This window comes from Pseudomonas sp. PA-5-4B (assembly GCF_021606215.1).
Taxonomy (GTDB): Bacteria; Pseudomonadota; Gammaproteobacteria; order Pseudomonadales; family Pseudomonadaceae; genus Aquipseudomonas; species Aquipseudomonas edaphica.
This window is the reverse complement of sequence record NZ_WKDB01000036.1, coordinates 1-55,131: the sequence shown is the minus strand read 5'-3', so window position 1 is coordinate 55,131 and position 55,131 is coordinate 1. Positions and strand designations below refer to the sequence as shown.

General features: G+C 59.6%; 57 protein-coding genes and 2 pseudogenes (1 of these 59 only partly in view). 38 read left to right on the top strand and 21 right to left on the bottom strand.

Features of this window, described 5'->3' with window-relative positions:
- Both GIW28_RS18555 and zapE read left to right on the top strand, forming a co-directional pair.
- On the top strand, positions 1-343 hold the final stretch of the coding sequence (locus GIW28_RS18555; RefSeq protein WP_236447227.1) for a tryptophan--tRNA ligase. The gene continues 1,013 nt to the left of window position 1, outside the view; only the last 343 of its 1,356 coding nucleotides appear in the window; its start codon lies off the left edge, out of view; the stop codon is at positions 341-343.
- Between the two features lie 79 nt (positions 344-422).
- Positions 423-1,517: a cell division protein ZapE gene (zapE, locus tag GIW28_RS18550; protein ID WP_138451290.1), complete on the top strand. Its 1,095-nt coding sequence runs from the start codon at positions 423-425 to the stop codon at positions 1,515-1,517.
- 712 nt (positions 1,518-2,229) lie between these two features.
- Here zapE and GIW28_RS18545 read toward each other — a convergent pair.
- The gene (locus tag GIW28_RS18545; RefSeq protein WP_169986983.1) at positions 2,230-3,150 is read right to left on the bottom strand and encodes a GlxA family transcriptional regulator; all 921 of its coding nucleotides are present in this window, start codon (positions 3,148-3,150) and stop codon (positions 2,230-2,232) included.
- Between the two features lie 220 nt (positions 3,151-3,370).
- Between GIW28_RS18545 and GIW28_RS18540 the strand changes: the two genes are divergently transcribed.
- Positions 3,371-4,507: an acyl-CoA dehydrogenase family protein gene (locus GIW28_RS18540; RefSeq protein WP_169986876.1), complete on the top strand. Its 1,137-nt coding sequence runs from the start codon at positions 3,371-3,373 to the stop codon at positions 4,505-4,507.
- 134 nt (positions 4,508-4,641) lie between these two features.
- Here GIW28_RS18540 and GIW28_RS18535 read toward each other — a convergent pair whose 3' ends face one another.
- The gene (locus GIW28_RS18535; protein WP_017138269.1) at positions 4,642-5,682 is read right to left on the bottom strand and encodes an NADP(H)-dependent aldo-keto reductase; all 1,041 of its coding nucleotides are present in this window, start codon (positions 5,680-5,682) and stop codon (positions 4,642-4,644) included.
- Between the two features lie 248 nt (positions 5,683-5,930).
- Here GIW28_RS18535 and rplM point away from each other — a divergent pair, with 248 nt between their 5' ends.
- From rplM to GIW28_RS18490, 9 genes and pseudogenes are all read left to right on the top strand, one after another.
- The gene (rplM, locus tag GIW28_RS18530) at positions 5,931-6,359 is read left to right on the top strand and encodes a 50S ribosomal protein L13 (RefSeq protein ID WP_003171742.1); all 429 of its coding nucleotides are present in this window, start codon (positions 5,931-5,933) and stop codon (positions 6,357-6,359) included.
- Between the two features lie 14 nt (positions 6,360-6,373).
- Positions 6,374-6,766 carry a 30S ribosomal protein S9 gene (gene rpsI, locus GIW28_RS18525; RefSeq protein WP_003216038.1) on the top strand — a complete coding sequence of 131 codons (393 nt, stop codon included), beginning with the start codon at positions 6,374-6,376 and terminating at the stop codon, positions 6,764-6,766.
- Between the two features lie 265 nt (positions 6,767-7,031).
- The gene (gene petA / locus GIW28_RS18520) at positions 7,032-7,628 is read left to right on the top strand and encodes a ubiquinol-cytochrome c reductase iron-sulfur subunit (RefSeq protein ID WP_003216040.1); all 597 of its coding nucleotides are present in this window, start codon (positions 7,032-7,034) and stop codon (positions 7,626-7,628) included.
- Positions 7,628-8,839, top strand: a complete 1,212-nt coding sequence (locus tag GIW28_RS18515; protein WP_017138268.1) for a cytochrome b — start codon at positions 7,628-7,630, stop codon at positions 8,837-8,839. Before petA ends, GIW28_RS18515 begins: the two co-directional genes overlap by 1 nt.
- Positions 8,839-9,618, top strand: a complete 780-nt coding sequence (locus tag GIW28_RS18510) for a cytochrome c1 (protein ID WP_017138267.1) — start codon at positions 8,839-8,841, stop codon at positions 9,616-9,618. The genes GIW28_RS18515 and GIW28_RS18510 overlap by 1 nt, the downstream gene beginning before the upstream one ends.
- Before the next feature lie 149 nt (positions 9,619-9,767).
- Entirely contained in the window at positions 9,768-10,385 is a 618-nt protein-coding gene (locus GIW28_RS18505; protein ID WP_017138266.1) for a glutathione S-transferase N-terminal domain-containing protein, read from the top strand.
- A 17-nt stretch (positions 10,386-10,402) separates the two neighbouring features.
- Complete coding sequence (locus tag GIW28_RS18500) at positions 10,403-10,822, top strand: ClpXP protease specificity-enhancing factor (protein ID WP_017138265.1); 420 nt, start codon at positions 10,403-10,405, stop codon at positions 10,820-10,822.
- 158 nt (positions 10,823-10,980) lie between these two features.
- Positions 10,981-11,730, top strand: a complete 750-nt coding sequence (locus tag GIW28_RS18495; protein WP_236446190.1) for a FadR/GntR family transcriptional regulator — start codon at positions 10,981-10,983, stop codon at positions 11,728-11,730.
- A 277-nt stretch (positions 11,731-12,007) separates the two neighbouring features.
- Positions 12,008-12,112: pseudogene (locus tag GIW28_RS18490) on the top strand (GntR family transcriptional regulator); the annotation flags it as partial.
- Positions 12,113-12,344: 232 nt separating this feature from the next.
- Here the strand turns inward: GIW28_RS18490 and GIW28_RS18485 are convergent.
- Entirely contained in the window at positions 12,345-13,499 is a 1,155-nt protein-coding gene (locus GIW28_RS18485; protein WP_017138262.1) for a hypothetical protein, read from the bottom strand.
- Between the two features lie 236 nt (positions 13,500-13,735).
- On the opposite strand from GIW28_RS18485, the gene kdgD reads away from it, so the two are divergent.
- The 5 genes from kdgD (at position 13,736) to GIW28_RS18460 (ending at position 20,317) form a co-directional block, all read left to right on the top strand.
- The gene (gene kdgD / locus GIW28_RS18480; RefSeq protein WP_236446191.1) at positions 13,736-14,647 is read left to right on the top strand and encodes a 5-dehydro-4-deoxyglucarate dehydratase; all 912 of its coding nucleotides are present in this window, start codon (positions 13,736-13,738) and stop codon (positions 14,645-14,647) included.
- 54 nt (positions 14,648-14,701) lie between these two features.
- The gene (locus GIW28_RS18475; protein WP_017138260.1) at positions 14,702-16,147 is read left to right on the top strand and encodes an aldehyde dehydrogenase family protein; all 1,446 of its coding nucleotides are present in this window, start codon (positions 14,702-14,704) and stop codon (positions 16,145-16,147) included.
- A 173-nt stretch (positions 16,148-16,320) separates the two neighbouring features.
- Positions 16,321-17,685, top strand: a complete 1,365-nt coding sequence (locus GIW28_RS18470) for an MFS transporter (RefSeq protein ID WP_099548377.1) — start codon at positions 16,321-16,323, stop codon at positions 17,683-17,685.
- Positions 17,686-17,696: 11 nt separating this feature from the next.
- A complete protein-coding gene (gene garD / locus GIW28_RS18465) occupies positions 17,697-19,250 on the top strand; it encodes a galactarate dehydratase (protein WP_176991358.1) in 1,554 nt (517 codons plus the stop codon).
- Between the two features lie 125 nt (positions 19,251-19,375).
- A complete protein-coding gene (locus GIW28_RS18460) occupies positions 19,376-20,317 on the top strand; it encodes an AEC family transporter (protein WP_017138257.1) in 942 nt (313 codons plus the stop codon).
- A gap of 112 nt (positions 20,318-20,429) precedes the next feature.
- On the opposite strand, the gene GIW28_RS18455 is transcribed toward GIW28_RS18460, so the two are convergent.
- The 6 genes from GIW28_RS18455 to gatC all read right to left on the bottom strand — a co-directional run bounded on the left by GIW28_RS18455 (position 20,430) and on the right by gatC (position 25,624).
- Positions 20,430-20,810 carry a carboxymuconolactone decarboxylase family protein gene (locus GIW28_RS18455; RefSeq protein WP_236446193.1) on the bottom strand — a complete coding sequence of 127 codons (381 nt, stop codon included), beginning with the start codon at positions 20,808-20,810 and terminating at the stop codon, positions 20,430-20,432.
- Positions 20,807-21,853, bottom strand: coding sequence for a calcium/sodium antiporter (locus GIW28_RS18450; protein ID WP_032865800.1), 1,047 nt, complete (start codon positions 21,851-21,853; stop codon positions 20,807-20,809). Before GIW28_RS18450 ends, GIW28_RS18455 begins: the two co-directional genes overlap by 4 nt.
- 56 nt (positions 21,854-21,909) lie before the next feature.
- Positions 21,910-22,281, bottom strand: coding sequence for a septal ring lytic transglycosylase RlpA family protein (locus tag GIW28_RS18445; RefSeq protein ID WP_026013786.1), 372 nt, complete (start codon positions 22,279-22,281; stop codon positions 21,910-21,912).
- A gap of 131 nt (positions 22,282-22,412) precedes the next feature.
- Positions 22,413-23,858 carry an Asp-tRNA(Asn)/Glu-tRNA(Gln) amidotransferase subunit GatB gene (gatB, locus tag GIW28_RS18440; protein WP_017138253.1) on the bottom strand — a complete coding sequence of 482 codons (1,446 nt, stop codon included), beginning with the start codon at positions 23,856-23,858 and terminating at the stop codon, positions 22,413-22,415.
- A 10-nt stretch (positions 23,859-23,868) separates the two neighbouring features.
- Positions 23,869-25,320: an Asp-tRNA(Asn)/Glu-tRNA(Gln) amidotransferase subunit GatA gene (gene gatA / locus GIW28_RS18435; RefSeq protein WP_065911562.1), complete on the bottom strand. Its 1,452-nt coding sequence runs from the start codon at positions 25,318-25,320 to the stop codon at positions 23,869-23,871.
- 16 nt (positions 25,321-25,336) lie between these two features.
- The gene (gene gatC, locus GIW28_RS18430; RefSeq protein ID WP_003188556.1) at positions 25,337-25,624 is read right to left on the bottom strand and encodes an Asp-tRNA(Asn)/Glu-tRNA(Gln) amidotransferase subunit GatC; all 288 of its coding nucleotides are present in this window, start codon (positions 25,622-25,624) and stop codon (positions 25,337-25,339) included.
- 210 nt (positions 25,625-25,834) lie between these two features.
- Here gatC and mreB point away from each other — a divergent pair, with 210 nt between their 5' ends.
- The 8 genes from mreB (at position 25,835) to tldD (ending at position 37,036) form a co-directional block, all read left to right on the top strand.
- Positions 25,835-26,872 (top strand): rod shape-determining protein MreB, encoded by a 1,038-nt coding sequence (gene mreB / locus GIW28_RS18425; protein WP_002555108.1) that lies wholly within the window; start codon positions 25,835-25,837, stop codon positions 26,870-26,872.
- A 138-nt stretch (positions 26,873-27,010) separates the two neighbouring features.
- Positions 27,011-28,123, top strand: a complete 1,113-nt coding sequence (gene mreC / locus GIW28_RS18420; protein ID WP_080593785.1) for a rod shape-determining protein MreC — start codon at positions 27,011-27,013, stop codon at positions 28,121-28,123.
- Positions 28,123-28,611 (top strand): rod shape-determining protein MreD, encoded by a 489-nt coding sequence (gene mreD / locus GIW28_RS18415; RefSeq protein WP_017138250.1) that lies wholly within the window; start codon positions 28,123-28,125, stop codon positions 28,609-28,611. The genes mreC and mreD overlap by 1 nt, the downstream gene beginning before the upstream one ends.
- Before the next feature lie 51 nt (positions 28,612-28,662).
- Positions 28,663-29,259, top strand: coding sequence for a Maf family protein (locus GIW28_RS18410; protein WP_017138249.1), 597 nt, complete (start codon positions 28,663-28,665; stop codon positions 29,257-29,259).
- Positions 29,260-29,330: 71 nt separating this feature from the next.
- On the top strand, positions 29,331-30,788 hold the full coding sequence (rng, locus tag GIW28_RS18405) for a ribonuclease G (protein WP_010213134.1): 1,458 nt from the start codon (positions 29,331-29,333) through the stop codon (positions 30,786-30,788).
- A gap of 76 nt (positions 30,789-30,864) precedes the next feature.
- Positions 30,865-34,680 carry a YhdP family protein gene (locus GIW28_RS18400; protein WP_236446194.1) on the top strand — a complete coding sequence of 1,272 codons (3,816 nt, stop codon included), beginning with the start codon at positions 30,865-30,867 and terminating at the stop codon, positions 34,678-34,680.
- A gap of 48 nt (positions 34,681-34,728) precedes the next feature.
- Entirely contained in the window at positions 34,729-35,577 is an 849-nt protein-coding gene (locus GIW28_RS18395; protein WP_236446195.1) for a carbon-nitrogen hydrolase family protein, read from the top strand.
- A gap of 16 nt (positions 35,578-35,593) precedes the next feature.
- Positions 35,594-37,036, top strand: coding sequence for a metalloprotease TldD (gene tldD, locus GIW28_RS18390; RefSeq protein ID WP_017138247.1), 1,443 nt, complete (start codon positions 35,594-35,596; stop codon positions 37,034-37,036).
- Positions 37,037-37,081: 45 nt separating this feature from the next.
- On the opposite strand, the gene yjgA is transcribed toward tldD, so the two are convergent.
- Entirely contained in the window at positions 37,082-37,603 is a 522-nt protein-coding gene (gene yjgA / locus GIW28_RS18385) for a ribosome biogenesis factor YjgA (RefSeq protein WP_017138246.1), read from the bottom strand.
- Positions 37,604-37,711: 108 nt separating this feature from the next.
- Between yjgA and pmbA the strand changes: the two genes are divergently transcribed.
- From pmbA to GIW28_RS18355, 6 genes are all read left to right on the top strand, one after another.
- Positions 37,712-39,058 (top strand): metalloprotease PmbA, encoded by a 1,347-nt coding sequence (pmbA, locus tag GIW28_RS18380; RefSeq protein ID WP_138449094.1) that lies wholly within the window; start codon positions 37,712-37,714, stop codon positions 39,056-39,058.
- Between the two features lie 134 nt (positions 39,059-39,192).
- The gene (locus tag GIW28_RS18375) at positions 39,193-39,588 is read left to right on the top strand and encodes a FagA protein (protein WP_099548385.1); all 396 of its coding nucleotides are present in this window, start codon (positions 39,193-39,195) and stop codon (positions 39,586-39,588) included.
- Complete coding sequence (locus GIW28_RS18370; protein ID WP_236446196.1) at positions 39,581-40,957, top strand: class II fumarate hydratase; 1,377 nt, start codon at positions 39,581-39,583, stop codon at positions 40,955-40,957. The genes GIW28_RS18375 and GIW28_RS18370 overlap by 8 nt, the downstream gene beginning before the upstream one ends.
- 27 nt (positions 40,958-40,984) lie before the next feature.
- Positions 40,985-41,413, top strand: coding sequence for a hypothetical protein (locus GIW28_RS18365; RefSeq protein ID WP_017138243.1), 429 nt, complete (start codon positions 40,985-40,987; stop codon positions 41,411-41,413).
- 1 nt (position 41,414) lies between these two features.
- Positions 41,415-42,026, top strand: a complete 612-nt coding sequence (locus GIW28_RS18360) for a superoxide dismutase (protein ID WP_017138242.1) — start codon at positions 41,415-41,417, stop codon at positions 42,024-42,026.
- Between the two features lie 32 nt (positions 42,027-42,058).
- Complete coding sequence (locus GIW28_RS18355; protein WP_236446200.1) at positions 42,059-42,952, top strand: ZIP family metal transporter; 894 nt, start codon at positions 42,059-42,061, stop codon at positions 42,950-42,952.
- Between the two features lie 37 nt (positions 42,953-42,989).
- Here the strand turns inward: GIW28_RS18355 and GIW28_RS18350 are convergent, their stop codons facing one another.
- The 10 genes from GIW28_RS18350 to GIW28_RS18305 all read right to left on the bottom strand — a co-directional run bounded on the left by GIW28_RS18350 (position 42,990) and on the right by GIW28_RS18305 (position 50,039).
- On the bottom strand, positions 42,990-43,262 hold the full coding sequence (locus GIW28_RS18350) for an HPr family phosphocarrier protein (RefSeq protein WP_017138240.1): 273 nt from the start codon (positions 43,260-43,262) through the stop codon (positions 42,990-42,992).
- 16 nt (positions 43,263-43,278) lie between these two features.
- Complete coding sequence (rapZ, locus tag GIW28_RS18345) at positions 43,279-44,136, bottom strand: RNase adapter RapZ (RefSeq protein ID WP_017138239.1); 858 nt, start codon at positions 44,134-44,136, stop codon at positions 43,279-43,281.
- Between the two features lie 2 nt (positions 44,137-44,138).
- Complete coding sequence (ptsN, locus tag GIW28_RS18340) at positions 44,139-44,603, bottom strand: PTS IIA-like nitrogen regulatory protein PtsN (RefSeq protein ID WP_017138238.1); 465 nt, start codon at positions 44,601-44,603, stop codon at positions 44,139-44,141.
- A 12-nt stretch (positions 44,604-44,615) separates the two neighbouring features.
- Positions 44,616-44,921: a ribosome hibernation-promoting factor, HPF/YfiA family gene (gene hpf / locus GIW28_RS18335; RefSeq protein ID WP_017138237.1), complete on the bottom strand. Its 306-nt coding sequence runs from the start codon at positions 44,919-44,921 to the stop codon at positions 44,616-44,618.
- A gap of 75 nt (positions 44,922-44,996) precedes the next feature.
- Positions 44,997-46,490: an RNA polymerase factor sigma-54 gene (locus GIW28_RS18330; protein ID WP_017138236.1), complete on the bottom strand. Its 1,494-nt coding sequence runs from the start codon at positions 46,488-46,490 to the stop codon at positions 44,997-44,999.
- Positions 46,491-46,674: 184 nt separating this feature from the next.
- The gene (gene lptB / locus GIW28_RS18325; RefSeq protein WP_016974288.1) at positions 46,675-47,400 is read right to left on the bottom strand and encodes an LPS export ABC transporter ATP-binding protein; all 726 of its coding nucleotides are present in this window, start codon (positions 47,398-47,400) and stop codon (positions 46,675-46,677) included.
- Complete coding sequence (gene lptA / locus GIW28_RS18320; RefSeq protein WP_017138235.1) at positions 47,400-47,972, bottom strand: lipopolysaccharide transport periplasmic protein LptA; 573 nt, start codon at positions 47,970-47,972, stop codon at positions 47,400-47,402. The genes lptB and lptA overlap by 1 nt, the downstream gene beginning before the upstream one ends.
- Positions 47,959-48,531, bottom strand: coding sequence for an LPS export ABC transporter periplasmic protein LptC (lptC, locus tag GIW28_RS18315; RefSeq protein ID WP_017138234.1), 573 nt, complete (start codon positions 48,529-48,531; stop codon positions 47,959-47,961). The genes lptA and lptC overlap by 14 nt, the downstream gene beginning before the upstream one ends.
- Before the next feature lie 8 nt (positions 48,532-48,539).
- Entirely contained in the window at positions 48,540-49,064 is a 525-nt protein-coding gene (locus GIW28_RS18310) for a KdsC family phosphatase (RefSeq protein ID WP_017138233.1), read from the bottom strand.
- On the bottom strand, positions 49,065-50,039 hold the full coding sequence (locus GIW28_RS18305) for a KpsF/GutQ family sugar-phosphate isomerase (protein ID WP_017138232.1): 975 nt from the start codon (positions 50,037-50,039) through the stop codon (positions 49,065-49,067).
- Between the two features lie 287 nt (positions 50,040-50,326).
- On the opposite strand from GIW28_RS18305, the gene GIW28_RS18300 reads away from it, so the two are divergent.
- From GIW28_RS18300 to murA, 7 genes are all read left to right on the top strand, one after another.
- Positions 50,327-51,136 (top strand): ATP-binding cassette domain-containing protein, encoded by an 810-nt coding sequence (locus GIW28_RS18300; protein ID WP_005784851.1) that lies wholly within the window; start codon positions 50,327-50,329, stop codon positions 51,134-51,136.
- Positions 51,136-51,933: a lipid asymmetry maintenance ABC transporter permease subunit MlaE gene (gene mlaE, locus GIW28_RS18295; protein ID WP_017138231.1), complete on the top strand. Its 798-nt coding sequence runs from the start codon at positions 51,136-51,138 to the stop codon at positions 51,931-51,933. Before GIW28_RS18300 ends, mlaE begins: the two co-directional genes overlap by 1 nt.
- Positions 51,933-52,400: an outer membrane lipid asymmetry maintenance protein MlaD gene (gene mlaD / locus GIW28_RS18290; RefSeq protein WP_010170575.1), complete on the top strand. Its 468-nt coding sequence runs from the start codon at positions 51,933-51,935 to the stop codon at positions 52,398-52,400. The genes mlaE and mlaD overlap by 1 nt, the downstream gene beginning before the upstream one ends.
- A gap of 11 nt (positions 52,401-52,411) precedes the next feature.
- Entirely contained in the window at positions 52,412-53,065 is a 654-nt protein-coding gene (locus GIW28_RS18285; RefSeq protein ID WP_017138230.1) for an MlaC/ttg2D family ABC transporter substrate-binding protein, read from the top strand.
- Positions 53,062-53,367 (top strand): STAS domain-containing protein, encoded by a 306-nt coding sequence (locus GIW28_RS18280; protein WP_099548392.1) that lies wholly within the window; start codon positions 53,062-53,064, stop codon positions 53,365-53,367. The genes GIW28_RS18285 and GIW28_RS18280 overlap by 4 nt, the downstream gene beginning before the upstream one ends.
- Before the next feature lie 114 nt (positions 53,368-53,481).
- On the top strand, positions 53,482-53,721 hold the full coding sequence (locus GIW28_RS18275) for a BolA family protein (protein WP_017138228.1): 240 nt from the start codon (positions 53,482-53,484) through the stop codon (positions 53,719-53,721).
- A 23-nt stretch (positions 53,722-53,744) separates the two neighbouring features.
- On the top strand, positions 53,745-55,010 hold the full coding sequence (murA, locus tag GIW28_RS18270; RefSeq protein ID WP_017138227.1) for a UDP-N-acetylglucosamine 1-carboxyvinyltransferase: 1,266 nt from the start codon (positions 53,745-53,747) through the stop codon (positions 55,008-55,010).
- Between the two features lie 24 nt (positions 55,011-55,034).
- On the opposite strand, the pseudogene GIW28_RS30830 reads toward murA, so the two are convergent.
- Positions 55,035-55,131, bottom strand: a pseudogene (locus GIW28_RS30830) (N-acetyltransferase); the annotation flags it as partial.

The following is a 55,131-nucleotide window of genomic DNA, read 5'->3' as shown; positions in this document are numbered from 1 at the left end:
CGTCAACCAGGCCGCCGCGCCGGTGGTGGCCAAGAAGAAAGCCGCGAAGGCTGCGCGCTTCGTGAGCTTCCGTGAAGACGACGGCAGCTTCCGCTTCCGCCTGCTGTCGGCCGATGGCGAGCAATTGCTGTTGTCGCGCAACTTTGCCGACGGCAAAGCGGCGGGCGCAGTGACCAAGCAACTGCAAAGCGGCGACGCGCTGGACGTACGCACTGAGGCCACAGGCTTCAGCGTATGGCTGGACGGTGCTGCCGTGGCCGACAGCGCTGAATTTGCCGACGAAACGTCGCGTGATGCTGCCATTGCCGCCTTGCGCGTTGCGTTGACCCCCATCGAGGATTAACCCGACCAAGGGTTGATTGCCATTATCCAGGGCCGTCGTTACAGTGACGGCCCGTTTTTGTTGCCTTGCTAACGAAATTATGACGCCCCTAGAACGATATCAAGCTGATCTGAAACGCCCTGAATTCTTCCATGACGCGGCCCAGGAAAATGCGGTGCGTCATTTGCAGCGCCTGTACGACGACCTGGTCGCGGCCTCGCACAACAAGCCAGGGATGTTCAGCAAGCTGTTTGGCAAGAAAGACCACACGCCGGTCAAAGGCCTGTATTTCTGGGGTGGCGTGGGCCGCGGCAAGACTTATCTGGTCGACACCTTCTTCGAAGCGTTGCCGTTCAAGGAAAAGGTCCGTACGCACTTCCACCGCTTCATGAAGCGTGTGCACGAAGAGATGAAGACCCTGCCGGGTGAGAAAAACCCGCTGACCATCATCGCCAAGCGCTTCTCCGAAGAGGCAAGGGTGATCTGCTTCGATGAGTTCTTCGTCTCCGACATTACCGATGCCATGATCCTCGGCACCTTGATGGAAGAGCTGTTCAAGAACGGCGTGACCCTGGTCGCCACCTCGAACATCGTTCCCGACGGCTTGTACAAGGACGGCCTGCAACGCGCACGTTTCCTGCCGGCCATCGCGCTGATCAAGCAGAACACCGAAATCGTCAACGTCGACAGCGGCGTCGACTACCGTTTGCGTCACCTTGAGCAGGCCGAGCTGTTCCACTTCCCGCTGAACGAAGCGGCGCATGAAAGCCTGAAAAAGAGCTTCCGCGCGCTGACGCCGGAATGCACCCAGGCGGTGGAAAACGACAAGCTGATGATCGAGAACCGCGAAATCATCGCCCTGCGTACCTGCGATGACGTGGCCTGGTTCGAGTTCCGCCAGCTCTGCGACGGCCCGCGTAGCCAGAACGACTACATCGAGCTGGGCAAGATCTTCCACGCGGTGATCTTGAGCGGCGTGGAGCAGATGAGCGTTACTACCGATGACATCGCGCGGCGGTTCATCAACATGGTCGATGAGTTCTACGACCGTAACGTGAAGCTGATCATCTCGGCGGAAGTCGAGCTCAAGGACCTCTACACGGGCGGTCGCTTGAACTTCGAATTCCAGCGTACCCTGAGCCGCTTGCTCGAAATGCAGTCCCACGAGTTCCTGTCGCGTGGGCACAAGCCGTAAGCGATGTGCATGAAATGACCAAGGCCTGCAGTGATGCAGGCTTTTTTTATGGATGTTCTCCAGAACAGTGGAGATCACCTGTGGGAGCCGGGCTTGCCCGCGATGGCGGTGGGTCAGGAACAAATGTACTCACTGATACACCGCTATCGCAGGCAAGCCAGCTCCCACATGGGTTTGTGGTTACCTTGGCTTACGCGGCCTGCAGTGATGCAGGCCTTTTTTATGGGTGTTCTCCATAACAATGGAGATCACCTGTGGGAGCCGGGCTTGCCCGCGATGGCGGTGGGTCAGGAACAAATGTACTCACTGATACACCGCCATCGCAGGCAAGCCAGCTCCCACATGGGTTTGTGGTTACCTTGGCTTACGCGGCCTGCAGTGATGCAGGCCTTTTTTATGGGTGTTCTCCAGAACAATGGAGATCACCTGTGGGAGCCGGGCTTGCCCGCGATGGCGGTGGGTCAGGAACAAATGTACTCACTGATCCACCGCCATCGCAGGCAAGCCAGCTCCCACATGGGTTTGTGGTTACCTTGGCTTACGCGGTCTGCAGTGATGCAGGCCTTTTTTATGGGTGTTCTCCAGAACAATGGATATCACCTGTGGGAGCCGGGCTTGCCCGCGATGGCGGTGGTTCAGGAACAAATGTACTCACTGATCCACCGCTATCGCAGGCAAGCCAGCTCCCACATGGGTTTGTGTTTACTTTGGGTCAGGCGGCTTGCTGGAACTGCTGGCGATACTGGTTCGGCGACAGCTCGGTGTGCTGCCTGAACAGCCGCGCGAAGAAGCTCGCATCGTCGTAACCCACCTCATAACTGATGGTCTTGATGCTCTTGCGGCTGCCCGAGAGCAGGCCTTTGGCTGTCTCGATGCGCAGCCTTTGCAGGTAGTGCAGCGGCTTGTCACCGGTCGCAGTCTGGAACCGCCGCATGAAGTTACGGATGCTCATGCCGTGTTCCCGAGCGACGTCTTCGAAGCGGAACTTGTCGGCAAAGTGCTCTTCCAGCCAGTGCTGGATCTGCAGGATGATCACGTCCTGGTGCAGCTTCTGCCCACCAAAACCGATGCGCCCTGGCGCGTAGCTGCGCTGCACTTCGTAAAGGATGTCGCGGGCCACGGCCTGGGCGATGTTGGCGCCGCAGAAGCGTTCGATCAGGTAGATGTAAAGGTCGCACGCTGAGGTAGTGCCGCCGGCGCAGTACAGGTTGTCGGCGTCGGTGAGATGCTTGTCCTGGTTGAGTTGCACCTTGGGGAAACGCTCGCTGAAGGCGTTGAAGAAGCGCCAGTAAGTGGTCGCCTCCTTGCCATCGAGCAGCCCGGCTTCGGCCAGCCAGAACACCCCGGTGGCTTCGCCGCACAGCACCGCGCCACGCGCATGTTGCTCGCGCAGCCAGGGCAGCACTTGCGGGTAACGGGTGCACAGCGCGTCGAAGTCGTCCCAGAAGGCCGGCAACACGATGATGTCGGCGTTTTCCAGGCCGCCGTCCACCGGCATGATCACATCGCTGAAGCTGCGTACCGATTGCCCGTCGGGGCTGACCAGGCGCGTTTCAAATGCCGGGGTCAGGCCCAGGCCTTGCTGCTTGCCGTAACGCAGGCTGGCGAGGTGGAAGAAATCCTTGGCTTGCATGAGGGTGGAAGCGAATACCCGATCAATGGCCAAAATGCTGACGCGCCGCAAGGGCGTGGAGATTTGGTTAGACATAATTTCATTTATTCTTATAGGGGAAAGTGGTCACCAGACGGCTGGATCGTCTTATTTTTTGTCGCATGTGTCCAGTGTCCTGTGACGCCTTCGCGGCATAGGCTCTGTGGGCTGGTCTTTGTCCGACAATCCACGCAGGTGACCCATGATCCCCAGAACCTTGTTCAGCTCGGAGCACGAACTCTTCCGCGAGAGCGTGCGTACCTTCCTCGAAAAACACGCTGCGCCGTTCCACGGACAGTGGGAAAAGCAGGGTTACATCGACCGTAACCTGTGGAGCAAGGCGGGGGAGGCGGGGATGCTGTGCTCCCACCTGCCGGAAGAATATGGCGGGCTGGGCGCGGACTTTCTGTACAGCGCGGTGGTGATCGAAGAGATCAGCCGCCTGGGCCTTACCGGCATTGGCTTTTCCCTGCATTCGGACATCGTCGCGCCGTACATCCTGCATTACGGCAGTGAGGCGCTGAAGCAAAAGTACCTGCCCAAATTGATCTCCGGCGAGATGGTCACGGCCATTGCGATGACCGAACCGGGCGCCGGCTCTGACTTGCAGGGCGTCAAGACCACCGCCGTGTTGGACGGCGACGAGTATGTGATCAACGGCTCCAAGACCTTCATCACCAACGGCTACCTCGCCGAGCTGGTCATTGTCGTGGCCAAGACCGACCCCAAGGCCGGCGCCAAGGGCACCAGCCTGTTTCTGGTGGAAGCCGATACGCCGGGCTTCGACAAGGGCAAGCGCCTGGAGAAGGTCGGCATGAAGGCCCAGGACACCTCGGAACTGTTCTTTCAGGACGTGCGCGTGCCCAAGGGTAACCTGCTGGGCCAGGCAGGCATGGGCTTCGCCTACTTGATGCAGGAGCTGCCTCAGGAGCGCCTGACGGTAGCGATTGGCGCGCTGTCATCCGCCGAAGCTGCGCTGCAGTGGACCCTGGACTACACCCGCGAGCGCAAGGCGTTCGGCAAGGCGATTGCCGACTTCCAGAATACCCGCTTCAAACTGGCGGAGATGGCCACCGAGATTCAGATCGGCCGCGTGTTTGTCGACAAATGCATGGCGCTGCACCTGGAAGGCAAGCTTGATGTGCCCACCGCCGCGATGGCCAAGTACTGGGCCACGGACCTGCAGTGCAAGGTACTCGACGAGTGCGTGCAATTGCACGGTGGCTACGGCTTTATGTGGGAATACCCGATTGCGCGGGCTTGGGCGGATGCGCGGGTGCAGCGCATTTATGCGGGGACCAATGAGATCATGAAGGAGATTATTGCGCGGGCGCTTTGACGCCCATCGGATCGTTCCCACGCTCTGCGTGGGAATGCATCCGGTGACGCTCTGCGTCATACCTTCAAGCGCGGACGCGGAGCGTCCAGGGCGGCATTCCCACGCAGAGCGTGGGAACGATCATTTCGGCTCAATCAAGGCGCTGGGTTCGGATGATCCTTCTGAATCGCCTCAATCCCTTCCAGCACTTCCTTGGACAGCTTCAAATCAGCACTGGCAATGTTGCTGTCCAGCTGCTCCAGGCTCGTGGCCCCAATAATATTACTGGTCACAAACGGCTGTTGCGTCACAAATGCCAGCGCCATCTGCGCCGGGTCCAGGCCATGTTCCCGCGCCAGGGCCACATAACGGCTGCACGCGGCTTCCGACTGCGGGTTGAAGTAGCGGCTGAAACGGCTGTACTCGGTGAGGCGCGCCTTGGCCGGGCGGGCGCCATTTTCGTATTTGCCGCTGAGCATGCCGAATGCCAGCGGCGAATAGGCCAGCAAGCCGCATTGCTCGCGAATAGCCACTTCCGCCAAACCCACTTCAAAGCTGCGGTTGAGCAGGTTGTAGGGGTTCTGGATCGACACGGCGCGGGTCCAGCCACGGGCTTCGGCCAGGGCCAGGAACTTCATGGTGCCCCACGGGGTTTCGTTGGACAGGCCGATGTGGCGGATCTTGCCGGCTTTTACCTGCTCGTCCAGCGCCTCGAGGGTTTCTTCCAGCGGGGTCAGGTCGTCTTCGTCCTTGTGCTTGTAGCTCAGTTGGCCAAAGAAGTTGGTGCTGCGCTCCGGCCAGTGCAACTGGTAGAGGTCGATCCAGTCGGTTTGCAGGCGTTTGAGGCTGGCATCCAGGGCGTCGACGATGTGCTTGCGGTTGTGGCGCAGGTGGCCGTCGCGGATATAGTCGATGGTATTGCCGGGGCCGGCGATCTTGCTGGCGAGGATCCAGTCGGCACGGTCGCCGCGGCTCTTGAAGTAATTACCGATATAACGCTCGGTGGTGGCATAGGTGTCGGCCTTGGGCGGCACCGGGTACATTTCTGCGGTGTCGAGGAAGTTGATCCCTGCGGCCTTGGCCCGTTCGATCTGTGCGAAGGCCTCTGCCTCGCTGTTCTGCTCACCCCAAGTCATGGTGCCCAAGGCGATCGCGCTTACGTTCAGATCGGTGCGGCCCAGCTGTCGATAATCCATCGGGTACTCCTTCGGGGAAAACAATCATAAAAGCAGGTTGAATTTTTTTTCGCAATCTGCATAATTGCCCACCTCTTTCTGCAGTGGAAGTGATGCGCCGCCTGCCGAAGAATCTTGCCGTTGAACGGACGCGCCGACCCGAGCCCCCGATAGCGTCTGTATCCGGCTGCCTTTGACTTGTCAAAGTACGCACTATTCAGTAAGATCCGCCGTCTAATTTACAGGGCGGCCCCTGAGGCTATTAAAGAATGACAACTTTTACTGCAAAACCGGAAACAGTTCAGCGCGACTGGTTTGTCGTCGACGCCGCTGGTCAGACCCTGGGTCGTCTGGCCACTGAAGTCGCCAGCCGTCTGCGTGGCAAGCACAAGCCTGAGTACACCCCTCACGTTGACACCGGTGACTACATTGTCATCATCAACGCCGAGCAGGTACGTGTTACCGGCAACAAAGCGCAAGACAAAATGTACTACCGTCACTCCGGTTTCCCAGGCGGTATCAAGTCTTCGAACTTCGAAGGCCTGATCTCCAAGAAGCCTGAAGCCCCGATCGAAATCGCGGTCAAAGGTATGCTGCCTAAGGGCCCACTGGGTCGCGATATGTTTCGCAAGCTGAAAGTCTATGCGGGCGCTGTACACCCTCATGCTGCTCAGCAGCCCCAAGAACTGAAGTTTTAACGGAATAGTTCATTATGTCGGCGACTCAAAATTACGGCACTGGCCGTCGCAAAACCGCTACCGCTCGCGTTTTCCTGCGTCCGGGTACTGGTAACATCTCGATCAACAACCGCACTCTGGAAAACTTCTTCGGTCGCGAAACTGCCCGCATGGTAGTTCGTCAGCCGCTGGAACTGACCGAGACTGTTGAAAAGTTCGACATCTACGTCACCGTTATCGGTGGCGGTGTAAGTGGTCAAGCTGGCGCAATCCGCCACGGTATCACTCGCGCTCTGATGCAGTACGACGAAACCCTGCGTGGCGCTCTGCGCAAAGCTGGCTTCGTAACTCGCGATGCTCGTGAAGTTGAACGTAAGAAAGTCGGTCTGCGTAAAGCGCGTAAGCGTCCGCAGTACTCGAAGCGTTAATTCGCTTTACGTTCCACAAAAACGCCCAACTCCTCACGGAGCTGGGCGTTTTTTATTGCCTGCGATTTATGCATAAATTTCGCCGTGACAACTTGCCACATCCGTAGACGCCCTATACTACAAGGCCTGGAGGCTGAGCTCAGGGCAATTCCCTTGTCATACGTGGGGCTTTTCATTACCATCCGACAAAATTTTTATAAGTAAAGATTCAACACTTAGTAGACGCCTGATTTAACAGGCCAAAAAGCTGATGGGAGAGGACTGAATGAGCAATGACGGCGTGAATGCAGGCCGGCGTCGCTTCTTGGTAGCAGCCACATCCGTGGTGGGTGCTGCAGGAGCGGTGGGGGCTGCGGTCCCGTTCGTGGGGTCATGGTTTCCCAGTGCCAAGGCGAAAGCCGCAGGTGCACCGGTGAAGGTGAATGTCAGCAAGATCGACCCAGGCCAGCAGATGATTGCTGAGTGGCGCGGTCAGCCGGTCTTCATCGTTCGTCGTACTGAGGAGATCCTGGGGAATCTGAAGAAAATCGAAGGTCAGCTGTCTGACCCCGACTCGAAGAACTCCGACCAGCCCGCCTACGTCGATAAGGAAATCCGTTCGATCAAGCCAGAGATCCTGCTGCTGATCGGTATCTGCACCCACTTGGGTTGCTCGCCTACCTTCCGCCCGGAAGTTGCTCCTGCCGACCTTGGCAAGGATTGGGTCGGTGGCTACTTCTGCCCTTGCCACGGCTCCCATTACGACCTCGCCGGTCGCGTCTACAAGTCACAACCCGCACCACTGAACCTGCCAGTGCCGCCACATCACTACGAGACTGACAGTGTCATTGTCATTGGCGTCGACGAGGGGGAGAAAGCCTGATGAGCAAGTTCATGGATTGGGTGGATGCGCGCTTCCCCGCCACTAAAATGTGGGAAGACCATCTCAGCAAATATTACGCGCCAAAAAACTTCAACTTCTTCTACTTCTTCGGCTCGCTGGCCTTGCTGGTGCTGGTCAACCAGATCGTCACCGGTGTGTGGCTGACGATGAGCTACACGCCGTCGGCGGAAGAGGCGTTCGCCTCCGTCGAGTACATCATGCGTGACGTCGAGTACGGCTCGATCCTGCGTCTGCTGCACTCCACCGGCGCGTCAGCGTTCTTCATCGTCGTGTATATGCACATGTTCCGCGGCCTGCTCTACGGCTCGTACCAGAAGCCACGCGAACTGGTGTGGGTCTTCGGCATGCTGATCTACCTGGCGCTGATGGCCGAGGCCTTCATGGGTTACCTGCTGCCGTGGGGCCAGATGTCGTACTGGGGCGCCCAGGTGATCATCTCGCTGTTTGGTGCGATCCCGGTGATCGGCAACGACCTGACCCAGTGGATTCGCGGTGACTACCTGATCTCCGGCATCACCTTGAACCGCTTCTTTGCGTTGCATGTCGTTGCATTGCCTATCGTGATTCTGGGCCTGGTGGTGCTGCACATCCTGGCGCTGCACGAAGTGGGTTCGAACAACCCCGATGGTGTGGACATCAAGAAGCACAAAGACGAAAACGGCATCCCGCTGGATGGCATTCCGTTCCATCCGTATTACACCGTCAAAGACATTGTCGGTGTGGTGGTCTTCCTGTTCATCTTCTGCTCGATCGTGTTCTTTTTCCCGGAGATGGGTGGTTATTTCTTGGAGAAGCCTAACTTCGAACAGGCCAACGCCTTCAAGACGCCTGAGCACATTGCACCGGTCTGGTACTTCACGCCGTTCTACGCGATCTTGCGGGCGATCCCCGACAAGCTCATGGGCGTAATGGCCATGGGCGCGTCGATTGCGCTGCTGTTCGTACTGCCATGGCTCGACCGCAGCCCGGTCAAGTCGATGCGCTACAAAGGCTGGCTGAGCAAGATCTGGCTGTGGGTGTTCTGCATTGCATTCGTGATCCTGGGCGTGTTGGGCGTATTGGCGCCGACCCCTGAGCGCACGCTGCTGTCGCAGGTCTGCACCTTCCTGTACTTCGCCTACTTCATTCTGATGCCGTTCTACACCCGGCTCGAGAAGACCAAACCGGTTCCGGAAAGGGTGACTGGCTGATGAAAAAGTTATTCGTTGCTTTGATCCTTGCGGCGCTGCCGCTACTGTCCTTCGCTGCCGAGCACGGCGCGGAGCTGGAAAAAGTCGATATCGACGTGTCCGACAAGGCCGCCATGCAAGATGGCCTGCGCACGTTCACCAACTACTGCATGGGCTGCCACAGCGCCAAGTTCCAGCGTTACGAGCGTGTCGCCGATGACCTGGGCATTCCCCATGACGTGATGCTCAGCCACGCCGTGTTCACCGGCGCCAAGATCGGCGACCACATGAACATCGGCATGCAGCCTGCGGATGCCAAGGCCTGGTTCGGCGCTGCGCCGCCCGACCTGACCCTGGTGGCGCGCGTGCGCGGTACCGATTGGCTCTATGGCTACCTCAAATCCTTCTACGAAGACCCGGCGCGCCCTTACGGCGTGAACAACAAAGTCTTCCCGAACGTCGGTATGCCTAACGTTCTGGTCGGCCTGCAGGGTCGCCAAGTGGTAGGATGCAAGCAGGTTCAGGTCGTTGAAGACGGCAAGAAGCAATATGATCCGTTGACCGGCACGCCTTTGACACACGAAGCGTGCGATCAACTGACCATCGTGCCCAAGACCGGTACGCTGAACGAAGAGCAGTTCGACGAGAAGGTCAAGAATCTGGTGACCTTCCTGGCCTACTCGGCCAACCCGGTCAAATTGCAGCATCAGCGCATCGGTACGTATGTGTTGCTGTACCTGGCCTTCTTCTTCGTATTCGCTTATCTGCTTAAACGCGAATACTGGAAGGATGTGCATTGATCCAACCGTAAGCAATTGCTGTTAATCTTGCGCGCCCAGCGGCATCTCTGAATACGTAGCGGTCTGGTTGAACCAGGCACTACAGGGATGCTCTCTGGGCGCGCTCGTTTTTGAGCTTTCCATAATTTCAACAAGCGAGGAGGACCGCCATGGGCGTGACCAATCGGTTGGCCTGTTACTCCGACCCCGCCGACCACTATTCCCACCGAGTACGCATCGTGCTCGCAGAGAAGGGTGTCAGCGCCGAGATCATCAGTGTGGAGGCAGGTCGTCATCCGCCGAAACTGATCGAAGTGAACCCTTACGGCAGCTTGCCCACCCTGGTCGATCGTGACCTGGCGTTGTGGGAGTCAACCGTGGTGATGGAATACCTGGATGAGCGTTACCCGCATCCGCCTTTGCTGCCGGTGTATCCGGTGGCGCGTGCCAACAGCCGCCTGCTGATCCATCGGATCCAGCGTGACTGGTGCGGGCTGGTGGATGTGATCCTGGATACGCGCAGTAAAGAAGCCGTTCGTGTGCAAGCGCGCAAGGAATTGCGCGAGAGCCTGACCGGCGTTTCGCCGCTGTTCGCCGACAAGCCTTTTTTCCTCAGTGAGGAACAAAGCTTGGTGGATTGCTGCCTATTACCCATACTCTGGCGCTTGCCGATCCTGGGCATTGAACTGCCACGGCCGGCCAAGCCGTTGCTTGATTACATGGAGCGCCAGTTTGCGCGTGAGGCTTTCCAGGCGAGTCTGTCTGGTGTCGAACGCGACATGCGCTAAGGCTTAAGGAGCCGCTGATGAACTCCAGTCGACCCTATTTGGTCCGCGCGCTCTATGAGTGGATTGTGGACAACGATTGCACCCCGCACATGCTGGTCAACTCTGAATTTCCCAAGGTTGACGTGCCGCAGGGTTTTGCCAGTGACGGGCAGATCGTGCTGAACGTATCACCGAGTGCAGTGCGTCACTTGCACATGGACAATGAAGCCGTCAGCTTCGAAGGGCGTTTTGGCGGCGTGCCGCATACGCTGTTCGTGCCGATTGGTGCCATCCTCGGGATCTATGCCCGGGAAAATGGCCAAGGCATGGTGTTTGATCTGGAATCGCCTTTCGAGGACGACGAAACGATCGAAGGCGAGGACGGTGATGATGTACCGCCACCAGACTCCGAGCCGCCGCGTCCAAGCGGTCGGCCAAGCCTGAAAGTGGTGAAGTAAGCGGCGTTCACCCTTGGGTGAAGTCTAAAAATGCCTCGGCCTGTGCCGGGGCATTTTTTTGCGCAAGGGATATGGATGAAAGTCGTGACAGAACGGTGATCGTACAACCGCCATGGGCTATGATGCGGACTCAAGTTCGCCGAGAAAGATCATTCGTCATGGAAAACGCCAACATCGCCCCTCGTCTTCCCCGCAAGCGCCGCAGCCTTGCCCAGGAATTGGTCACGGTGTTGTCCGAGCAGATCCGCGACGGCCAGCTCAAGCGTGGTGACAAGTTGCCCACCGAGTCGGCCATCATGGAAGCCCATGGGGTCAGCCGCACGGTGGTGCGTGAGGCTATCTCACGTTTGCAGGCGGCGGGGCAGGTGGAAACCCGCCACGGTATCGGCACCTTTGTGTTGGACACGCCAAGCCCGAGCGGTTTCCGGATCGACCCGGCCACGGTGGTGACGCTGCGGGATGTGCTGGCGATTCTTGAGTTGCGTATCAGCCTGGAAGTTGAATCGGCTGGCCTTGCCGCGTTGCGCCGCAGTGACGAACAGCTGGCAGCCATGCGCGCAGCCCTTGATGCGTTGAATGAAAGCGCGGCCCACGCAGGGGATGCGGTGGCGTCAGACTTTGCGTTCCACCTGGAAATTGCGCTGTCCACCGGCAACCGCTACTTCACCGACATCATGACCCACCTGGGCACCAGCATCATTCCGCGTACCCGGCTGAATTCGGCGCGCCTGGCCCATGATGACCAGCAGCATTACATGGGCCGCCTGAGCCGTGAACACGAAGAGATTTATGAGGCGATTGCGCGCCAGGATTCGGATGCGGCCCGCGCGGCCATGCGCCTGCATTTGACCAACAGCCGTGAGCGGCTGCGCCATGCCCATGAAGAGGCAGAGGCGCAGCGCGGTTAACCGCCAAACACGCTCTAGTGTGGGAGCTGGCTTGCCTGCGATGGCTGAGTGTCAGGCAACTGATACTGTGTGCACGCACCGCTATCGCAGGCAAGCCAGCTCCCACATTTTGATCTCCTTGGCCTGGAGTTGATCGTTCCCACGCTCTGCGTAGGAATGCCGCCCTGGACGCTCCGCGTCCCGATGTGCGCGAGTATCTCAAGCCCCGTGCAAGGTGACGCAGAGCGTCACAGGATGTATTCCCACGCAGAGCGTGGGAACAATCATTCCGCGTACCCGCCTGAATTCGGACGCGGCCCGCGCGGCCATGCGCCTGCATTTGACCAACAGCCGTGAGCGGCTGCGCCATGCCCATGAAGAGGCGCAAGCACAGCGCGGTTAACCGCCAAACACGTTCTAGTGTGGGAGCAGGCAAGCCAGCTCCCACATTTTGATCTCCTTGGCCTGGAGTTGATCGTTCCCACGCTCTGCGTGGGAATGCCGCCCTGGACGCTCCGCGTCCCGATGTGCGCGAGTATCTCAAGCCCCGTGCAAGGTGACGCAGAGCGTCACAGGATGTATTCCCACGCAGAGCGTGGGAATGATCAGTGGCAGGTCGGTTGGTACGATCAGTGTCAGGCCGGCTGGTTGGGCTTGTAGTCCTTGAGCAGCAGGTAAGTGCTCCAGCCCCACCAATCATTGGTCCAGTGCTTGTCGTTCAGGTCATTCACGTCCTTGCGGCGCAGCACCTTGTCACCCTCCATCTTGAACAGCGGCGAAAAGTTGTTCGCCGGGTTCTGCGCAGCATTCAGGTCCGGCACATACAGCGGTGCCTTGAAGCTGGCCGGGGAGGGCGCGACACCGCTGATAAAGGTCTCGAAGATCTCATCGGCCGAGGCCTGCACTGCACGTTTAACCATGGCCCGATTGTCCGCGTCGATCGCATCGAAGTAGCGCTTGTCCCCATAGGCGTGCCATTGATCACCCTTGGCATTGCGTACCTTGAGCCCGAACTTGCTGTCTTCGTCGTGCATGAAGCGGCTGATCAGTGAGCCCAACTCTCCTGGCGTGACCACCGCCGCCAATTGCTTGCGCGGCACGCGCAGGTGGCCGGCAGAAAACAGATCGGTCAAAAAGTGATCGGCAAAGCTGTTCATTGCATACGCCAGTTCCAGCGCCTGGTCGGTGCCAGTCTGGTGCGCGATGACCGCCTGTTGCAGTGCCGCCGTATGGCCGGCCAGGTACGCCGACAGCGCCCATTCGCCAAAGTGGTCGGCGTTGTCTGCTGCCAGCTTCAAGTAACGCCCCAGTGGAATCAGCGCCGAAACCGCACTGCCGCCGCCGGTAATGCGGTTCCATTCTTCGGACAACGTATCACCCAGCGCGTCATAGGCTTCATGGGGTTGTTTGCCGTCGCGGATGGCCTGGTTGACCGCGTTGATCTCCTTTTGCATGACTGCGAGGATTTTCCCGGCTTCTTCACGCGAGGCCGGTAGCACCGCCAGTGAGTTGAACGCGGCGGTAAAACGTTGCACACGGTCGGCCGGGGAGGCGCCATCGCTGATGGCCTGGCCGGGAATGCCATAGAAGTCACCGCCCAGGGCAATCACTTGGCCGTAGGTCAGCGCCAGGCCGTTGGGCAGGTGCAGTTCGACTTGCCGCGCAGGAATCGCCGGGGCGTCCTTGACGAAACGCAGCAGCGTGTCATCGCCGATGGCAGTGTGTTCACCGCCTTCAAAACGTAGGGTGGGCGGTGTTTTTTCGGGTGCTGCGAGTTCAAGACCTGACATGTTAGCTCCTTGCTATGTCGTAGGAATCTTCCGTAATAACTGTATATGCATACAGTCATTCAGAGCATAGAGGAATAATTTCCTACGTCAAGAAGCTGCGTTTAAACACGTGCCTGCGGATGAAGCCCGATGAATTGCAGTTGACGAATCATTTTATAGTTGTACGATGACGTACGACATCATCAAAACCAACAACAACCTTTCGACAGAAAGTCTTCATCCAGGGTGTTCGAATAATGAATCCACAAGAACTGAAGTCCATCCTCTCCCACGGTCTGCTGTCTTTTCCGGTAACCGATTTCAATGCCCAGGGTGACTTCCACCAGGCGGGCTACATCAAGCGTCTGGAATGGCTGGCCCCTTATGGCGCCACCGCCTTGTTCGCCGCCGGCGGCACCGGTGAGTTTTTCTCCCTGGCCGCCAGCGAATATTCCCAAGTGGTGAAGACCGCCGTTGATACCTGCGCCACCAGCGTGCCGATCCTGGCCGGTGTCGGCGGTTCGACCCGTCAGGCCATCGAATATGCGCAGGAAGCCGAGCGTCTTGGCGCCAAAGGCTTGCTGCTGTTGCCGCACTACCTGACCGAAGCCAGCCAGGACGGCGTCGCCGCCCACGTTGAGGCCGTGTGCAAGTCGGTCAAAATCGGCGTAGTGGTCTACAACCGCAATGTTTGCCGCCTGACTGCACCCTTGCTCGAACGCCTGGCCGAGCGCTGCCCGAACCTGATCGGCTATAAAGATGGCCTGGGTGATATTGAGCTGATGGTGTCGATTCGCCGCCGTCTCGGCGACCGTTTCAGCTACCTCGGCGGCCTGCCGACTGCCGAGGTTTACGCCGCTGCCTACAAGGCCCTGGGCGTGCCGGTGTACTCCTCGGCGGTGTTCAACTTCATCCCGAAAACCGCGATGGACTTCTACCACGCGATTGCCCAGGACGATCACGCCACTGTTGCCAAAATCATCGACAACTTCTTCCTGCCTTACCTCGATATCCGCAACCGTAGAGCCGGTTACGCGGTGAGCATCGTCAAGGCGGGCGCCAAAATTGCTGGTTACGACGCAGGCCCGGTGCGCACGCCGCTGACCGACCTGCTGCCGGAAGAATACGAAGCCCTGGCCGCGCTGATCGACAAGCAAGGTCCGCAGTAACTTATCAACAAGGCCGCTGAGTAATCAGCGGCCTTTTGCGTCAGGAGAAGATTTGTGTCCCAAGCCAAACGTTTTGAAAACTACATCAATGGCGAGTGGGTGGCCGGTGCCGACTACTGCAATAACATCAATCCGTCGGAGTTGTCCGATGTCATTGGCGAATACGCCAAGGCCGATGTAGCCCAAGTCAACGCCGCCATCGATGCCGCCCGCGCCGCGTTCCCGGCCTGGTCGACGTCCGGCATCCAGGCACGCCACGATGCACTGGATAAAGTCGGCAGCGAAATTCTCGCCCGCCGCGAAGAACTTGGCACCTTGCTGGCTCGGGAAGAGGGCAAGACCCTGCCCGAAGCCATCGGCGAAGTGACCCGCGCCGGTAACATCTTCAAATTCTTCGCGGGCGAATGCCTGCGCTTGTCTGGCGATTACGTGCCATCGGTGCGCCCAGGCGTGAATGTGGAAGTCACTCGCGAAGCCCTCGGTGTGGTCGGCCTGATCACGCCGTGGAACTTCCCGATTGCCATCCCTGCGTGGAAAATCGCTCCGGCCCTGGCCTACGGCAACTGCGTAGTGATCAAACCGGCTGAACTGGTGCCGGGTTGCGCCTGGGCCTTGGCCGAAATCATCTCCCGCGCCGGTTTCCCGGCCGGTGTGTTCAACCTGGTGATGGGCAGCGGCCGTGTGGTCGGCGATGTGTTGGTCAACAGCCCGAAAGTCGACGGCATCAGTTTTACCGGTTCGGTTGGCGTCGGGCGTCAGATCGCGGTCAGCTGCGTGTCGCGCCAGGCCAAAGTACAGTTGGAGATGGGCGGTAAAAACCCGCAGATCATCCTCGATGACGCCGACCTTAAACAGGCCGTCGAGCTGTCGGTACAGAGCGCGTTCTACTCCACCGGCCAGCGTTGCACGGCCTCCAGCCGCTTGATCGTCACCGCCGGTATCCACGACCAGTTCGTCGCGGCCATGGCCGAGCGCATGAAGTCGATCAAAGTCGGCCACGCGCTCAAAAGCGGCACAGACATTGGCCCGGTGGTCTCCCAGGCCCAGTTGGACCAGGACATGAAGTACATCGACATCGGCCAAAGCGAAGGCGCGCGGCTGGTCAGCGGTGGCGGCCTGGTGACCTGTGACACCGAAGGTTACTACCTGGCGCCGACGCTGTTTGCCGACAGCGAAGCCGCCATGCGTATCAGCCGTGAGGAGATCTTCGGCCCGGTGGCCAATGTGGTGCGTGTTGCGGATTACGAGGCGGCGCTGGCCATGGCCAATGACACCGAGTTCGGCCTGTCGGCGGGCATCGCCACCACCTCGCTCAAGTACGCCAACCACTTCAAGCGCCACTCCCAGGCCGGGATGGTGATGGTCAACCTGCCGACCGCCGGTGTGGACTACCACGTGCCGTTCGGTGGGCGTAAGGGTTCATCCTATGGTTCGCGTGAGCAAGGTCGCTATGCGCAAGAGTTCTACACAGTGGTGAAAACCAGCTACATCGGTTCGTAATACCTGCGAGCCCTGCTTGTGTGGGAGCTGGCTTGCCTGCGATAGCATCACTGCGGTGTACCTGACACACCGCGGTGCCTGTATCGCAGGCAAGCCAGCTCCCACACAAAGCCGGTCCCGCATACAACAAGACCATTACCCGCAAAAAAAATAATTAGTGGGAGTACATCTTCATGCAAGCGACCAAGCCGACTCACGTCCGCTATTTGATCCTGCTCATGCTGTTCCTGGTGACCACGATCAACTACGCCGACCGAGCCACTATCGCCATCGCCGGCTCCAGCCTGCAAAAAGACCTCGGCATCGACGCGGTCACCCTCGGTTATATCTTCTCTGCATTCGGTTGGGCCTACGTGGCCGGGCAAATCCCCGGTGGCTGGCTGCTGGACCGGTTCGGTTCAAAAAAAATCTACGCGCTGAGCATCTTCACCTGGTCGCTGTTCACCGTGCTGCAAGGCTATGTGGGTGAGTTCGGGGTTTCCACCGCGATTGTTGCGCTGTTTATGCTGCGCTTTTTGGTGGGCCTGGCTGAGGCGCCTTCGTTTCCCGGAAACGCCCGTATTGTGGCGGCGTGGTTTCCTACGGCCGAACGCGGCACTGCTTCGGCGATTTTCAACTCGGCGCAGTACTTCGCTACGGTACTGTTTGCACCGCTGATGGGCTGGATCGTCTACAGCTTCGGCTGGCAGCACGTGTTTATCGTGATGGGCGGCATCGGCATCCTGTTCTCGCTGATCTGGCTGAAACTTATCCACAGCCCGCGCCAGCATCCGATGATCAACGAAGCCGAGTTCAACCACATCGCGGCCAACGGTGCGATGGTCGACATGGACCAGGACAAAACCAAAGGCCAGAAAACCGACGGGCCGAAGTGGGATTACATCCGCCAACTGCTCACCAACCGCATGATGCTCGGCGTGTACCTGGGCCAGTACTGCATCAATGGCATCACCTATTTCTTCCTGACCTGGTTCCCGGTGTATCTGGTGCAGGAGCGTGGCATGACCATTCTCAAGGCGGGGTTCATTGCCTCGTTGCCAGCCATCTGCGGCTTTATCGGTGGCGTACTCGGCGGCGTGATTTCCGACTACCTGCTGCGCAAAGGCCATTCGCTGACGTTCGCGCGCAAGGCGCCGATCATTGCCGGCTTGTTGGTCTCCAGCAGCATCATCGCGTGTAACTACGTTGACGTTGAATGGATGGTGGTGGGCTTCATGGCTTTGGCCTTCTTCGGCAAAGGCGTTGGCGCACTGGGTTGGGCGGTGGTGTCCGACACCTCGCCGAAACAAATCGCCGGGCTCAGTGGCGGCTTGTTCAATATGTTTGGCAACCTGGCGTCCATCAGCACGCCGATCGTGATTGGTTACATCATCGCCACCACCGGCTCGTTCAAGTGGGCGTTGGTGTTCGTCGGCGCCAACGCGCTGTTGGCGGTGTTCAGCTACTTGGTGATCGTCGGCCCGATCAAGCGCGTGGTGCTCAAAGAGCCGCCAAGCAAAGGGCCGGAACTGACTAACCTTACCCAAGCGCACTCCTGAGGGGCGATGTAATGCAGTTGATTGAACATGCCGACTCGCCGCGCTCGATTCGTTTGCACGCGCGCGACAATGTGGTGATCGTGGTGAACGACCAGGGCGTGCCGGCCGGCACCGAGTTTCCGGACGGCCTGGTCACCGTGGATTTCATTCCACAGAGCCACAAGGTGACCCTGGAAGATATCCCCGAAGGCGGTGAGATTATTCGCTACGGCCAGACCATCGGCTATGCGCTGGCGCCGATTCCGCGTGGCAGTTGGGTGCAGGAAGACCAATTGCGCATGCCGACTGCGCCGCCGCTGGACAGCTTGCCGCTGTCGACCGAGGTGCCAGCAACGCAGGCGCCGTTGGAAGGCTTCACGTTTGAGGGCTACCGCAACGCCGACGGCACCGTGGGCACGCGCAATATTCTCGGCATCACCACCACGGTGCAATGCGTCACTGGTGTGCTGGACCATGCGGTCAAGCGCATCAAGGACGAGTTGCTGCCCAAGTACCCGCACGTTGACGACGTGGTGGCGCTGACCCACAGCTACGGCTGTGGCGTGGCCATCACCGCGACCGATGCCTACATCCCGATCCGCACCGTGCGCAACCTGGCGCGCAACCCGAACCTGGGCGGCGAAGCGCTGGTGATCAGCCTGGGCTGCGAAAAGCTGCAGGCCGGGCAGGTGATGCACGACAACGACAGTTCCGTCGACCTCAGTGAGCCTTGGCTGTACCGCTTGCAGGACTCCAGCCACGGGTTTACCGAAATGATCGAGCAGATCATGGCACTGGCCGAAACCCGCTTGAAGAAGCTCGACCAGCGTCGCCGGGAAACCGTGCCGGCGTCCGAACTGATCCTGGGCATGCAATGCGGCGGTAGTGATGCGTTTTCCGGCATCACCGCCAACCCGGCGCTGGGCTATGCCTCGGATTTGCTGTTGCGAGCCGGGGCGACGGTGATGTTTTCCGAAGTCACCGAAGTGCGCGACGCCATCTACCTGCTGACGTCGCGCGCCGAGAGCAAGGAAGTTGCCCAGGAACTTGTCAGGGAAATGGACTGGTACGACCGTTATCTGGCCAAGGGTGAGGCGGATCGCAGCGCCAACACCACGCCGGGCAACAAGAAGGGCGGGTTGTCGAACATTGTCGAGAAGTCCCTGGGCTCCATTGTCAAATCCGGCAGCAGCGCGATCAATGGCGTGCTTGGCCCGGGTGAGCGGTTCAAGGGCAAGGGCCTGATCTTTTGCGCCACGCCGGCCAGCGACTTTGTCTGTGGCACCCTGCAACTGGCGGCCGGGATGAACCTGCATGTGTTCACCACCGGGCGTGGCACGCCTTACGGGCTGGCGATGGCACCGGTGGTGAAGGTCTCAACGCGCACGGAACTGGCGCAGCGCTGGCCGGACTTGATCGATATCGACGCCGGGCGTATCGCCACCGGGCGTGCGACCATCGAGGAGCTGGGCTGGGAGCTGTTCCACTTCTACCTGGATGTGGCCAGCGGCAAGAAACAGACGTGGGCGGAGCGGCATAAGCTGCATAACGACATCACCCTGTTCAACCCTGCACCCATTACCTGAGACCGAGTCGAAACCTGTGGGAGCAGGCAAGCCAGCTCCCACATTTGCTCGGGGTTGCCCAGACGAACCGGGCTGCATGGCTTATCATTAGCCACCTGACGACACCCACCAAGGTTCTCCCCGGCATGCTGGCTATCTTCCTCACCACCCTGACCATCACCGCGCCGGTGTTTGCCATGCTGTTTTTGGGGGTGCTGCTCAAGCGCATCAACTGGATCAACGACAACTTCATCCACGTTGCATCGTCGCTGGTGTTCAACGTCACCATGCCGGCGCTGCTGTTTCTCGGCATCCTCCACGCCGACCTGCATTCGGCGCTCAAACCCGGTTTGTTGATCTACTTTGCCGTTGCCACGCTGCTGAGCTTTGCCCTGGCCTGGGGCTGGGCGATCTTTCGCTGCCCGCGTGAAGACCGTGGCATTTATGCCCAGGGCGCGTTTCGCGGCAATAACGGCGTGATCGGCCTGGCGCTGGCGGCCAGCATGTACGGCGACTACGGCATCTCCCTTGGCGCGATTCTCGCGGCGCTGGTGATCCTGTTCTACAACACGCTGTCGACCATTGTGCTGGCGGTGTACAGCCCGGTGATCAAGTCCGACCCGTGGAGCATTTTCAAAAGCGTGATAGCCAACCCGCTGATCATCAGTGTGATCGTCGCCGCGCCGTTCGCGATCTTCAAGATCGGCTTGCCGGGGTGGCTGGAGTCGTCCGGGCAGTATCTGGCGGACATGACCTTGCCGCTGGCGCTGATCTGCATCGGCGGCACCTTGTCGTTGGCGGCCTTGCGCAAAAGCGGGAGCATGGCCTTGAGTGCCAGCCTGGTGAAGATGATCGGCCTGCCGCTATTCGCGACGTTGGGCGCGTGGCTGCTGGGCTTTCGTGGGCCGGAATTGGGGATTTTGTTTCTGTATTTCGGCGCGCCGACGGCGGCGGCGAGTTTTGTCATGGCCAGGGCGGCTGAGGGCAACCATGAGTTGGCGGCGGCGATTATTGTGATCACCACGTTGATGGCGGCGGTGACCACCAATATCGGGATTTTTGTGTTGCAGGCGGGTGGGTGGATCTAGGGTTTGTGGTGTGCTTGAGGGCCAATCGCAGGCAAGCCAGCTCCCACATTTTGAATGTATTCACAGTTCAAATGTGGGAGCTGGCTTGCCTGCGATTGCGATCTAACAGTCACTACTGGTCTGCCTGATACGCCTCAATCACTTCCTGCGCCGCCCGAAACGCATCAATCGCCGCCGGCACACCCGCGTACACCGCGCAATGCAGCAGCGCTTCGCGAATATCTTCCACCGTGCAGCCATTGTTCAGTGCGCCGCGCACGTGGCCCTTGAGTTCCTGTGGGCACTTGAGTGCGGTCAGGGCTGCCAGGGTGATCAGGCTGCGGGTCTTTAAGGGCAAACCCTCGCGATTCCACACGCTGCCCCAGGCATGTTCGTTGACAAAATCCTGCAGTGGCTGGGTGAACTCGGTGGCGTTGCCCAGGGCGCGATCGACGAACACGTCGCCCATCACCTGGCGACGCATCTCAACCCCGGGCTTTCTCTGATCGGTCATTGCGCTTCCCTCTTGTGTTGGCGGCGCCAGGCTCGCAGCGTGCTGAGTACCAGAAACGCCACCAGCGCCGGCAGGACGTAATACAGCATCAGTTTTTCAAGACGGGTAGCCAAGGGCATGCCGAACGTGAACGAGACCACATGCAATGCGTACACCAGGTACAGGCCCAGAAAGACCAGGCCTTCGGCGCGGGTGACTCGGTAACCGGTGTAGAACACCGGCAGGCACAGCGCCACCACGCCGAGCATTACCGGCAAGTCGAAATCGAGGGCGTTGGGCGATACCGACAGCGGTGACGGCGCTACCAACGCGGTAAACCCCAGCACACCGAGCAGGTTGAACAGGCTGCTGCCGATCACATTGCCCACGGCAATCTCGCGCTCGCCGCGCACGGCGGCAATCAGCGAAGTGGCCAGGCACGGCAACGAAGTGCCGACGCCGATCAAGGTCAGGCCGACGATGCGCTCCGACAGGCCCAGGTCGCTCGCCACGTCCACCGCCGCGCCCAGCAGCAAATGCCCGGCCAGCACCAGAATCAGCAGCCCGCCGAGCATCAGCAACACGCTGCTCAACCACGGCGCTCTGGCCACGGTGTCCAGCGTGCGCGGGCGCCGGGAATGGCGGGTCTGGTAATGCAGCACACCCAGGTAGGCCACCAGCGCTGCGAGCAGTACCAGCCCGTCAACGGGCGTCAACGTTTCATTGGCCGACAGGGTAAACACCAGCAGCGCGGCGCAAATCATCACCGGGATGTCCAGGCGCACCAGTTGTCGCGACACCCGCAGCGGGATGATCAGCGCAGACAGGCCCAGGGTGACGAGGATGTTGAATATGCTGCTGCCGATCACGCTGCCCACGGCGATATCGGTATTGCCGGCCAGTGTGGCTTGCAGGCTGACGGTCATTTGCGGCGCGCTGCTGCCGAAGGCAACGATGCTCAAGCCGATGATCAGCGGCCGCACCTTGAGGCTGGCCGCCAGGCGCACGGCGGCGCGCACCAGGATTTCGGCGCCGAGAATCAGCAGCAGCAGGCCGCTGACCAATTCGAGCAGGCTGAAGGGCGAGAGGGCGGTGAGTACGGAAATGGCCAAGGCTCCTGTCAGTTGCTCAGCGCTTGCACGCGAACCCGTGCGGTGCCGCTGCCCAGCATACCGAGTTGCTCAGCCGCTTTGCGGGAAACATCGATCAGACGGCCACGGGTGTGCGGGCCGCGATCATTGATGCGCAGCACGACGGATCTGTTGTTGTCGAGATTGGTCACCTTGACCCGCGTGCCGAAGGGCAGGCGCCGATGGGCGGCGGTCAGGGCATTCTGGTTGAAGGGTTCACCGCTGGCGGTTCTATTGCCATGGTGCTTGGCGCCGTAATAGGAGGCGGTGCCGGTTTCGTCGTAGCCGTTGGGGTCGATGAGGCCGCTGGCGCAACCGGCCAACAGAGAGAACAGGGCCAGGAGGCCGAGTAGACGCTTCATGTTCAACAAACCCCCAATTGATCGTTCCCACGCTCTGCGTGGGAATGCAGCCCGTGACGCTCCGCGTCACAAAAGCGGACGCGGAGCGTCCAGTGAGGCGTTCCCACGCGGAGCGTGGGAACGATCAAGTGTCAGCCTTCGAGCTTGCTTTTGAGCAGTTCGTTCACCTGTTGCGGGTTGGCTTTGCCTTTGGAGGCTTTCATCGCCTGGCCGACAAAGAAGCCGAACATCTTGCCGCGTTTGGCTTCGTCTGCCGCACGGTATTGTTCAACTTGCTCGGCATTGGCGGCGAGCATCTCATCGAGCACGGCCGAAATAGCGCCGCTGTCGGTGACTTGCTTGAGGCCACGCTTCTCGATGATGTCGTCGGCGCTGCCTTCGCCTGCGGCCATCGCTTCAAACACGGTCTTGGCGATTTTGCCGGAGATAGTGTTGTCTTTGATGCGCAGCAGCATGCCGCCCAACTGCTCGGCGGTCACCGGGGCTTCGTCGATCTCCAGGCCCTGTTTGTTCAACAGGCTGCCCAGCTCAACCATCACCCAGTTGGCCGCCAGCTTGGCGTCACCGGCAATGCTCACGACTTTTTCGAAGTAGTTGGCTTGCTCACGGCTGGAGGCCAATACGCTGGCATCGTAGACCGACAGGCCGAACTGTTCCTGGAAACGCTCGCGTTTTTGCGGCGGCAGTTCCGGCAGGGTGGCACGCACGTCATTAAGGAACGAGTCCTCAATGATCACCGGCAACAGGTCCGGGTCGGGGAAGTAACGGTAGTCGTTGGCTTCCTCTTTGCTGCGCATGGCGCGGGTTTCGTCTTTGTTCGGGTCGTACAGGCGCGTTTGCTGGATCACCTTGCCGCCGTCTTCGATCAGCTCGATCTGGCGACGCACTTCGGTGTTGATCGCCTTCTCGATGAAGCGGAACGAGTTGACGTTCTTGATCTCGCAGCGTGTGCCGTACTCGGCCTGGCCTTTTGGCCGCACCGACACGTTGCAGTCGCAACGCAGCGAACCTTCGGCCATGTTGCCGTCGCAGATGCCCAAGTAGCGCACCAGCGCGTGGATGGTCTTGACGTAGGCCACGGCTTCCTTGGCGCTGCGCATGTCCGGCTCGGAAACGATCTCCAGCAGCGGCGTACCGGCGCGGTTCAAGTCGATACCGGTAGCGCCGTTGAATTCTTCATGCAGGCTCTTGCCGGCATCTTCTTCCAGGTGCGCACGGGTCACGCCGACACGCTTGATGGTGCCGTCTTCCAGCGGGATATCCAGGTAGCCCTTGCCGACGATCGGCAATTCCATCTGGCTGATCTGGTAGCCCTTGGGCAGGTCCGGGTAGAAGTAGTTCTTGCGCGCGAACACGTTGTGCTGGCCGATCTCGGCGTCAATCGCCAGGCCGAACATCACCGCCATGCGCACCGCTTCCTCGTTCAGCACTGGCAGTACGCCGGGCATGCCCAGGTCTACCAGGCTGGCCTGGGTGTTGGGTTCTGCGCCGAACGTGGTGGCGCTACCGGAGAAAATCTTCGATTGGGTGGCGAGCTGGGTATGAATCTCCAGCCCGATCACAACTTCCCATTGCATAGTGTTCTCCTCAGAAGCCGGTAGGGGTGCGAGTGTGCCAGTCGGTGTTCAACTGGTACTGGTGCGCCACATTGAGCAGGCGGCCTTCCTGGAAATACGGGGCGAGCAATTGCACGCCGACCGGCAGGCCATCGACGAAACCTGCGGGCATGGACAAGCCCGGCAAGCCCGCGAGGTTGGCGGTGATGGTGTAGAGGTCTTCCAGGTACTCGGCGATCGGGTCGCCGGTCTTGGCGCCGATCTTCCAGGCCGGGTTCGGCGTGGTCGGGCCGAGGATCACGTCGACTTCTTCAAAGGCGGCCATGAAGTCGTTCTTGATCAGGCGACGGATCTTTTGCGCCTTGAGGTAGTACGCGTCGTAGTAACCGGCGGAAAGTGCGTAGGCACCGACCATGATCCGGCGTTGTACTTCGGCGCCGAAGCCTTCGCCACGGGAGCGTTTGTACAGGTCGGTAAGGTCTTTCGGGTTTTCGCAGCGGTAGCCGAAGCGCACGCCGTCGAAACGCGACAGGTTCGAGGAGGCTTCTGCCGGCGCGATCACGTAGTACGCAGGAATCGCGTGCTGGTTGTTCGGCAGGCTGATTTCCTTGATCACGGCACCGAGCTTTTCCAGCTCTTTAATGCTGTTGTGCACCAGTTCGGCGATACGCGGGTCGAGACCGGCGCTGAAATACTCTTTCGGCACGCCGATACGCAGGCCTTTAAGCGAGGTATTAAGGCTGGCGCTGTAGTCCGGCACCGGCTCATCGATGCTGGTGGAGTCCTGTTTATCGAACCCGGCCATACCTTGTAACAATATTGCGCAGTCTTCAGCCGTGCGTGCCAGCGGGCCGCCCTGATCGAGGCTGGAGGCATAGGCAATCATGCCCCAACGGGAAACGCGACCGTAGGTCGGCTTCAAACCAGTGAGGTTGGTGAAAGCGGCGGGCTGGCGGATCGAGCCGCCGGTGTCGGTGGCCGTGGCCGCCGGCAGGAAACGCGCGGCAACAGCAGCAGCCGAGCCGCCGGAGGAACCGCCGGGCACGTGCTCCAGGTTCCACGGGTTTTTTACCGCACCGTAGTAGCTCGACTCGTTGGCCGAACCCATGGCGAATTCGTCCATGTTGGTCTTGCCCAGGGTCACGGCCCCGGCGGCCGCCAGCTTGGACACTACGGTGGCATCGTAGGGTGCCTTGAAGTTGTCGAGCATCTTCGAGCCGCAGCTGGTGCGAATGCCCTGGGTGCAGAACAGGTCTTTGTGGGCGATGGGTGCGCCCAGCAGTGCGCCGTTTTCACCGTTGGCGCGACGTGCGTCGGCGGCCTTGGCCTGGCTCAGGGCCAGTTCCTCGGTGAGGCTGATAAAGCTGTTGACCTTGGGGTCCAGCGCGGCAATTCGCGCCAGCAGGGTCTGGGTCAGCTCTTCGGAAGAAAACTTTTTGTCGGCGAGACCGCGGGCGATCTCGGCCAGAGTCATGTGATGCATGAAAGGCTCTTTCCCTTTAGTCGATGACTTTCGGAACCAGGTACAGGCCGTTTTCGACCGCTGGCGCGATGGACTGGTAGGCCTCGCGATTATTTCGCTCGGTCACAACGTCTGCACGCAGGCGCTGGCTGGCTTCCAGCGGGTGAGCCAGGGGCTCGATGCCGTCGGTATTTACGGCCTGCATTTGGTCGACCAGCCCGAGAATGCTGTTCAGGGCTGCGGTGGTCTGTGGAAGATCGGCGTCATTAAGGCCAAGCGAGGCCAGATGCGCGATTTTTTCCACGTCGGAGCGTTCAAGCGCCATGGGTTTCTCCAGTGGAAAACAGAACGGAGGGCATCCGTGTGTTAGATTGTCGGAACACTACCGCATTTCTACGGTCATAAGGCCGCGATTGTGGGGGTTGGTGCACAGAAAGTCGGCCAATTTAGCACATTGGCGCCTTGCCCAAAATCCCTGTCGTTGTTAGAGTTTGCCGCACTTTTTTACCCACGCGTTGCCTAGGGTCCTTTCCCCATGTTCAAGAAACTGCGTGGCATGTTTTCCAGCGATCTTTCCATTGACCTGGGCACTGCCAACACCCTTATTTACGTGCGCGAGCGCGGTATCGTTCTGAATGAGCCATCAGTTGTGGCCATTCGGACCCATGGTAATCAGAAAAGTGTCGTTGCCGTTGGCACCGAGGCCAAGCGCATGCTCGGCCGTACACCAGGCAATATTGCTGCCATTCGTCCGATGAAAGACGGCGTGATCGCCGACTTCAGCGTCTGCGAAAAGATGCTGCAGTACTTCATCAACAAAGTTCACGAAAACAGTTTTCTGCAGCCCAGCCCACGTGTGCTGATCTGCGTTCCGTGCAAGTCCACCCAGGTGGAGCGTCGTGCCATCCGTGAATCGGCCCTTGGTGCCGGTGCCCGTGAAGTGTTCCTGATCGAAGAGCCTATGGCTGCCGCAATCGGCGCCGGCCTGCCGGTTGAGGAAGCGCGCGGTTCGATGGTGGTGGATATCGGTGGTGGTACTACCGAGATCGCCCTGATTTCCCTGAACGGTGTGGTGTATGCCGAATCCGTGCGTGTAGGCGGCGACCGTTTCGACGAAGCGATCATCACGTATGTACGTCGTAACTACGGCAGCCTGATCGGCGAATCTACCGCTGAGCGCATCAAGCAGGAAATCGGCACCGCTTACCCGGGCGGCGAAGTTCGCGAAGTCGACGTTCGTGGTCGCAACCTGGCCGAAGGCGTTCCACGTGCCTTCACCCTGAACTCCAATGAAGTGCTGGAAGCTCTGCAAGAGTCCCTGGCCACCATCGTTCAGGCTGTGAAAAGCGCCCTGGAGCAATCGCCGCCGGAACTGGCTTCCGATATCGCCGAGCGTGGCCTGGTGCTGACCGGTGGTGGCGCCTTGCTGCGCGACCTCGACAAGCTGCTGGCCCAGGAAACCGGCCTGCCGGTGATCGTCGCCGAAGACCCGCTGACCTGCGTTGCCCGTGGCGGTGGTCGTGCACTGGAAATGATGGATAAACACACCATGGACCTGCTCTCCAGCGAATAAGATCGTTGGTTGCACCATGCTTCGCCCGCAGGCAGCACTTTGCAGTGCTGCCTGTTGGCGTTTATCTTCTTCAATCTGCATCCAGGCCGGTTTGATGCCGTATGAATAAAGAGAACATTTGCCTGGGAGGAGCGGCTTATTAAACCGCTTTTCGCCAAAGGCCCCTCATTGGGCGTGCGCTTATTGGTGCTGGTCGTGCTTTCGGTCGCGCTGATGGTGGTCGATGCCCGCTTTGCACTGCTCAAGCCCGTGCGCAGCCAGATGTCGCTGGTGTTGATGCAGACTTACTGGATCACCGACCTGCCGCAACGGCTCTACCAGGGCGTGGCCAGCCAATTCGGCAGCCGCACCGAGCTGGTCGCCGAGAACGAAAAACTCAAGACTGAAAACCTGCTGTTGCAGGGGCGCATGCAAAAGCTCGCGGCCCTCACCGAGCAGAACGTTCGGCTGCGCGAGTTGCTCAATTCTTCGGCATTGGTCAACGAGAAGGTCGAAGTGGCCGAGTTGATCGGCATGGACCCAAATCCCTTTACCCACCGCATCATCATCAACAAGGGTGAGCGCGACGGTGTCGTGCTGGGCCAACCGGTGCTTGATGCCCGTGGCCTGATGGGCCAGGTGGTGGAGCTTATGCCCTACACCTCACGGGTATTGTTGCTGACGGACACCACCCACAGCATTCCGGTACAGGTCAACCGTAACGGCCTGCGCGCGATTGCCAGCGGCACCGGCAACCCGGAGCGTCTGGAGTTGCGTCACGTTGCCGACACCGCCGATATCAAGGAAGGCGACCTGCTGGTCAGCTCCGGTTTGGGTCAGCGCTTCCCGGCGGGTTACCCGGTGGCGACGGTCAAGGAAGTGATCCACGATTCCGGCCAGCCTTTCGCTATCGTGCGTGCCGTGCCAACCGCTGCCTTGAACCGCAGCCGCTATCTGTTGCTGGTATTCAGCGACAATCGCACTCCGGAAGAGCGCGCCAACGACGCCGCCCAGGCCCAGGAAGCGGAAGACAAGCAGAACGGTATAACGCCGATCGTTCCCGCAACGGTGCCCAAGCCCGCATTTGTTGGGCCGCCTGCACCGGTGGCAACTCCGGCAGCACCGGTGGCGACGCCCGTTAAACCTGCCACCCACAACGCCCGCCCGGCGAAACCCGCCGCAACCAAACCGCCTGCGTCGACGCCTGCCGCCACACCAGCCGCTCGACCAGCGGCCGCTGCCCCGGCAACCACGCGGCAGAGGGAGGAATAATGGCCGGTACTCATTCACGCAATGGTTGGATCGTCTGGCTGACCTTCGCCATCGGCTTATTGCTTAGCGTCTCGCCGCTGCCGCAATTCATGGAGATCCTGCGACCGCTCTGGCTCGCGTTGTTGCTCGCGTTCTGGTCGCTGACCCTGCCGCATAAAGTCGGGATGGTCACGGCGATGTGCCTGGGCTTGGCGGAAGACGTGCTCTATGGCACTTTGCTGGGTCAGAACGCATTGATCCTCACGCTGATTACTTTCCTGGTGCTGTCGTTGCAGCAGCGTTTGCGCATGTTCCCGATGTGGCAACAGTGCCTGGTGATCCTGGTGATCTTCGGCCTGGCGCAGTTGGTGCAACTGTGGCTCAGTGCCTTGACCGGCAACCGCCAACCGACCTTGGCGCTGGTGTTGCCAGCGTTGGTCAGTGCGCTGCTGTGGCCTTGGGTCAGTTTCGGCCTGCGTGGGTTACGTCGTCGCTATAAAATCAATTGAATGGATTGCGAGGCTCTGCCTGGTTATCAAACTCTACAGGGAGAGTCTGCAATGAATTCGCTTTACCTGGCCTCGGGCTCACCGAGGCGGCGTGAACTGTTGACCCAGATCGGTGTGCCTTTCACCGTGGTCAGCGCCGCCATTGATGAAACCCCTCTTACTAATGAACCCGCCGTTGCCTACGTCGAGCGCCTTGCGCGCGGCAAGGCCGAGGCGGGTTTTGCTGCGCTTGAACAAAGTGTGCAGGCCTGTGTGCTGGGTGCGGACACGGCGGTGATCGTGGATGGCCAGATCCTTGGCAAGCCCGTGGACCAAGCCGATGCCTTGGCGATGCTGATGGCGCTTTCAGGTCGTGAACATGAAGTGCTCACTGCCATTGCCCTCACCGACGGCCATCGTTGCGAAACGCGTTGTGTAAGCAGTCGTGTACGTTTTCGCGCTATTTCTGTCCAGGAAGCTACATCCTACTGGCACAGTGGCGAACCTGCGGACAAGGCCGGCGGCTATGCTATCCAGGGGCTGGGTTCGGTGTTTGTCGCCGGGCTCAATGGCAGCTATTCCGCTGTGGTCGGCCTGCCGGTGTGCGAAACCGCGCAACTGCTCGGCCAATTCGGCATACCCTGTTGGCAAAACCTTACCGCGCGCTGAACGCCTTTATTTGCGCGCCAAGCCTTAAGCGATCGGTCACTATTGTGAAAACGCCTGAACGAGACCCAGCCATGAGTGAAGAGATTCTGATCAATATCACGCCGATGGAATCGCGCGTGGCGGTGGTAGAAAACGGTGTTCTGCAGGAAGTGCACGTCGAGCGCACCCAGAAGCGCGGTATTGTCGGCAATATCTATAAAGGCAAGGTGGTGCGCGTATTACCGGGCATGCAGGCGGCTTTCGTCGACATCGGCCTGGACCGTGCCGCGTTTATCCACGCCTCGGAAATTTCCCTGCGTGAAGGCCCGGCGGTAGAAAGCATCAGCGCCCTGGTGCACGAAGGGCAGAGCCTGGTGGTGCAAGTCACCAAGGATCCGATCGGTTCAAAAGGCGCGCGGCTGACGACGCAACTGTCGATCCCCTCGCGCTATCTGGTGTACATGCCGCGTACCGCGCATGTGGGTATTTCCCTCAAGATTGAAGACGAAGCCGAGCGCGAGCGCCTGAAAAAGGTGGTCAGCGACTGCGTAGCGGCCGAAGGCATCAAGGAAGCCGGCGGGTTTATCCTGCGCACCGCCGCTGAAGGCGCCGGTGCTGACGAAATCCTCATGGACATCCGCTACCTGCGCAGGCTGTGGGATCAGATCGGCGCACAGATCAAAACCATTGGTGCGCCGAGCGTCATCTATGAAGACCTCGGTCTAGCGTTGCGTACTTTGCGTGACCTGGTCAGCCCAAAGATCGAGAAAATTCGCATCGACTCGCGGGAAACCTTCCAGCGCACTACGCAATTCGTGGCCGAGCTGATGCCGGAAATTGCCGACCGCCTGGAGCATTATCCTGGCGAGCGGCCGATCTTCGACCTGTATGGCGTCGAAGATGAAATCCAGAAAGCCCTGGAGCGCAAAGTGCCGCTCAAGTCCGGCGGCTATCTGGTGGTCGATCCGGCGGAAGCCATGACCACCATCGACGTCAACACCGGCGCGTTCGTGGGGCATCGCAACCTCGAAGAAACCATCTTCAAGACCAACCTCGAAGCAGCCACCGCGATTGCCCGTCAGCTGCGCCTGCGCAACCTGGGCGGCATCATCATTATCGACTTCATCGACATGGAAGACGAAGAGCACCAGCGCCAAGTGCTGCGCACCCTGGAGAAGCAGCTGGAGCGTGACCACGCCAAGACCAACATTATCGGGATCACCGAGCTTGGTCTTGTGCAGATGACCCGCAAGCGCACCCGCGAAAGCCTTGAGCAAGTGCTGTGCGAGCCGTGCAGCAGTTGCCAGGGGCGTGGAAAGTTGAAGACCCCGGAAACGGTTTGCTACGAGATTTTCCGCGAAATCTTACGGGAGGCACGTGCCTACCAGGCGGAAGGCTATAGAGTGCTTGCCAACCAGAAAGTGGTCGACCGATTGCTGGATGAAGAGTCCGGTAACGTTGCTGAGCTTGAGGGTTTTATCGGGCGCACCATTCGTTTCCAGGTCGAAACCATGTATTCCCAGGAACAATACGACGTGGTGCTGCTCTGATCCCCAATCGCTTTCTTTATTCGAGACCGGCAGGCGTTGATCTGCCGTCCGCTAACTGCCTTGAGGGTCGCCTGACATGGAGCGTCTGACACGCTTTTTTGCCGCCTTGACCCGTTGGGGCCTGGGCCTGTGCGCCTTGCTGCTGGTACTGGCGGCGGTGTACGTGAGCCTGGGTCGTGAGTTGGTCCCACTGGTGGCGGAGTACCGCGCCGAAGTTGAAGCCAAGGCGCAGGCTGCGGTGGAGATGCCCCTGCACATCGGCAGCCTCGAAGGGCGCTGGAGTGGTTTCGCGCCGATATTGCTGGCCCACGACGTGATGGTCGGCGAAGGCAACAGCGCCTTGCGCCTGGATCAGGTTGAAGTGGTGCCGGATATCTGGGCCAGCCTGATGGCGCGCGAAGTGCGTATCGCCCACCTGGAAGTCAGCGGCCTGCAGTTGAGTGTCAAGGAAGACCAGGACGGCCACTGGGCGCTGCAAGGTTTGCCGGTGCAGGATGACAAGCCGTTGGACCCGCAGCAGTTGCTCACGCGCATGCAGATGGTCAAGCGCGTGTCGTTGCTCGACAGCCAGGTGACATTGCAGCCGTTCGAGCAAGCGCCGTTGACCCTGACCTATGTGGGCCTGAGCCTGCATACCGGCAACACCCGCCAACGCCTGGATGCACGCGTCACCCTGCCGGACGGCCAGCCTTTGGCGCTGAGCCTTCGTAGCCGTATTCGCGCAAGCGCATGGAAAGAGGGCGAAGTCGAAGCCTACCTGAGCCTGCCTCAAAGTGACTGGGCCAAATGGATTCCCGCCAGGCTGACCCAGCAATGGAAGCTCACTCAGTTCAAAGCCGGTGGCGAGTTCTGGCTCAATTGGGGCAAAGGCACCGTCCAAAGTGCCGTGGTGCGCCTCAACTCACCGCAAGTAAAGGGCAGTTACGCCGACCGCAAACCTGTGCATATCGAAAACCTCGCCCTGACCGCCTACCTGCAACGCAGTGACAGTGGCCTTAAGGTGTTGTTCGATTCACTGGCGATGAACATCGGCGATACCCGCTGGGAATCACACCTGCAACTGCAACAAAGCGTGGCGACCGACAAAGACCAGGAAACCTGGAAGCTTCAGGCTGACCGCCTTGACCTGACCCCTGTTACCCCGCTGTTGAATGCCTTGGCGCCATTGCCGGAAGGTTTTGCCAAAACCATCGAGCACCTCAAGGCCACGGGCGTGTTGCGCAATGTGTTGGTGGATTTCCGTCCGCAGGACGCCACCGATAAAAAACTCAGCTTCGCCGCCAACCTTGAACGCATCGGTTTTGACGCGTACTTCGGTGCGCCAGCCGCACGGAACGTATCCGGGAGTATCAGTGGCGATTTGGGCCAGGGTGAGTTGCGTATGGACAGCAAGGATTTTTCCCTGCACCTGTACCCGATCTTCGCCAAGCCCTGGCAGTACATCCAGGCCAACGCGCGCCTGACATGGAAGCTGGATAAAGAAGGCTTCACCCTGATTGCCCCTTACATCAAGGTGCTGGGCGAGGAGGGCAAAGTGGCTGCCGACTTCCTGATTCGCCTGCACTTCGACCATGCCCAGGAAGACTACATGGACCTGCGGGTCGGTATGGTCGATGGCGATGGTCGTTTCACGCCCAAGTATTTGCCGGCCGTGTTGAGCCCGTCCCTGGATGAATGGCTGCGCACCGCAATTCTTAAAGGCGCCGTGGACCAAGGGTTCTTCCAGTACCAAGGTTCGCTCAACCATGACGCGCTGCCCGCTGCGCGCAACATCAGCTTGTTCTTCAAGGTGCATGACGCCGAACTGGCCTTCCAGCCGGGTTGGCCGCATGTGAGCAAGGTCAATGGCGAAGTGTTTGTCGAGGAGAGCGGCGTGCGCATCCTGGCCAGCAAGGGCCAATTGCTCGACACCAAGGTCAAGGACGTCTACGTTAATATTCCCCACGCACCGGCCGGTAAAGACAGCCACCTGCTGATCACCGGTGGGTTTGCGGGCGGCCTGGGTGATGGTTTGAAGATCCTTCAGGACGCGCCGATAGGCACGGGTTCAACCTTTGCCGGCTGGAAGGGCGACGGCGACCTGCAAGGCAATCTGGACCTGGACATTCCGCTGGTCAAAGGCACCGAGCCGAAGATCGTGGTGGACTTCAAGACCGACAAAGCCCGTCTGCAATTGGCGGAGCCGACCTTGGACCTGACACAGCTCAAGGGCGATTTCCGCTTCGACAGCAGCAAGGGCTTGAGTGGCCAGAACATCTCGGCCCAGGCATTCGATCGACCGATCACCGCGCAAATTGTTGCCGATGGCAAGCCAGGCAACATCAGTACCCGCGTCACCGCCAAGGGCCAGGTCACGGTCAAGCGCCTGACCGATTGGTTAAAAATCAGCCAGTCGTTGCCAGTGTCCGGTGATATTCCGTACCAGCTGCAACTCACACTGGACGGCGCCGACAGCCAACTGATGGTCAGCTCCAGTATGAAAGGCGTGGCGATAGACCTTCCGGCGCCCTTCGGCATGCCTGCCAGCCAAGGCCGTGACAGTGTGTTCCGCATGACGTTGCAAGGTGCCGAGCGTCGTTACTGGTTCGACTACGGCGAATTGGCGAGCTTTACCTTTGCCTCGCCGCCGGACAAATTCAATGATGGGCGCGGGGAGTTGTTCCTTGGCGCCGGCAATGCTGTGTTGCCCGCAGCCAAAGGCTTGCGTATTCGCGGTGTGCTGTCGGAACTGGATATTGACCCATGGAAAAAACTCGCCAACCGCTACGCCGGTAACGACCCAGGCGGCAGCGCCAAACAGTTGCTCAGTGGTGCCGACTTCAAAGTGGGCAAACTGATCGGTTTTGGCACCCAGCTTGATCAGGCAAACCTTCAGCTGGACCGCAAGCCTGCCGCCTGGGGTTTGCAGCTCGACAGCCAGCAGGCCAAGGGCACGGTCAACCTGCCGGACGCCAAGGGCGCGCCGATTGCGATCAACCTGCAATACGTGAAGCTGCCGGCGGTGGACCCGACCGCGCAGGCCGACGAAAACGCACCGGACCCGTTGGCGGATATCGACCCCAAGGACATCCCCGCGCTGGATATCGCCATCAACCAGCTGTTCCAGGGCCCCGACCTGGTGGGCGCCTGGTCGCTGAAGATCCGCCCGACTGCCAAAGGCCTGGCCTTCAACAACCTCAACCTCGGCCTCAAGGGCATGCAGCTTAATGGTGCCGGCGGTTGGGAAGGCGCGCCCGGCGCCAGCAGCAGCTGGTACAAGGGCCGCCTGGACGGCAAGAACATTGCCGACGTGCTCAAGGGCTGGGGTTTTGCGCCGACCGTGACCAGCGAAGACTTCCACCTGGATGTGGATGGCCGTTGGCCGGGTTCGCCGGCCTGGGTTGGCCCCAAGCGTTTCTCCGGTAGCCTGGATGCGTCATTCCGTAAAGGCCAGTTTGTCGAAGTGGAAGGTGGCGCCCAGGCCTTGCGGGTGTTTGGTTTGCTCAACTTCAATTCGATCGGTCGCCGTTTGCGCCTGGACTTCTCGGACCTGCTCGGCAAGGGCTTGAGTTATGACCGGGTCAAAGGCTTGCTGGCCGCCAGTGATGGGGTGTTCGTCACCCGTGAACCCATCACCATGACCGGCCCGTCCACCAACCTGGAGCTCAATGGCACCCTGGACCTGGTGGCTGACCGTGTCGACGCCAAGCTGCTGGTCACGTTGCCGGTGACCAACAACCTGCCGATTGCCGCGCTGATTGTCGGCGCGCCCGCCATTGGCGGCGCGTTGTTCCTGATCGACAAGCTGATCGGTGACCGTGTTTCGCGCTTCGCCAGCGTGCAATACAAGGTTCAAGGCCCGTGGAAGGATCCAAAAATCACCTTCGACAAGCCATTTGAAAAGCCAAACTGAGAGCCTGTGGAGTAGCATGGCCGCATGCCTATTATGGAGTGTCGGCCCATGCCCTTTGCGGTAATTCAAATGGTCAGCCAGAGCGATGTGCCGGCCAACCTGGCTCAGGCCCGGCGCTTGCTGGAGCAGGCGGCAGCGGGCGGTGCGAAGCTTGCGGTACTGCCGGAGAACTTCGCTGCCATGGGTCGCCGCGACGTGGCCGATATCGGTCGCGCCGAAGCCTTGGGCGAAGGCCCGATCCTGCCCTGGTTGAAACAGACCGCCCGCGACCTCACCTTATGGATAGTGGCCGGCACTTTGCCGTTGCCGCCCAAGGACCAACCGCACGCCAAGTCCAACGCTTGCTCGCTATTGATCGATGATCAGGGCGAAATCGTCGCCCGGTACGACAAATTGCACCTGTTTGATGTCGATGTTGCAGATGCCAGGGGGCGTTATCGCGAATCTGACGACTATGCTTTCGGGAGCAATGTGGTGGTGGCGGACACGCCGGTGGGGCGCTTGGGCCTGACGGTGTGCTACGACTTGCGGTTTCCCGAGCTGTACAGCGAGCTGCGTGCAGCGGGGGCGGAGTTGATTACCGCGCCTTCGGCCTTTACGGCGGTGACCGGCGCGGCACATTGGGATGTACTGATTCGGGCGCGAGCCATCGAAACCCAGTGCTATTTATTGGCCGCCGCTCAAGGCGGTGCGCACCCGGGGCCACGGGAAACCTTTGGCCACGCAGCCATAGTCGACCCTTGGGGGCGTGTGCTGACACAACAGGATCAAGGCGAAGCGGTGTTGTTGGCCGAACGCGATAGCAGTGAACAAGCGTCGATACGGGCGCGCATGCCGGTGGTCAATCATCGGCGCTTTTTCTCGCAGGGCGCGCAGCGGCCTGCTTCAGAACGATGAATTTAAGGCCAAACCTATGAGCGAGTTGTTGTCCTCAGTCAGTGAACACCTCCTGGCACCCGGTGGCGTGACCATCGACAGTTTGCAAACCGTGCTCGGTGATCTGGCCGGGCCGGGCATCGACGCGGCCGACCTGTATTTCCAGGGCCAGATTTCCGAGTCGTGGGCCCTCGAAGACGGCATCGTCAAGGAAGGCAGTTTCAACCTTGACCAAGGCGTAGGCGTGCGCGCGCAATCCGGTGAAAAGACTGGTTTTGCCTACAGCAACGCCATCACCCTTGAAGCCCTCGGCCTGGCGGCGCGCGCGGCACGCTCGATTTCCCGCGCCGGCCAGAACGGCACTGTGCAGGCTTTCAGCACTCAGGACGTGGCCCAGCTGTACGCGCCGGATAACCCGCTGGAGGTGATCAGCCGCGCGGAAAAGGTCGATTTGCTCAAGCGTATCGATGCGGCCACTCGTGCGCTCGACCCGCGTATTCAGCAAGTAACGGTGAGCATGGCTGGCGTGTGGGAGCGCATTCTGGTGGCGTCCACGGACGGCGGGCTGGCGGCGGACGTGCGGCCGCTGGTGCGTTTCAACGTGAGTGTGATTGTTGAGCAGAACGGCCGCCGCGAGCGCGGTGGTCACGGCGGTGGCGGGCGTACCGACTACCGTTATTTCCTCGCTGAAGACCGCGCCATGGGTTACGCCCGTGAAGCGCTGCGTCAGGCGCTGGTCAACCTGGAAGCCATTCCGGCGCCGGCCGGTACCTTGCCGGTGGTGTTGGGCTCGGGCTGGTCTGGCGTGCTGCTGCACGAAGCCGTGGGCCACGGCCTGGAAGGCGACTTCAACCGCAAAGGCAGTTCGGCCTACAGCGGGCGCATGGGCGAAATGGTTGCATCCAAACTCTGCACCATTGTCGATGACGGCACCCTGGCCGGCCGGCGTGGCTCGTTGAGTGTCGACGACGAAGGCACGCCGACCGAATGCACCACGCTGATTGAAAACGGCGTGCTCAAGGGCTATATGCAGGACAAGCTCAACGCCCGCCTCATGGGTGTGGCGCGTACCGGCAACGGCCGTCGCGAGTCTTACGCGCACCTGCCGATGCCGCGCATGACCAACACCTACATGCTCGGTGGCGAAAGCGACCCCGCGGAAATCATCGCCTCGGTAAAACGCGGGATCTACTGCGCCAACCTCGGCGGCGGCCAGGTCGATATCACCAGCGGCAAGTTTGTGTTCTCCACCAGCGAAGCGTACCTGATCGAAGACGGCAAGATTACCGCGCCGGTCAAAGGGGCGACGTTGATTGGCAATGGGCCGGAAGCCATGAGCAAGGTGTCGATGGTCGGTAATGACCTGTCGCTGGACAGCGGCGTGGGCACCTGCGGTAAGGATGGGCAGTCGGTGCCAGTCGGCGTCGGTCAGCCAACCTTGAAAATCGATGCGATCACCGTGGGTGGCACGGGGTCGTAATGGCCGGAGCTTCGGGTGGCGAAGACCGCCACCCGGGGAAGAGGGTCAACGCAGGCCGCGTTGAGTCTCGTCCAGCTCACGGATGTATTTGAAGATTTTACGGCTGGTGGCCGGCGCCTTGTTATGCGCCTGCTCGTGCTGGGCCTGACGGATCAGGGAGCGCAGTTGCTGGCGGTCCGCGTCCGGGTAGTCCAGCACGAATTTCTCCAGCACCGCGTCATCGCCCGAGATCAGGCGGTCACGCCAGCGCTCCAGGTTATGGAAGCGTTCGTTGTACTGGCGAGTGGAGGCATCGGTTTGATCGAGCAAGGCCAGAATGGCATCAGTGTCCTGATCGCGCATCAGCTTGCCGATAAACATGATGTGCCGTTTACGCGCGATATTCGCGGTGTGCTTGGGAGCATCCGCAAGCGCCCGGCGCATTTCGTCGGTCAGTGGCAATTTGGCAATCAAGTCTTTCTTGAGCGTTGTAAGGCGCTCGCCGAGGTCAACCAGCGCATGCAGCTCGCGTTTGACCTGGGTTTTGCTTTTCTCCCCATCGAGGGAGTCGTCGTAAGAATCAACCATGGTGGCAGTCCGCAAAGAAACGCCGCCATGATAACCAGTCGGGGGCCGCTTGTCCGGCCCGGTCGCTCGATGGCCTTAACCGAAAGCAGAATTTGAGTGGAGAAAACCATGAGTGCAGCCCAAAGCGTCGGTCCGCAAGCGTTACCGGCACTGCAGGAACAAGTCGAGCAGATCCTTGCCGAGGCCAAGCGCCAGGGGGCCAGCGCCTGTGAAGTAGCCGTGTCGCTGGAGCAGGGGCTGTCGACGTCGGTGCGCCAGCGTGAAGTAGAAACTGTTGAATTCAATCGCGACCAGGGTTTTGGTATCACGTTGTATGCCGGGCAGCGCAAAGGCTCGGCCAGTACTTCCGCCAGTGGGCCGGAAGCAATTCGTGAAACCGTGGCGGCGGCGCTGGCGATTGCCAAGCACACCTCCGAGGATGAAAGCTCGGGCCTGGCCGACAAAGCGCTGATGGCCAAGGACTTGAAGGATTTCGATCTGTTTCACGCCTGGGACATCACGCCCGAGCAAGCGATCGAAAAGGCACTGATCTGCGAAGCAGCGGCGTTTGATGCCGATGCCCGCATCAAGAACGCTGATGGCACCACGTTGAGCACTCATCAAGGCTGCCGTGTCTACGGTAACAGCCATGGTTTTATCGGTGGTTATGCCTCCACTCGCCATAGCTTGAGCTGCGTGATGATCGCCGAAGCCAATGGCCAGATGCAGCGCGATTACTGGTACGACGTGAGCCGCCAGGGCGAATTGCTCGCCGATCCAGTCAGCATCGGTCAGCGCGCGGCGCAACGTGCAGCGAGCCGCCTGGGCGCACGCCCGGTACCAACGTGTGAGGTGCCGGTGCTGTTCTCGGCTGAGCTGGCCGGTGGTTTGTTCGGCAGTTTCCTGGGCGCGATTTCCGGCGGCAACCTGTACCGAAAATCTTCGTTCCTTGAAGGCGCGATTGGCCAGAAACTGTTTCCTGAATGGCTGACGATTGATGAGCGCCCGCACCTGATGCGTGCCATGGGCAGTTCCTCATTCGATGGTGATGGCCTGGCCACCTATGCCAAACCGTTTGTCGAAAAGGGCGAGTTGGTGTCCTACGTGCTGGGCACTTACGCCGGTCGCAAGCTGGGCCTGCCAAGCACGGCGAACGCCGGTGGCGTGCACAACCTGTTCGTCACCCATGGCGATGAAGACCAGGCAGCGCTGTTGCGTCGTATGGGCCGAGGCCTGCTGGTCACCGAGCTGATGGGCAGTGGCCTGAACATGGTGACCGGTGATTATTCACGCGGTGCGGCGGGTTTCTGGGTAGAAAATGGCGAGATTCAATTCGCCGTCCAGGAAGTGACTATTGCCGGCAACATGCGCGATATGTTCAAGCAGATCGTCGCAGTGGGTAATGACCTGGAGCTGCGCAGCAACATTCGCACCGGTTCGGTGCTGATTGAGCGGATGACCGTCGCCGGCAGTTAACGGCGCGACGCTTCATCAAAAAGGCACGCCATCCTCAAGATGGCGTGCCTTTTTTAATGGCTGCAATTTGCTGCTCTTGTTTTGATTCTCAATATCATTTAATAATAAATATCATTACCGAATGAGCGTGGATCATGAGTTCTGTCCTGCATGAGGATCCGTACCTGGAAAGTTGGCGTTGGATGAGTCGTCAGATTCGCTGCGGCCTTGATCCCAATGAACCGCGACTGATCGAACATTACCTCAACGAAGGGCGATACCTGGCGTGCTGCACCGCGACCCATCCGTGGACGATCGCCGAAACGTCATTCCGCCTTTTGATCGACACCGCGGGCGACATCGCCTTGCCCTGGCACTGGCGATCCATGTGCCTGGACCAGGCCTGGCGCCCACTTCGCGACCTGGAAAAACTTTCCCACTGTGCCTGCCGCCTCAAGCGCTGGCAGACCTTTGCCTGGCAATTGGCGACCTGCGAATTGCTGCCTTCCCTTTCTGTTTCTGACCTGGTGCAAGGATCAAACGATGAGTAACACCCGTATCGAACGCGACAGCATGGGCGAGCTGCAAGTGCCTGCCGAGGCTTTGTATGGCGCGCAGACCCAGCGCGCGGTGAACAATTTTCCGATCAGTCATCAACGCATGCCGGCGCAATTCATTCGCGCCCTGATCCTGGCCAAGGCCGCCGCCGCCAAGGTCAATGTCGACCTCAAGCAAATCAGCGAAGGGCAGGGCAAGGCCATCGTTGACGCGGCCCAGGGCCTGCTCGAAGGCAACTTCATGCCGCACTTCCCGGTGGATATTTTCCAGACCGGCTCCGGCACCAGCTCGAACATGAATGCCAACGAAGTGATTGCGACCTTGGCCAGCCGTTTGCTGGGTGAAGCGGTTAACCCCAATGATCATGTGAACTGTGGCCAAAGCAGCAACGACATTATCCCAACCACCATCCACGTCAGCGCAGCCTTGGTGCTGCATGAGCAAACGCTGCCGGCCTTGCTGCACTTGGTGCAAGTCATCGAGCAAAAGGCCGAAGAGGTCCACCCGTTCATCAAGACCGGCCGAACGCACCTGATGGACGCCATGCCGGTGCGCATGAGCCAGGTGCTTAATGGTTGGGCGCAACAGCTCAAGGCCAATATCGGCCATTTGCAGGATTTGCTGCCGAGCTTGCAGGCGCTGGCACAGGGTGGCACGGCGGTTGGCACCGGGATCAATGCGCACCCCGAATTTGCTGCGCGTTTCAGTCAGCAACTGAGCATCCTTAGCGGGGTGAAATTCACCCCCGGCAAGAACCTGTTCGCGCTGATCGGCTCCCAGGACACCGCCGTTGCCGTTTCCGGCCAGTTGAAAGCCACTGCGGTATCGCTGATGAAAATCGCCAACGACCTGCGCTGGATGAACTCCGGCCCGCTCGCAGGCTTGGGTGAAATCGAATTGGAAGGCTTGCAGCCAGGCTCCTCGATCATGCCGGGCAAGGTCAATCCAGTGATTCCGGAGGCCACCGCCATGGTTGCCGCCCAGGTCATCGGCAATGACACGGTGATCACTGTGGCGGGTCAGTCCGGCAACTTCGAGCTGAACGTGATGCTGCCGATCATCGCCCAGAACCTGCTCAGCAGCCTCGAATTGCTGGCCAATGCCAGCCTCCTGCTGGCCGACAAAGCCATCGCCAGCTTCAAGGTCAACGAAGCCAAGCTTAAGGAAGCGCTGTCGCGTAACCCGATCCTGGTCACCGCACTCAACCCGATCATTGGCTACCAAAAGGCCGCTGAAATCGCCAAGAAAGCCTATCAGCAAGGCCGCCCGGTGATCGATGTCGCTCTTGAGCACACCGACTTGTCACGTAGCCAACTGGAGATCCTGCTGGACCCGGAAAAGCTCACGGCCGGCGGCGTGTAATCACCGACCCTGCTTTGGAGGCGCACCATGGAGCACTGGAAACGCACGATCGAACGGGCCAATCGCTGTTTTATGGCGGGCGAGCTGGTCGACGCTCGTGAGGCCTATTTGCAAGCCCTGGCCCTGGCGCAAGTGTTGTTCGAGCGTTGGGCGGATGCCGACGAAGCAGTGGCGGCTTGCGTCATTTCCCACCACAACCTGGCGGACCTGCACCTGCGCCTGAACCAGCCGGAGGAAAGCGCGGAATACCTGTGCGCCATTCACCAACGGCTGTTGCAGACCATGCAGGACCCGCGTCTGAACCCGCAATTGCGCGAGGCGGCGTTGCGCCAGAGCAGCAAGACCTACGTCGAACTGTTGAATTTCATCAGCGATCACGGCGAGTACCCGCGTACCCATCGCCTGCTGGGCGGTACTGCGGCGCAACCGATCACTCCACACTACGGAGCACATTGATATGACCTACACCTTGCCTGCCCTGCCTTACGCCTACGACGCCCTGGAGCCGCATATTGATGCGCAAACCATGGAGATTCACTACACCAAGCATCACCAAACCTACATCAACAACCTCAATGCAGCGGTCGAAGGCACGGAGTTTGCGGGTTGGCCGGTAGAGAAGTTGGTGTCCAGCGTGCAGCAACTGCCGGAAAAGCTGCGTGCTGCCGTGATCAACCAAGGGGGTGGTCACGCCAACCACTCGTTGTTCTGGGCGGTGATGTCTCCAAAGGGCGGCGGTAAACCTGACGGCGCACTGGGCAAAGCCATCGACGAGCATTTGGGCGGCTTCGACAGTTTCAAAGAGGCCTTCACCAAGGCCGCCTTGACCCGCTTCGGCAGCGGCTGGGCATGGCTGAGTGTCACCCCGCAGAAGACACTGGTGGTGGAAAGCAGTGGCAATCAGGACAGCCCGTTGATGAGCGGCAACACGCCAATACTGGGCCTGGACGTGTGGGAGCACGCCTATTACCTGCTGTATCAGAACCGTCGCCCGGAATACATCAACGCCTTTTATAGCGTGATCAACTGGCCGGAAGTCGCCGCACGCTACCAGGCCGCCCTGGCCTGATATTCAACCTATAACAAGATCTAAGGCCGACTATGGGCACTGAAACACTGGCGATCAGCAGCGGGCGAATGTTTCGTTATGCGTTTGGCTCGCTGTTGCTGTTGGCAGGGACTGCATTGCTGGTGGCCCATGGGCTGGCCTGGCTAAACCTTGAACCGCGTATCCTGCGCGCCTTGCAGGGCGGCGCTATCTGCGCGCTCGGCACGGCACTGGGCGCGGTGCCCGTGCTGGTCATACGCCGCATGCCGGTAGCGCTGAGCGATACCTTGCTGGGCTTTGGTGCCGGGGTAATGTTGGCGGCGACGGCTTTCTCGCTGATCGTACCGGGCATTGCGGCTGCCGAAGGCCTGGGGCTCTCGCCTTGGGGCGCCAGTGGTTTGATCAGCTTCGGCATCATGCTGGGGGCGTTCGGGCTGTATCTGGTAGACCGCAAGGTTTCCGGTGCGAGCCCGGAAATGCTGGTGGGTACGTCGGATAAACCCGTGATTGCGCCGCGTATCTGGTTGTTTGTGTTCGCCATCATTGCTCACAACATTCCGGAAGGTATGGCAGTGGGCGTTTCTGCCGGTGGCGGCATGCCGGACGCCGACAGCCTGGCCATGGGCATTGCCTTGCAGGATGTGCCGGAAGGTTTGGTGATTGCACTGGTGTTGGCAGGCGCGGGCATGTCGCGGGTCAAGGCGTTCTTGATCGGCGCCGCGTCAGGCTTGGTCGAGCCGGTGTTTGCCGTGCTGTGTGCGTGGTTGGTGAGCCTGGCTGAGGTTCTGTTGCCATTGGGGCTTGCGCTGGCGGCGGGGGCTATGTTGCTGGTGGTGACTCACGAAGTGATCCCGGAATCGCGCCGCAACGGTCACGAAAAGCTTGCCAGCCTGGGGTTGTGCATCGGGTTTTGTTTGATGATGGTGATGGATACCGCATTAGGGTGAGGCCATTGCAGCCTCACACCTGTCTCAAAGGGTGGGTTTACTCACCCTCGTCAAAGTAGTTGTTGATCAACTTGACCAGGGCGTCCATCGCTTCCTGCTCTTGTTCGCCTTCCGTCTTCAAGTGAATCTTTGTGCCCTTGCCCGCAGCCAGCATCATCATGGCCATGATGCTTTTGCCGTCGACCATCGATTCCGGCGTGCGCCCGGCGCGGATCTGGCAAGGGAATTGCCCGGCAACGCCGACAAATTTGGCCGAGGCGCGGGCGTGCAGGCCCAGCTTGTTGATGATTTCAATTTCCAGAGCGGGCATCGCGGGGGTGTTCCTTTCAGCTAAGGTCGCGGTGGCGAACCTGGACGTTCTTGAGGGTTTGTTGCAGCACCTGGCCCAGGCGTTCGGTCAGGTAGACGGAACGGTGGTGGCCGCCGGTGCAGCCGATGGCAATGGTGACATAAGCCCGATTACTTGCGGCAAAGCGCGGTAACCATTTGAGCAGGTAGCTGGAGATATCCTGGAACATCTCCTCGACATCCGGTTGCGCAGCCAGGTACTCGGCTACTGGCTGGTCCAAACCAGACTGGTCACGCAGCTCCGGCTTCCAGTAGGGGTTGGGCAGGCAGCGCACGTCGAACACCAGGTCGGCATCCACCGGCATCCCGCGCTTGAACCCGAACGACTCAACCAGAAAGGCCGTGCCTGGCTCCGGCTGGTTCAGCAGGCGCAGCTTGATGGCATCGCGCAACTGATACAGGTTGAGGTCCGTGGTGTTGATCTTGAGATCCGCGAGGTCAATGATCGGCCCCAGCAGCGTGGTCTCATCCTCTATGGCTTCTGCCAGGGAGCGATGCGGACTGCTGAGGGGGTGACGTCGACGGGTTTCGGAGAAACGCTTGAGCAGCGTTTCCTCGTCGGCATCCAGGTACAGCACATCGCAATGAATATGCTTGGCGCGTACTTCCTCGAGCAGTTGCGGGAAGCGCTCGAGGTGGCTGGGCAGGTTGCGGGCGTCAATCGAGACGGCCACCAGTGGCTGCGGCAGTTCAGTGTGGATCAGGGCGCGTTCGGCCAATTCCGGCAGCAGGCCCGCCGGCAGGTTGTCGATGCAGTAGAAACCGTTGTCCTCAAGGACGTTGAGGGCGGTGCTTTTACCCGAGCCGGAGCGGCCGCTGACGATGATCAAACGCATGGTTACTGCCCGCTTTGCTCATCGAGTACAACCTGATAAAGCGCCTCGTTGCTGCTGGCACTGCGCAGTCTGTCGCGTACTTCTTTGCGGTCGAGCATGCTGGCTATCTGCCGAAGCAGTTCCAGGTGCGCATCGGTGGCGGCTTGCGGGACCAGCAGAACGAACAGCAGGTCAACCGGGGCGCCGTCGATGGCGTCGAAATCGATGGGGGCTTCGAGGTGGAGCAAGGCGCTGACGGGTGTCTCGCAGCCTTTGAGGCGGCAATGAGGAATGGCGATGCCGTTGCCAAAACCGGTTGAACCGAGTTTTTCACGGGCGATCAGCGCGTCGAATACATCCTGCATCTCCAGATCCGGCACTTCGCGCGCGATCAGGTTGGCAATTTGTTCGAGGGCTTTCTTTTTGCTGCCGCCCGGCACGTTCACAAGGGAACGGCCGGGGGTCAGGATAGTTTCAAGTCGGATCATGGGTGGGGAGTGTTAGCGGCCTGTGCCTTGAAGAAGGCTCTGCTGCTTTTCCTTATGCTTTTTAAGTTGGCGGTCAAGCTTGTCAGTCAAGGCATCAATTGATGCATACATGTCTTCATGCTCGGCATTGGCGACTACTTCGCCACCGGGTATCTGGAGAGTCGCCTCAATTTTCTGCTGAAGCTTGTCGACCTTCATGATGACTTGCACATTGGTGATTTTGTCGAAATGACCCTCAAGCCGTTTCAGCTTCTGCTCGACGTATTCGCGCAATGGAGGGGTGACTTCTACATGGTGTCCACTGATGTTGACTTGCATACAGCTTCTCCTTCGTTGCCAGTGCATAAAGCGGTGGGTAGGAATACCCACCACTGGAACGCTATGGCCCGCCCGTCACATCAAACGCTTACGCTCGCTGGAAGGCGCGATCCCGAGGGACTCGCGGTACTTGGCGACGGTTCGACGGGCGACCTGAATGCCTTGTGCCTCCAGTAAACCAGCGATCTTACTGTCACTCAATGGCTTTTTCTGATTTTCCGCCGCAACCAGTTTTTTGATGATCGCGCGGATCGCCGTGGACGAGCATTCACCGCCTTCGGAGGTGCTGACGTGGCTGGAGAAAAAGTATTTCAGCTCATAAATACCCCGTGGGGTATGCATGAATTTCTGCGTGGTTACCCGTGAAATCGTCGATTCATGCATACCTACCGCTTCGGCAATGTCATGCAGAACCAGTGGCTTCATCGCCTCGTCGCCATATTCCAGGAAGCCGCGCTGGTGCTCGACGATCTGGGTGGCCACTTTCATCAGGGTTTCGTTACGGCTTTGCAGGCTCTTGATGAACCAGCGCGCTTCCTGCAACTGGTTGCGCATGAAGGTGTTGTCGGCACTGGTGTCGGCGCGGCGCACAAAGCCTGCGTATTGTGGGTTGACCCGCAGGCGAGGCACCGATTCCTGGTTCAACTCCACCAGCCAGCGTTCGTTGTCTTTGCGCACGATCACGTCGGGCACGACATATTCGGCTTCGCTGGACTCGATCTGCGAGCCGGGGCGCGGGTTGAGGCTCTGTACCAGCTCGATGACCTGCCGCAGGTCGTCTTCCTTGAGCTTCATGCGGCGCATCAACTGGCTGTAGTCGCGGCTGCCCAGCAGGTCGATGTAGTCGGTGACCAGGCGCTGGGCTTCGGCGAGCCACGGGGTCTTGGCCGGCAGTTGGCGCAGTTGCAGCAACAGGCATTCGCTTAAGGTGCGAGCGCCAATGCCGGCAGGCTCGAACTGTTGGATGCGATGCAGGACGGCTTCGATTTCGTCCAGTTCGATGTCCAGTTCCGGGTCGAAGGCTTCAAGAATCTCGTCGAGCGTCTCGTCCAGGTAGCCCTGATTGTTGATACAGTCGATCAGGGTTACGGCGATCAGGCGATCGGTATCGGACATCGGCGCCAGGTTCAGTTGCCACAGCAAGTGGCTCTGCAGGCTCTCACCGGCGGACGTGCGAGTGGTGAAGTCCCACTCGTCGTCGTCATTGCTGGGCAGGCTGCTGGCGCTGGTCTGGTAGACGTCTTCCCAGGCGGTGTCCACGGGAAGCTCGTTGGGAATGCGTTCGTTCCATTCACCTTCCTCTAGGTTGTCCACCGTAGGGGCGGTTTCCTGATAGGACGGTTCCTGCACGTCGGGGTTGGGTTTTTGCTCGATGTTGTCGGCCAGCGGGTCTGCATTGTCGAAGTCGTCGCCTTCTTCCTGGCGTTCGAGCATCGGATTGGACTCCAGGGCCTCCTGGATTTCCTGTTGCAGGTCCAGGGTCGACAATTGGAGCAGGCGGATGGCCTGTTGCAGCTGCGGTGTCATCGTCAGCTGCTGGCCCATTCTCAGGACTAGCGATGGTTTCATGGCAGGGGCTTAACACCTTATTCGCCGGCGCAATGCGCCATCCACGACAGGGCGCGTGAGCGCCAAACATAAGCAAATTATATGCCTGATATCAGGGGCTTTGCCTAGAGCGCGGTAACAATAAAAAAACTGAGGTTTTTATTGACTTGCACGCGCCCCGGGCAATGGCCTGATACCACCGTGTTTACAGGCGGAACTCGTGACCCAGGTACACTTCCTTCACCAGTTCATTGGCCAGGATAGTGGCGGAGTCACCTTCTGCAATCAGTTGCCCATCGTTAACGATATAGGCGGTTTCGCAGATATCGAGGGTCTCACGCACGTTGTGGTCGGTGATCAGTACACCGATACCCTTGGCCTTGAGGTGATGGATGATCTGCTTGATATCGCCAACCGAGATCGGGTCAACACCGGCGAAAGGTTCGTCCAGCAGGATGAACTTCGGCGCGGTGGCCAGGGCACGGGCGATTTCCACACGGCGACGCTCGCCACCGGACAAGCTCATGCCGAGGTTGTCGCGGATGTGGTTGATATGGAACTCCTGCAACAGGCTTTCCAGCTCTTTGCGACGGCCGTCACGGTCGAGTTCCTTGCGGGTCTCGAGGATCGCCATGATGTTGTCGGACACCGACAGTTTGCGGAAGATCGATGCTTCCTGGGGAAGATAGCCGATGCCGGCGCGTGCACGACCGTGCATGGGCTGGTGGCTTACGTCCAGGTCGTCAATCAATACACGGCCCTGATCCGCCTGGACCAGGCCAACAATCATATAGAAGCAGGTGGTCTTGCCGGCGCCGTTGGGGCCGAGCAAGCCGACGATCTGGCCGCTGTCGATCGACAGGCTGACGTCGCGTACGACCTGACGGCTTTTATAAGCTTTGGCCAGATGCTGGGCTTTCAGGGTTGCCATCAGTTCGTCTTCTTCGCAGCGGGTTTTGGCGCAGGGGCGGCAGCGTCTTTCTGCTTCGGCTGGATAACCATGTCGATGCGCGGCTTCGGTGTGCCGATTTTTGTGCCATTGGCGCGACCGGCGGTAGCGATCTGCTTGACGGTGTCGTAGGTGATTTTTTCACCTTCGGTGGTATTGCCGTCAGTACTGACAACCCGTGCCTGGTCAATCAGGATAATGCGGTTCTGCTGGGCGTGATACTGGATGGTCCTGCCGTAGCCTTTCATCGGTGCCGGGTCGGCAGCCGCCTGCTTCTGTTCGAAGTAAGCCAGGTTGCCCACCGAAGTCACCACGTCGATGTCGCCAGCCGGGGTGCGAGTCAGCGTTACCGTGTTGCCGGTAATCTTCATCGAGCCCTGGGTGATGATCACGCCACCGGTGTAGGTCGCGACGCCTTGTTTATCATCCAACTGCGCATCGTCAGCCGAGATATGGATCGGTTGCTGGCTATCGTTCGGCAGAGCCCAGGCGCTCACGCTTCCCAGTGCTGCGCCCAGACCGAGCAAAATAGGGAGGGTTTTAACGAGCCTCATACTGTCCTCTTACGTTCGATAGCAGGTGTATCCTGCTTTCTTTCAAATACGCTTTCATTCCCTTGCCAGTCGATACACCGCCAGCGCCGTCAATTCTAACGTCTTGCTCGGTCTGCGCATATTGCTGTTGTGGGAAAACGGTCATGCGACTGCTGGTGATGATGGTGTCACGCTTGTGTTCATCGGTGCGCGCAACGCGTACCGAGTCGATCAACTCAACCTGGGTGCCGTCCGCATTGACCTCGCCACGTTTGCTGGTGACGTGCCACGGAAAGTCGGTGCCGCGGAACAGGTTCAGGTCCGGGTTGGTCAGCAAGCTGACGTCGGAGGCTTTGACGTGCTCCACCTTATCGGAGGTCATCTCGTATTGGACCTTGCCGTCAGGCATGAACTGCACCGTATAGGCATTGGTGGCGAAATTGTCGATCAGCCCCTCGTCAACCTGTGCTACAGGCTTGTCGAGAAAGCGCTCCGGGCTGATATTCCAGTAGCCCACCGCCAGGAACAGCGCGGCGATGACCCCGAATAACAGGAAGTTGCGAATCTTTTTGCTCAGCATAAAACGCTCTATAAGTAGGCGGCGTGGGCCGCTTCAAGACTGCCTTGGGCACGCAGGATCAATTCGCAGAACTCGCGGGCAGCGCCTTCACCGCCACGTGCGACAGTAATGCCATGGGCGTGTTCACGAACAAACGCCGCTGCATTGGCGACGGCCATGCCCAGGCCCACTCGGCGAATGACCGGCAGGTCAGGCAGATCATCACCCAGGTACGCAACCTGCTCATAGCTTAGGTTGAGTTGGCCAAGAAGCTCGTCCAGAACCACCAGTTTATCCTCACGGCCTTGATACAGGTGAGGAATCCCCAGGTTTTGTGCGCGGCGTTCCACAACCGGTGTCTTTCGACCACTGATAATTGCCGTTTGCACACCGGCGGCCATCAACATTTTGATGCCCTGGCCGTCGAGGGTGTTAAAGGTCTTGAATTCGCTGCCATCTTCGAGAAAGTACAGGCGGCCGTCGGTCAGCACGCCGTCCACGTCGAAAATCGCCAGTTTGATGTGTTTGCCGCGTTGCATCAGGTCGCTGGTCATTTACATCACTCCCGCACGCAGCAAGTCGTGCATGTTCAGGGCGCCGATCGGGCGGTCGTCACTATTGACCACCACCAGCGCGCCAATCTTATGGTCTTCCATGATCTTCAGCGCTTCGGCTGCAAGCATCTCGGGGCGGGCGGTCTTGCCGTGGGGCGTCATCACCGCATCAATGGTCGCGGTGTGGATATCGATGGTGCGGTCCAGGGTGCGGCGCAGGTCGCCGTCGGTGAAGACTCCGGCCAGACGCCCGTCGGCTTCCAGGATCACGGTCATGCCCAGGCCCTTGCGGGTCATTTCCATCAGCGCGTCTTTGAGCAAGGTGCCACGTTGCACGTGGGGCAGTTCATCCCCCGAGTGCATGACGTTTTCCACTTTGAGCAGCAGGCGACGACCCAGCGCGCCGCCCGGGTGCGAAAACGCGAAGTCTTCAGCGGTAAAGCCACGAGCTTCCAGCAACGCCACGGCCAGGGCGTCGCCCATGACCAGGGCGGCGGTGGTGGAGGAGGTCGGTGCCAGGTTAAGCGGGCAGGCTTCGTGGGCCACGTGCACGTTCAAATTGACTTCGGCAGCCTTCGCCAGCGTGGATTCCGGGTTGCCGGTGAGGCTGATCATCTTGATGCCCAGGCGCTTGATCAAGGGCAGCAAGGTCACGATTTCGTTGGTGGTGCCCGAGTTCGACAGCGCCAGGATAATGTCATCCTTGGTGATCATGCCCATGTCACCGTGGCTGGCTTCGGCCGGGTGCACGAAAAACGCCGTGGTTCCGGTGCTGGCCAGGGTGGCGGCGATCTTGTTGCCGACGTGGCCGGATTTGCCCATGCCGACCACCACAACGCGGCCCGTGCTGGCCAGAATCATCTCGCAGGCGCGTACGAAATCTGCGTCGATATGGGCCAGTAAACCTTCTACGGCTTCAAGCTCGAGGCGGATGGTGCGTTGTGCGGATTGAATAAGGTCGCTGGATTGGCTCATGTCTGAAATCGTATAGCCTGACGAAAAGTCGGCGATTATAGCGGTAATGATCAAATCCCTCACGCTAGTTATTCTGCAGGTGCCTGGGATTTATGCTCAGCCACGTGTTTTCCCTGTCCCGAATCTGAACAAGCGCTGTTCCGGCCTTGGGGGCTCTGTACCAGCAGTGATATAGTTCGCCGCCAGTTCGGTCGGCCCACCCCATGCCGCTAACTTTTGTGCATCTGTTGCAAACGAAAGTCGCAAGCATGGTGTCTGAGTGAAAGGCTGCATCCCAAGGAGATTAGATGAGTGCCGATAACGCCTACGCGGTCGAGCTGAAGGGCCTTACCTTCAAGCGCGGTTCGCGCAGCATCTTCAATAACGTCGATATTCGCATTCCCCGCGGCAAAGTCACGGGCATCATGGGGCCTTCCGGTTGCGGCAAGACCACTTTGTTGCGCCTGATGGGCATGCAATTGCGGCCCAGCGCCGGCGAAGTGTGGGTCAACGGCCAGAACCTGCCGACCCTGTCGCGCAGCGATCTGTTCGATGCGCGCAAGCATATGGGCGTGCTGTTCCAGAGCGGTGCCCTGTTTACCGACCTCGACGTTTTCGAAAACGTAGCGTTTCCGCTGCGGGTGCATACCCAGCTGTCCGATGAAATGATTCGTGACATTGTGCTGCTCAAACTGCAAGCCGTGGGCTTGCGCGGTGCCATCGACCTGATGCCCGACGAGTTGTCCGGTGGCATGAAGCGTCGTGTTGCGCTGGCGCGGGCTATTGCTCTCGATCCGCAGATCCTCATGTATGACGAGCCGTTCGTAGGCCAGGACCCGATCGCCATGGGCGTGCTGGTGCGCCTGATCCGCCTGCTCAACGATGCGTTGGGGATCACCAGCATCGTGGTTTCCCACGACCTGGCCGAAACCGCGAGCATTGCTGACTACCTTTATGTGGTCGGCGATGGCCAGGTGCTGGGGCAGGGTACGCCTGAAGAACTGATGAACGCTGATAACCCGCGCATTCGCCAATTCATGACCGGCGATCCCGATGGCCCGGTGCCTTTTCATTTTCCGGCAGCGGACTACCGCTCAGATCTTCTGGGGAAGCGCTGATGCGCAAGACATCTTTACTCGAGAAGGTTCGCCTTTTCGGCCGTTCCGGCATCGACTTGGTCGAGGTCCTGGGGCGTTCGACAATTTTTCTGTTTCACGCGCTGCTCGGGCGTGGCGGCATTGGCGGCGGTTTTGGCCTGTTGTTGAGACAGCTGCATTCGGTGGGCGTGATGTCCCTGGTCATCATCGTGGTGTCCGGGATATTCATCGGCATGGTGCTGGCGTTGCAGGGGTTCAATATCCTCTCCAGCTACGGTTCGGAGCAGGCAGTCGGGCAGATGGTTGCCCTGACGCTGCTGCGTGAGCTGGGGCCGGTGGTCACCGCTTTGCTGTTCGCTGGCCGTGCGGGTTCTGCATTGACCGCCGAAATCGGCAACATGAAGTCCACCGAGCAGTTGTCCAGCCTGGAAATGATCGGCGTGGACCCGCTCAAATATATTGTTGCCCCGCGCCTGTGGGCCGGCTTCATATCCCTGCCGCTGCTGGCGATGATTTTCAGCGTGGTGGGCATCTGGGGTGGTTCGTGGGTGGCGGTTGACTGGTTGGGCGTCTATGACGGCTCCTACTGGGGCAACATGCAAAACAGCGTGACCTTCAGCGGCGACGTGCTCAATGGCATCATCAAAAGCATCGTTTTCGCCTTTGTAGTGACCTGGATCGCCGTATTCCAAGGCTATGACTGTGAGCCCACTTCAGAAGGGATCAGTCGCGCCACCACCAAGACCGTTGTGTACGCCTCGCTGGCGGTACTGGGCCTTGACTTCATTTTGACCGCCTTGATGTTTGGAGATTTCTGATGCAAAACCGCACTGTGGAAATCGGTGTCGGCCTTTTCTTGCTGGCTGGCATCCTGGCTTTACTGTTGCTCGCCCTGCGAGTCAGCGGCCTTTCGGCCAGCCCCACCGCCGATACTTATAAGCTTTACGCGTACTTCGACAATATTGCTGGTTTGACGGTCAGAGCTAAAGTGACCATGGCCGGTGTAACCATCGGCAAGGTCACGGCAATCGATCTGGATCGCGACAGCTTCACTGGCCGGGTGACCATGCAAGTCGACAAGAAGGTAGATAATCTGCCGACTGACTCCACTGCATCTATCCTCACTGCTGGGCTGCTGGGCGAGAAGTACATCGGCATCAGCGTGGGTGGGGAAACAGCCCTGCTCAAGGATGGTTCGACAATCCACGACACACAGTCGTCGCTGGTGCTTGAAGACTTGATCGGTAAATTCCTGCTCAATACGGTCAATAAAGACGCCAAATGAGGAACCTGTTCATGATCTCTACCTTGCGACGTGGCCTGCTGGTGCTACTGGCAGCGCTGCCGCTGATGGCTAATGCCGCTGCCGGCGGTTCTGCGCACGATCTGGTGCAGGACACCACCAACAAGATGTTGGCTGACCTGACTGCCAACAAAGAGCAGTACAAGCAAGACCCGACCAGGTTTTACGAAGCACTGAATACCATTGTGGGCCCGGTGGTCGATGCCGAAGGCATTTCCCGTAGCATCATGACGGTCAAGTATTCGCGCAAGGCTACCCCTGCGCAAATGCAAACATTCCAGGAAAACTTCAAGAAGGGCCTGTTCCAGTTCTACGGCAACGCCCTGCTGGAGTACAACAACCAAGGTATTACCGTCGCCCCAGCCGGGGATGAGTCGGGTGATCGCACCAGCGTTAACATGAGCGTCAAAGGCAACAACGGCGCCATCTACCCTGTGCAGTACACGCTGGAGAAGGTCAACGGCGAGTGGAAACTGCGCAACGTGATCATCAACGGCATCAACATCGGCAAGCTGTTCCGCGATCAGTTCGCTGATGCGATGCAGCGTAATGGCAATAACCTGGACAAAACCATCAATGGTTGGGCCGGTGAAGTCGCCAAAGCCAAGGAAGAAACCGACAAACAAGCCGGGAAGCCTGCGCAATGACCGAGTCGGCTGTTCGTCTGGGTGACGCCGGCGAGTTGTTCCTCAGTGGCGTGCTGGATTACCGCACCGGGCCTGACCTGCGCAAGCAGGGTCAGGCGCTGATCAACAGCAGTAACGCACCTGCGTTGGTGCTTGATTGCTCGGCGGTGACCAAGTCCAGCAGCGTCGGCTTGTCGTTGTTGCTGTGCTTCATGCGTGATGCGCAAGCCGCCAAGAAGCCGGTCAGCATCCGCTCAATGCCCGAGGACATGCGTGAAATCGCTCAGGTTTCCGGTATTACCGAACTGTTGGCGCATCCTTAATACACATTATTAAAGAAGCCCCCCGTCAGAGTCCTGCTATGCGGGGTTCGCAGGCGCGGGGCTTTTTTGTATGATGTGCGACCCGTGCGCACTGGGCGCCGATAGAGGTTGAGCATGCAGGCCCTAGAAGTTAAAAGCTTCCTTGAAGGAAAGCTGCCGGAAACGATCGTAGAAGTTGAAGGCGAAGGCTGCAATTTCCAGCTGAACGTGATTAGCGATGAACTGGCGAAATTGAGCCCGGTCAAGCGTCAACAGCAGATCTATGCCCATTTGAACCCGTGGATCACCGATGGCAGCATCCACGCGGTTACTATGAAATTTTTCAGCCGCGCGGCCTGGGCCGAGCGTACCTGAGCCCCCAAGGCGTCGAGATTCTTATGGATAAATTGATTATTACCGGTGGTGCCCGCCTCGATGGCGAGATCCGCATTTCCGGTGCAAAAAACTCCGCCTTGCCGATCCTGGCAGCGACCCTGCTGTGCGATGGCCCGGTAACTGTGGCCAACCTGCCGCACCTGCACGACATTACCACCATGATCGAGCTGTTCGGTCGCATGGGTATTGAGCCGGTGATCGACGAGAAGCTGTCTGTCGAAATCGACCCGCGCACCATCAAGACCCTGATCGCTCCGTACGAACTGGTGAAAACCATGCGTGCCTCGATCCTGGTGCTGGGCCCGATGGTTGCCCGTTTCGGCGAAGCTGAAGTAGCACTGCCTGGCGGTTGCGCGATTGGTTCGCGTCCTGTCGACCTGCACATCCGTGGCCTTGAAGCCATGGGCGCGGTCATTGACGTAGAAGGTGGCTACATCAAGGCCAAGGCGCCGGAAGGCGGTTTGCGCGGTGCCAACTTCTTCTTTGATACCGTCAGCGTCACCGGTACCGAGAACATCATGATGGCTGCCGCCCTGGCGAACGGTCGCAGTGTGCTGCAAAACGCAGCGCGCGAGCCTGAAGTAGTCGACCTGGCCAACTTCCTGATCGCCATGGGTGCCAACATCACCGGCGCCGGCACCGACACCATCACTATCGACGGTGTGAAGCGTCTGCACTCGGCCACCTACAAAGTGATGCCGGACCGTATCGAGACCGGCACCTACCTGGTTGCCGCTGCCGTTACCGGTGGCCGCGTCAAGGTCAAGGACACCGATCCGACCATCCTGGAAGCCGTGCTGGAAAAACTCAAGGAAGCCGGTGCTGAAATCACTACCGGTGAAGACTGGATCGAGCTGAACATGCACGGCAAGCGGCCAAAAGCCGTAAACGTGCGTACGGCTCCTTACCCGGCGTTCCCGACCGACATGCAGGCGCAGTTCATTTCCTTGAACGCGATTGCCGAAGGCACAGGCGCCGTGATCGAGACCATCTTCGAAAACCGCTTCATGCACGTGTATGAACTGCACCGCATGGGCGCCAAGATCCAGGTCGAAGGCAACACCGCCATCGTTACCGGCATCGACAAGCTCAAGGGCGCGCCAGTGATGGCGACCGACCTGCGTGCCTCGGCCAGCCTGGTGATTTCGGCGTTGTGCGCCGACGGCGACACCTTGATCGACCGCATCTACCACATCGACCGTGGTTACGAGTGCATCGAAGAAAAGCTGCAGATGCTCGGCGCTAAAATCCGCCGCGTACCGGGCTAGCTCCTGGAACTGTAAACACCGTCACCTGTGGCGAGGGAGCTTGCTCCCGCTGGACTGCGCAGCAGTCCCGTTCTTGGGGGCCGCTTCGCGACCCAGCGGGAGCAAGCTCCCTCGCCACAGG

Excerpts from the sequence above, each read along its gene's own strand:
- zapE (WP_138451290.1), top strand. The coding sequence starts at position 423 with ATGACGCCCCTAGAACGATATCAAGCTGATCTGAAACGCCCTGAATTC.
- rplM (WP_003171742.1), top strand. The coding sequence starts at position 5,931 with ATGACAACTTTTACTGCAAAACCGGAAACAGTTCAGCGCGACTGGTTT.
- GIW28_RS18395 (WP_236446195.1), top strand. The coding sequence starts at position 34,729 with ATGCCCTTTGCGGTAATTCAAATGGTCAGCCAGAGCGATGTGCCGGCC.
- GIW28_RS18275 (WP_017138228.1), top strand. The coding sequence starts at position 53,482 with ATGCAGGCCCTAGAAGTTAAAAGCTTCCTTGAAGGAAAGCTGCCGGAA.
- gatC (WP_003188556.1), bottom strand. The coding sequence starts at position 25,624 with ATGGCGCTTGAACGCTCCGACGTGGAAAAAATCGCGCATCTGGCCTCG.
- GIW28_RS18280 (WP_099548392.1), top strand. The coding sequence starts at position 53,062 with ATGACCGAGTCGGCTGTTCGTCTGGGTGACGCCGGCGAGTTGTTCCTC.
- GIW28_RS18510 (WP_017138267.1), top strand. The coding sequence starts at position 8,839 with ATGAAAAAGTTATTCGTTGCTTTGATCCTTGCGGCGCTGCCGCTACTG.
- GIW28_RS18535 (WP_017138269.1), bottom strand. The coding sequence starts at position 5,682 with ATGGATTATCGACAGCTGGGCCGCACCGATCTGAACGTAAGCGCGATC.
- GIW28_RS18515 (WP_017138268.1), top strand. The coding sequence starts at position 7,628 with ATGAGCAAGTTCATGGATTGGGTGGATGCGCGCTTCCCCGCCACTAAA.
- garD (WP_176991358.1), top strand. The coding sequence starts at position 17,697 with ATGCAGTTGATTGAACATGCCGACTCGCCGCGCTCGATTCGTTTGCAC.
- mreD (WP_017138250.1), top strand. The coding sequence starts at position 28,123 with ATGGCCGGTACTCATTCACGCAATGGTTGGATCGTCTGGCTGACCTTC.
- lptB (WP_016974288.1), bottom strand. The coding sequence starts at position 47,400 with ATGGCAACCCTGAAAGCCCAGCATCTGGCCAAAGCTTATAAAAGCCGT.
- gatB (WP_017138253.1), bottom strand. The coding sequence starts at position 23,858 with ATGCAATGGGAAGTTGTGATCGGGCTGGAGATTCATACCCAGCTCGCC.
- GIW28_RS18310 (WP_017138233.1), bottom strand. The coding sequence starts at position 49,064 with ATGACCAGCGACCTGATGCAACGCGGCAAACACATCAAACTGGCGATT.
- GIW28_RS18410 (WP_017138249.1), top strand. The coding sequence starts at position 28,663 with ATGAATTCGCTTTACCTGGCCTCGGGCTCACCGAGGCGGCGTGAACTG.
- GIW28_RS18545 (WP_169986983.1), bottom strand. The coding sequence starts at position 3,150 with ATGCAAGCCAAGGATTTCTTCCACCTCGCCAGCCTGCGTTACGGCAAG.
- GIW28_RS18365 (WP_017138243.1), top strand. The coding sequence starts at position 40,985 with ATGGAGCACTGGAAACGCACGATCGAACGGGCCAATCGCTGTTTTATG.
- mlaD (WP_010170575.1), top strand. The coding sequence starts at position 51,933 with ATGCAAAACCGCACTGTGGAAATCGGTGTCGGCCTTTTCTTGCTGGCT.
- GIW28_RS18400 (WP_236446194.1), top strand. The coding sequence starts at position 30,865 with ATGGAGCGTCTGACACGCTTTTTTGCCGCCTTGACCCGTTGGGGCCTG.
- rng (WP_010213134.1), top strand. The coding sequence starts at position 29,331 with ATGAGTGAAGAGATTCTGATCAATATCACGCCGATGGAATCGCGCGTG.
- GIW28_RS18375 (WP_099548385.1), top strand. The coding sequence starts at position 39,193 with ATGAGTTCTGTCCTGCATGAGGATCCGTACCTGGAAAGTTGGCGTTGG.
- GIW28_RS18485 (WP_017138262.1), bottom strand. The coding sequence starts at position 13,499 with ATGTCAGGTCTTGAACTCGCAGCACCCGAAAAAACACCGCCCACCCTA.
- yjgA (WP_017138246.1), bottom strand. The coding sequence starts at position 37,603 with ATGGTTGATTCTTACGACGACTCCCTCGATGGGGAGAAAAGCAAAACC.
- tldD (WP_017138247.1), top strand. The coding sequence starts at position 35,594 with ATGAGCGAGTTGTTGTCCTCAGTCAGTGAACACCTCCTGGCACCCGGT.
- GIW28_RS18330 (WP_017138236.1), bottom strand. The coding sequence starts at position 46,490 with ATGAAACCATCGCTAGTCCTGAGAATGGGCCAGCAGCTGACGATGACA.
- petA (WP_003216040.1), top strand. The coding sequence starts at position 7,032 with ATGAGCAATGACGGCGTGAATGCAGGCCGGCGTCGCTTCTTGGTAGCA.
- GIW28_RS18540 (WP_169986876.1), top strand. The coding sequence starts at position 3,371 with ATGATCCCCAGAACCTTGTTCAGCTCGGAGCACGAACTCTTCCGCGAG.
- murA (WP_017138227.1), top strand. The coding sequence starts at position 53,745 with ATGGATAAATTGATTATTACCGGTGGTGCCCGCCTCGATGGCGAGATC.
- GIW28_RS18360 (WP_017138242.1), top strand. The coding sequence starts at position 41,415 with ATGACCTACACCTTGCCTGCCCTGCCTTACGCCTACGACGCCCTGGAG.
- GIW28_RS18500 (WP_017138265.1), top strand. The coding sequence starts at position 10,403 with ATGAACTCCAGTCGACCCTATTTGGTCCGCGCGCTCTATGAGTGGATT.
- GIW28_RS18470 (WP_099548377.1), top strand. The coding sequence starts at position 16,321 with ATGCAAGCGACCAAGCCGACTCACGTCCGCTATTTGATCCTGCTCATG.
- pmbA (WP_138449094.1), top strand. The coding sequence starts at position 37,712 with ATGAGTGCAGCCCAAAGCGTCGGTCCGCAAGCGTTACCGGCACTGCAG.
- kdgD (WP_236446191.1), top strand. The coding sequence starts at position 13,736 with ATGAATCCACAAGAACTGAAGTCCATCCTCTCCCACGGTCTGCTGTCT.
- GIW28_RS18370 (WP_236446196.1), top strand. The coding sequence starts at position 39,581 with ATGAGTAACACCCGTATCGAACGCGACAGCATGGGCGAGCTGCAAGTG.
- GIW28_RS18505 (WP_017138266.1), top strand. The coding sequence starts at position 9,768 with ATGGGCGTGACCAATCGGTTGGCCTGTTACTCCGACCCCGCCGACCAC.
- GIW28_RS18300 (WP_005784851.1), top strand. The coding sequence starts at position 50,327 with ATGAGTGCCGATAACGCCTACGCGGTCGAGCTGAAGGGCCTTACCTTC.
- gatA (WP_065911562.1), bottom strand. The coding sequence starts at position 25,320 with ATGCATCACATGACTCTGGCCGAGATCGCCCGCGGTCTCGCCGACAAA.
- GIW28_RS18355 (WP_236446200.1), top strand. The coding sequence starts at position 42,059 with ATGGGCACTGAAACACTGGCGATCAGCAGCGGGCGAATGTTTCGTTAT.
- GIW28_RS18285 (WP_017138230.1), top strand. The coding sequence starts at position 52,412 with ATGATCTCTACCTTGCGACGTGGCCTGCTGGTGCTACTGGCAGCGCTG.
- GIW28_RS18350 (WP_017138240.1), bottom strand. The coding sequence starts at position 43,262 with ATGCCCGCTCTGGAAATTGAAATCATCAACAAGCTGGGCCTGCACGCC.
- GIW28_RS18455 (WP_236446193.1), bottom strand. The coding sequence starts at position 20,810 with ATGACCGATCAGAGAAAGCCCGGGGTTGAGATGCGTCGCCAGGTGATG.
- ptsN (WP_017138238.1), bottom strand. The coding sequence starts at position 44,603 with ATGATCCGACTTGAAACTATCCTGACCCCCGGCCGTTCCCTTGTGAAC.
- hpf (WP_017138237.1), bottom strand. The coding sequence starts at position 44,921 with ATGCAAGTCAACATCAGTGGACACCATGTAGAAGTCACCCCTCCATTG.
- GIW28_RS18305 (WP_017138232.1), bottom strand. The coding sequence starts at position 50,039 with ATGAGCCAATCCAGCGACCTTATTCAATCCGCACAACGCACCATCCGC.
- mreB (WP_002555108.1), top strand. The coding sequence starts at position 25,835 with ATGTTCAAGAAACTGCGTGGCATGTTTTCCAGCGATCTTTCCATTGAC.
- rapZ (WP_017138239.1), bottom strand. The coding sequence starts at position 44,136 with ATGCGTTTGATCATCGTCAGCGGCCGCTCCGGCTCGGGTAAAAGCACC.
- lptC (WP_017138234.1), bottom strand. The coding sequence starts at position 48,531 with ATGCTGAGCAAAAAGATTCGCAACTTCCTGTTATTCGGGGTCATCGCC.
- GIW28_RS18445 (WP_026013786.1), bottom strand. The coding sequence starts at position 22,281 with ATGAAGCGTCTACTCGGCCTCCTGGCCCTGTTCTCTCTGTTGGCCGGT.
- GIW28_RS18495 (WP_236446190.1), top strand. The coding sequence starts at position 10,981 with ATGGAAAACGCCAACATCGCCCCTCGTCTTCCCCGCAAGCGCCGCAGC.
- lptA (WP_017138235.1), bottom strand. The coding sequence starts at position 47,972 with ATGAGGCTCGTTAAAACCCTCCCTATTTTGCTCGGTCTGGGCGCAGCA.
- mlaE (WP_017138231.1), top strand. The coding sequence starts at position 51,136 with ATGCGCAAGACATCTTTACTCGAGAAGGTTCGCCTTTTCGGCCGTTCC.
- GIW28_RS18460 (WP_017138257.1), top strand. The coding sequence starts at position 19,376 with ATGCTGGCTATCTTCCTCACCACCCTGACCATCACCGCGCCGGTGTTT.
- rpsI (WP_003216038.1), top strand. The coding sequence starts at position 6,374 with ATGTCGGCGACTCAAAATTACGGCACTGGCCGTCGCAAAACCGCTACC.